Annotated in this window: 38 protein-coding genes, 1 tRNA gene and 1 rRNA gene (1 of these 40 running past the window's edge); 28 read left to right on the plus strand and 12 right to left on the minus strand. The window is 62.1% G+C overall.

The annotated features are described in order from the left end of the window. Window positions 1-4, minus strand: partial view of a S1 RNA-binding domain-containing protein gene (locus FJ039_01360; protein MBM4404823.1) — the start only. The gene continues 1,241 nt to the left of window position 1, outside the view; 4 of the gene's 1,245 nt are visible here — the first part of the coding sequence; its start codon is at window positions 2-4; its stop codon lies beyond the left edge, outside the window. 210 nt (window positions 5-214) lie between these two features. Beyond that, window positions 215-332, minus strand: a 5S ribosomal RNA gene (gene rrf, locus FJ039_01365). Window positions 333-459: 127 nt separating this feature from the next. Here rrf and FJ039_01370 point away from each other — a divergent pair. After that, window positions 460-1,647 (plus strand): thiolase family protein, encoded by a 1,188-nt coding sequence (locus tag FJ039_01370; GenBank protein ID MBM4404824.1) that lies wholly within the window; start codon window positions 460-462, stop codon window positions 1,645-1,647. A 35-nt stretch (window positions 1,648-1,682) separates the two neighbouring features. After that, window positions 1,683-1,757 (plus strand) — tRNA-Ala (locus FJ039_01375). 12 nt (window positions 1,758-1,769) lie between these two features. Here FJ039_01375 and FJ039_01380 read toward each other — a convergent pair. Beyond that, on the minus strand, window positions 1,770-2,408 hold the full coding sequence (locus tag FJ039_01380) for a hypothetical protein (protein ID MBM4404825.1): 639 nt from the start codon (window positions 2,406-2,408) through the stop codon (window positions 1,770-1,772). Between the two features lie 380 nt (window positions 2,409-2,788). Between FJ039_01380 and FJ039_01385 the strand changes: the two genes are divergently transcribed. The 5 genes from FJ039_01385 (at window position 2,789) to FJ039_01405 (ending at window position 8,490) form a co-directional block, all read left to right on the plus strand. Further along, window positions 2,789-5,293 (plus strand): hypothetical protein, encoded by a 2,505-nt coding sequence (locus tag FJ039_01385; protein ID MBM4404826.1) that lies wholly within the window; start codon window positions 2,789-2,791, stop codon window positions 5,291-5,293. A gap of 10 nt (window positions 5,294-5,303) precedes the next feature. Next, the gene (locus tag FJ039_01390) at window positions 5,304-6,221 is read left to right on the plus strand and encodes a hypothetical protein (protein ID MBM4404827.1); all 918 of its coding nucleotides are present in this window, start codon (window positions 5,304-5,306) and stop codon (window positions 6,219-6,221) included. Window positions 6,222-6,346: 125 nt separating this feature from the next. Then, the gene (locus FJ039_01395) at window positions 6,347-6,544 is read left to right on the plus strand and encodes a hypothetical protein (protein ID MBM4404828.1); all 198 of its coding nucleotides are present in this window, start codon (window positions 6,347-6,349) and stop codon (window positions 6,542-6,544) included. After that, complete coding sequence (locus FJ039_01400) at window positions 6,541-6,837, plus strand: hypothetical protein (GenBank protein ID MBM4404829.1); 297 nt, start codon at window positions 6,541-6,543, stop codon at window positions 6,835-6,837. The genes FJ039_01395 and FJ039_01400 overlap by 4 nt, the downstream gene beginning before the upstream one ends. 15 nt (window positions 6,838-6,852) lie before the next feature. Next, on the plus strand, window positions 6,853-8,490 hold the full coding sequence (locus FJ039_01405; GenBank protein ID MBM4404830.1) for a cyclic nucleotide-binding domain-containing protein: 1,638 nt from the start codon (window positions 6,853-6,855) through the stop codon (window positions 8,488-8,490). Window positions 8,491-8,496: 6 nt separating this feature from the next. Here FJ039_01405 and FJ039_01410 read toward each other — a convergent pair whose 3' ends face one another. Beyond that, window positions 8,497-9,288: a hypothetical protein gene (locus FJ039_01410; GenBank protein MBM4404831.1), complete on the minus strand. Its 792-nt coding sequence runs from the start codon at window positions 9,286-9,288 to the stop codon at window positions 8,497-8,499. Between the two features lie 17 nt (window positions 9,289-9,305). Next, window positions 9,306-10,613: an MFS transporter gene (locus FJ039_01415; protein ID MBM4404832.1), complete on the minus strand. Its 1,308-nt coding sequence runs from the start codon at window positions 10,611-10,613 to the stop codon at window positions 9,306-9,308. A 125-nt stretch (window positions 10,614-10,738) separates the two neighbouring features. Between FJ039_01415 and FJ039_01420 the strand changes: the two genes are divergently transcribed. The 5 genes from FJ039_01420 to def all read left to right on the plus strand — a co-directional run bounded on the left by FJ039_01420 (window position 10,739) and on the right by def (window position 15,643). Next, window positions 10,739-11,278, plus strand: coding sequence for a MogA/MoaB family molybdenum cofactor biosynthesis protein (locus tag FJ039_01420; protein MBM4404833.1), 540 nt, complete (start codon window positions 10,739-10,741; stop codon window positions 11,276-11,278). Between the two features lie 6 nt (window positions 11,279-11,284). Then, a complete protein-coding gene (trmD, locus tag FJ039_01425; GenBank protein ID MBM4404834.1) occupies window positions 11,285-12,031 on the plus strand; it encodes a tRNA (guanosine(37)-N1)-methyltransferase TrmD in 747 nt (248 codons plus the stop codon). Window positions 12,032-12,115: 84 nt separating this feature from the next. Then, entirely contained in the window at window positions 12,116-12,529 is a 414-nt protein-coding gene (locus tag FJ039_01430; GenBank protein MBM4404835.1) for a 50S ribosomal protein L19, read from the plus strand. Window positions 12,530-12,570: 41 nt separating this feature from the next. Continuing rightward, window positions 12,571-15,033, plus strand: coding sequence for a primosomal protein N' (gene priA / locus FJ039_01435; protein ID MBM4404836.1), 2,463 nt, complete (start codon window positions 12,571-12,573; stop codon window positions 15,031-15,033). 7 nt (window positions 15,034-15,040) lie between these two features. Further along, complete coding sequence (gene def / locus FJ039_01440; GenBank protein ID MBM4404837.1) at window positions 15,041-15,643, plus strand: peptide deformylase; 603 nt, start codon at window positions 15,041-15,043, stop codon at window positions 15,641-15,643. Between the two features lie 23 nt (window positions 15,644-15,666). On the opposite strand, the gene FJ039_01445 is transcribed toward def, so the two are convergent. Beyond that, window positions 15,667-15,918, minus strand: a complete 252-nt coding sequence (locus FJ039_01445) for a hypothetical protein (protein MBM4404838.1) — start codon at window positions 15,916-15,918, stop codon at window positions 15,667-15,669. Here FJ039_01445 and FJ039_01450 point away from each other — a divergent pair. From FJ039_01450 to FJ039_01460, 3 genes are read left to right on the plus strand one after another with little or no spacing between them, the layout of a single operon-like run. Beyond that, window positions 15,895-17,154 carry an HD domain-containing protein gene (locus FJ039_01450; GenBank protein ID MBM4404839.1) on the plus strand — a complete coding sequence of 420 codons (1,260 nt, stop codon included), beginning with the start codon at window positions 15,895-15,897 and terminating at the stop codon, window positions 17,152-17,154. The two genes, FJ039_01445 and FJ039_01450, sit on opposite strands and share 24 nt — an antisense overlap. Window positions 17,155-17,182: 28 nt before the next feature. After that, window positions 17,183-18,547 (plus strand): protein translocase subunit SecD, encoded by a 1,365-nt coding sequence (secD, locus tag FJ039_01455; protein MBM4404840.1) that lies wholly within the window; start codon window positions 17,183-17,185, stop codon window positions 18,545-18,547. A 13-nt stretch (window positions 18,548-18,560) separates the two neighbouring features. Further along, window positions 18,561-21,254 (plus strand): hypothetical protein, encoded by a 2,694-nt coding sequence (locus tag FJ039_01460; protein MBM4404841.1) that lies wholly within the window; start codon window positions 18,561-18,563, stop codon window positions 21,252-21,254. 62 nt (window positions 21,255-21,316) lie between these two features. On the opposite strand, the gene FJ039_01465 is transcribed toward FJ039_01460, so the two are convergent. Then, window positions 21,317-22,189, minus strand: a complete 873-nt coding sequence (locus FJ039_01465; GenBank protein MBM4404842.1) for a branched-chain amino acid aminotransferase — start codon at window positions 22,187-22,189, stop codon at window positions 21,317-21,319. A 105-nt stretch (window positions 22,190-22,294) separates the two neighbouring features. Between FJ039_01465 and FJ039_01470 the strand changes: the two genes are divergently transcribed. From FJ039_01470 to FJ039_01485, 4 genes are all read left to right on the plus strand, one after another. Beyond that, window positions 22,295-23,524 carry a competence/damage-inducible protein A gene (locus FJ039_01470; GenBank protein MBM4404843.1) on the plus strand — a complete coding sequence of 410 codons (1,230 nt, stop codon included), beginning with the start codon at window positions 22,295-22,297 and terminating at the stop codon, window positions 23,522-23,524. A gap of 69 nt (window positions 23,525-23,593) precedes the next feature. Continuing rightward, complete coding sequence (locus FJ039_01475; GenBank protein MBM4404844.1) at window positions 23,594-24,028, plus strand: hypothetical protein; 435 nt, start codon at window positions 23,594-23,596, stop codon at window positions 24,026-24,028. 94 nt (window positions 24,029-24,122) lie between these two features. Continuing rightward, window positions 24,123-24,737, plus strand: coding sequence for a hypothetical protein (locus FJ039_01480; GenBank protein ID MBM4404845.1), 615 nt, complete (start codon window positions 24,123-24,125; stop codon window positions 24,735-24,737). Window positions 24,738-24,801: 64 nt separating this feature from the next. After that, entirely contained in the window at window positions 24,802-27,375 is a 2,574-nt protein-coding gene (locus FJ039_01485; GenBank protein ID MBM4404846.1) for a c-type cytochrome, read from the plus strand. Between the two features lie 37 nt (window positions 27,376-27,412). Here the strand turns inward: FJ039_01485 and FJ039_01490 are convergent, their stop codons facing one another. The 3 genes from FJ039_01490 to FJ039_01500 form a co-directional block, all read right to left on the minus strand. Next, window positions 27,413-30,649 carry a VWA domain-containing protein gene (locus tag FJ039_01490; protein ID MBM4404847.1) on the minus strand — a complete coding sequence of 1,079 codons (3,237 nt, stop codon included), beginning with the start codon at window positions 30,647-30,649 and terminating at the stop codon, window positions 27,413-27,415. Between the two features lie 96 nt (window positions 30,650-30,745). Beyond that, window positions 30,746-31,642, minus strand: coding sequence for an AAA family ATPase (locus FJ039_01495; protein ID MBM4404848.1), 897 nt, complete (start codon window positions 31,640-31,642; stop codon window positions 30,746-30,748). Continuing rightward, window positions 31,639-32,256 (minus strand): dephospho-CoA kinase, encoded by a 618-nt coding sequence (locus tag FJ039_01500; protein MBM4404849.1) that lies wholly within the window; start codon window positions 32,254-32,256, stop codon window positions 31,639-31,641. Before FJ039_01500 ends, FJ039_01495 begins: the two co-directional genes overlap by 4 nt. A 203-nt stretch (window positions 32,257-32,459) precedes the next feature. On the opposite strand from FJ039_01500, the gene FJ039_01505 reads away from it, so the two are divergent. The 5 genes from FJ039_01505 to FJ039_01525 all read left to right on the plus strand — a co-directional run bounded on the left by FJ039_01505 (window position 32,460) and on the right by FJ039_01525 (window position 39,847). Then, the gene (locus FJ039_01505; protein MBM4404850.1) at window positions 32,460-34,124 is read left to right on the plus strand and encodes a hypothetical protein; all 1,665 of its coding nucleotides are present in this window, start codon (window positions 32,460-32,462) and stop codon (window positions 34,122-34,124) included. A 53-nt stretch (window positions 34,125-34,177) separates the two neighbouring features. Then, window positions 34,178-35,566 carry an L-seryl-tRNA(Sec) selenium transferase gene (locus FJ039_01510; GenBank protein MBM4404851.1) on the plus strand — a complete coding sequence of 463 codons (1,389 nt, stop codon included), beginning with the start codon at window positions 34,178-34,180 and terminating at the stop codon, window positions 35,564-35,566. 5 nt (window positions 35,567-35,571) lie between these two features. Beyond that, the gene (locus FJ039_01515; protein MBM4404852.1) at window positions 35,572-37,977 is read left to right on the plus strand and encodes an endonuclease MutS2; all 2,406 of its coding nucleotides are present in this window, start codon (window positions 35,572-35,574) and stop codon (window positions 37,975-37,977) included. 197 nt (window positions 37,978-38,174) lie between these two features. Next, entirely contained in the window at window positions 38,175-38,363 is a 189-nt protein-coding gene (locus FJ039_01520) for a hypothetical protein (protein MBM4404853.1), read from the plus strand. Between the two features lie 152 nt (window positions 38,364-38,515). Beyond that, complete coding sequence (locus FJ039_01525) at window positions 38,516-39,847, plus strand: replication-associated recombination protein A (protein ID MBM4404854.1); 1,332 nt, start codon at window positions 38,516-38,518, stop codon at window positions 39,845-39,847. 17 nt (window positions 39,848-39,864) lie between these two features. Here FJ039_01525 and otsB read toward each other — a convergent pair whose 3' ends face one another. Then, complete coding sequence (otsB, locus tag FJ039_01530) at window positions 39,865-40,746, minus strand: trehalose-phosphatase (protein MBM4404855.1); 882 nt, start codon at window positions 40,744-40,746, stop codon at window positions 39,865-39,867. A 173-nt stretch (window positions 40,747-40,919) separates the two neighbouring features. Here otsB and ftsZ point away from each other — a divergent pair, with 173 nt between their 5' ends. The 4 genes from ftsZ (at window position 40,920) to FJ039_01550 (ending at window position 43,681) form a co-directional block, all read left to right on the plus strand. After that, a complete protein-coding gene (gene ftsZ / locus FJ039_01535) occupies window positions 40,920-42,089 on the plus strand; it encodes a cell division protein FtsZ (protein ID MBM4404856.1) in 1,170 nt (389 codons plus the stop codon). Window positions 42,090-42,157: 68 nt separating this feature from the next. Beyond that, window positions 42,158-42,646 carry a hypothetical protein gene (locus FJ039_01540; GenBank protein MBM4404857.1) on the plus strand — a complete coding sequence of 163 codons (489 nt, stop codon included), beginning with the start codon at window positions 42,158-42,160 and terminating at the stop codon, window positions 42,644-42,646. 306 nt (window positions 42,647-42,952) lie between these two features. Beyond that, window positions 42,953-43,231, plus strand: coding sequence for an AbrB/MazE/SpoVT family DNA-binding domain-containing protein (locus tag FJ039_01545; GenBank protein ID MBM4404858.1), 279 nt, complete (start codon window positions 42,953-42,955; stop codon window positions 43,229-43,231). Continuing rightward, window positions 43,232-43,681, plus strand: a complete 450-nt coding sequence (locus tag FJ039_01550) for a PIN domain-containing protein (GenBank protein MBM4404859.1) — start codon at window positions 43,232-43,234, stop codon at window positions 43,679-43,681. Window positions 43,682-44,713: 1,032 nt separating this feature from the next. On the opposite strand, the gene FJ039_01555 is transcribed toward FJ039_01550, so the two are convergent. Continuing rightward, a partial coding sequence (locus tag FJ039_01555; protein MBM4404860.1) for an IS3 family transposase occupies window positions 44,714-44,869 on the minus strand: 156 nt, incomplete at its 5' end.

A 44,869-nucleotide genomic window follows, 5' to 3' on the forward strand; every position in this document is an offset into this window, starting at 1 on the left:
CCATCGCAGTCAGCCTTCTTCACCAGATTACAAGCATTATAGTTTAGACCCCACCCGGTGTAAAGGTGGCGAAAAGAGGAAATGCCTGTACTCAACCATACGCTCCGGGCCCGCTCGCGGATGGGCTGCGCTTCCTGTAGACAAGCGAAGGCCGTCTGTTTAGGAAGCTGCTGGAAAATCGAAAGGCTCAGCTTGCGCTGAGCCTTCTAAAGTGCCCTGGCAGTGGCATATTTTCCGCGGAGACTTCCGTCCCTAGTATCGTCTGCGCTGGTGCGTTTCACTTCCGTGTTCGGGATGGGAACGGGTGGGTCCACACCGCTCTGACCACCAAAGCCTATGTAGTATACCCCATCCCGTGCCCTCGCTCAACCAGCTCCACCATATCTGATGATTCCTTGACACCCCAAGATTGGATACCTGAGAATACACAAGCCTACTACTTCCGAAAGAGGCCTCCCCATGGACAAACCAGTCATCATTGACGGTGCGCGCACGGCGATCGGCCGCTTCGGCGGCGGCTTCAAAGACTTCTCCGCAGCCGATCTCGGCGGCGTGGTCATCAAAGAAGCGTTGAAGCGCTCCCACGTAGACCCCGCGCAGGTGGACGAGGTGACGGTCGGCAACGTCCTCCAGATGAACAACGATAGCTATACGGCCCGTCTCGCCTCCCTCAGCGCGGGCGTTCCCAAAGAAGTGCCGGCCATGACCATCAACCGCTGGTGCTCCTCCGGGCTGGAGGCCATCAACTTCGGCGCGCAGCTCATCATGACGGGAGAGGCGGAGACCGTCGTAGGCGCGGGCACGGAGAACATGAGCCAGACGCCGTACCTTGTGCCATATGTGGCTCGGTGGGACGGCCTCCGCCTCGGCGATGCCACTCTCAAGGACGGCCTTGTGGGGGCCCTCAACTGCCCGGTGAACCACTACCACATGGGCGTGACTGCGGAGAACGTCGCCTCTCGCTATGAGGTGAGCCGGGACGAGCAAGACAAGTTGGCCCTTCTCAGCCAGCAGCGCGCCGGTCGTGCCCAAAAAGATGGCAGGTTCAAGAAGCAGATCGTCCCTGTCTCCATCCCCCAGCGCAAGGGCGACCCGAAGATCGTGGAGACGGACGAGCATGTCCGCGCCGATACGACGATGGAGGGCCTGGCCAAGCTCCAGCCCGCCTTCAAGAAGGGCGGCACAGTAACCGCCGGCAACGCTTCCGGCCTGAACGATGGCGCGGCGGCCGTGGTGATGATGTCCGCCGCAAAGGCAAAGAGCCTGGGCCTCAAACCGCGCCTGCGCTGGTACGCTCGCGCCGTAGCAGGGGTCGACCCCAGCGAGATGGGGACAGGTCCGGTGCCTGCGGTCCGCAAACTGCTTAAGAAGACCGGCATGTCTATCAAGGACATTGACGTCATTGAGCTGAATGAGGCTTTTGCCGCCCAGGCCGGTTACTGCATCCGGGAGCTTGGCCTGGACATGGAGAAGACAAACATCAACGGCAGCGGCATCTCCTTGGGGCATCCCGTAGGGGCCACCGGCGCCATCATGACGGTGAAGGCGATGGAGGAGCTGGAGCGCACAGGCGGCGAGTTCGCCCTGGTGACGATGTGCGTGGGCGGCGGCCAAGGCGTTGCCACGCTGTTCCAACGCTTGAACTAGCGCTGGGCATCTCCGACAATAGACTGGTTGCGCATGGGGCTGTAGCTCAGCGGTAGAGCATCCGGTTTGCATCCGGGGGGTCAGGGGTTCAAATCCCCTCAGCTCCACCATGCCTTGCCACGCTACGGATCCAACTCTCCGTGAGGGTTCCGCCCATGCAGCGCGCTCAAATAGTGAGGAAGCACACGGGCCTTGTAGACACCCTCTAACTTGTCCATGAGTGCATAGGGGGCCGATTCATAGCAGACTACGGCCTTAGTCTCTTTCTTCACAATCTCTATGACGGTGCCTAGGCTATCGGCAAGGCCGCCTGTGCCTTCCAACACACCGATGACTTTGCCCTCTTCATAGGCGATAGCAAACTCTCCAAGAGTGCCCGAACGTCCGCCTGCGAAAACCACCACGTCGCAGCTTCTGATGTTCTCGATTTCGCGTCCCATCAGCCCGCTGCCAGTGTAGATAATCGTGTCATAGCCAAAGGTTGGTGAGCGGTATTTGGTCACGTGCTCTTCAAGGTTATGGCCGGGTGAAATGCCGACAACAAAGCCGCCGATCTCTTTAGCCCCGGCAACGGCCTCGTGAGGCAGTCCAGGACAGGCTCCCGTGATGAGCACATGCCCGCGCTGAGCGATGGCTCTGCCTAGGTCGCGCAGCACACGGCGTATTCCGTCCGAAATGCTCCCTCCCGCCGACCCCATAACTCCAACAGTCATCCGTGGCAGGAGCACGGGCTGAGGCACGACTGCCGCGTCACGCTGCATGCGCATATGGGTCATTTGGTCTCCCTCTAGCAGAACACGGCCTCTGCACATCTCTCACGAAAGGGGACACTTTCCTTCTTCAAGCTTCCCTGAAAAGGTCTCGCTTGCCCACGGTGCCGGCACCTAATGTGGAGTGAGGGCGTGCATGGTCTCTCCGCTATCTTCCACTCCGGCCGTGGCCCTAAGAACATTCACACCGCCTTCACATTCCACCATCCTTTCTTCACTTCTATCTCACGTCTCTTCATGAAACTTAAAAGGTCGCTCACGTTCAGCCGTCGGCGGATAGAGGCTTAGCGGCGACAGAAGGGACAGCTCTCATGCAGATACTAAAGCTGCGTGTACTTGCAGTAGTCACGGTGCTCGCTCTAGCCCTAAGCTTGATTACCTCAACCATCGTTCTCAGCGCCCCCAGTGCACAAGCTCAACAGCCTCCGCCTCAGGTCCCCAATCCTCAGATACCGACACCCCCGATCCCGGCGCCTCCAACACCTTCGGTCCCAACTCCGCCGCCCCACGGCGGGCCTCCCGATATCAACATCGAGATCCCTAAGGGTACCGGGATTGATATCCCAGCCTTCGCCAAGGAAGCACTCTCCGACCAAGAGTTTATTGACGTCTTCTGCGCAACGGCGCGCTGGCAGACGCAAATCTTCTTCGATGTGATGGACGTGATGAGCGCCGCCATGCCCAAGGTGCACGCTGCAGCGAAGAGGTCGGGCGTTGACCTCACGATCCCCGATATCGGTAAAGCGAAGAGCGAAGGTGAAGCAAAGCTCAGTGCGCTCTGCGCCGTGAAAACTGTCGCGCAAGCCCAAGACAGCCTCACGGACTTGCTGACGTTCGCGAACGATCAGCGCACCCTATTCATGGGCATGGGCCAGTTGATTGAGCAGCAGATGACGGCCGCAGGGACACGGCTGCAGGCCTCGATCGAAGGGCAGCTCACCCAGTTCGTCAACGCGGAAGCATCACGCCTCCAGGCAGAGATCGAAGGTGCGGTTTCGGGCTTCGTCGCCTCCGCTCTCGCCGCCGCCGGCCCAAGGCCGAACCCGGCCGCGATCACCGCTGCCGTCACGGCACAGGTGAACGCCTTAGTGGCGCAGAAAGAGACAGAACTGACCCAGCGCATCCAAGCGCGTGTGGATAGCATCGTGGCCGCGGAGACGGGGTCTCTGCGCGAGATCGAAGAAGTGCTGACGGAAATGGGCAAGCAGATTGACCCGTTGATCCTCAACGGTTCGGCGAAGGCCCAGGCCTACAAGAAGCAGGCGCTGGATAAACGGAAAGCCCTTGTCAGCAAGATGATTGATGCGAACATCGCGAAGGCCAGGGCCCAGATGGAGCCCTATCGGAAGGACCTTGATGCCGCAAAGGCGAAGGATCCCACTGTTAAAAGCATTGACGATATCACCGCCCAGCTGAACAGTGAACGCCGGACGCTTGAGCGCACTATTGACGAACTCTTCGCGCCAAACATCATCAGCGCCGAAGCTGAGGCACGATTCCGCGCAGCTGTGGAAGAGTTCGCCCAGCGATGGGAGAACCTCTCCAAGGAAGCCGGCAAGACCAAGATAAGCTGGGCGACCCTTATCCAGATTGTGCGGCCTCAGCTTGCAGCGGCTAAGGCCCAATTGCAGCAAGCCCTCCAGGAAATCAACCAGGTCCAAGCCCAGGCGACAGGCAAGACAGACTCCCAAAGCCTGGCCGTCAATGCGCTTGCCTCCGACCTCAATGCCCTCAAGGGCCGAATCAACGCGCTGGTCACTCGCGTTGATTCAGCTATCTCCACGCTGGATGGGCCCGCGCCCGCCGAACTGCCCCAGTCCTTCCTTGACCAGCTCACCGCACTACAGAAGGACGGCGAAGCTCTCTTAGCTGATGTGAAAGGCGTGGACTACAAGGCCACAAAGCGGCTCTCTCTGCTCATCCAAGCAGAAGACCAGTTCGCTGCATCAGTCGCACGGCCGGGCACCTCTTGGGACTCCACCGAGGAAGTGCGTCCATCCTGGAGGAAGGATTGGATAGGGACTGGGGATTGGTACCTCTCGCGCGGAGGGGACAAGCTCTCCTATCGCTTCGATGTCCCGAACGATGGCGTCTTTTACATCTGGGTGAGGGACATGCGCGACGATAAACACCCCTACGGTGCACGCAGCATCAATATCGCCATAGACGGCAAGCTCCTAGGTGAATTCAACGAAGTACAGCAAGCCAATGATCGCTTCCTCTGGCACCGTTTGACTGCCCAGGGCGATGCGACCAGACCCTTTACCGTCGCCATTTCCGCGGGCTCACATGTCATGGAAGTCTCCAAGGCGCGGACGACCTCAGCCGCCGCTGTTCTGGACGCCTATTACTTCACCACAGATGCACAAGAGACACCCCCGACGGTGTTGCCCACCCAGCCGAAGCCTCCGAAAGTAGAGAGTATCCTGCGGCAAGCTGAAGATGAAACGTCCGCCTCCGTAGCCAAGCCGGGCACGTCATGGGACTCACGCGAGGAGATCCGCCCATCTTGGAGGCCGGGCTACACCGGCGAAGGCGTGTGGTACATCTCCCGCCGGGGCGATAAGCTGACCTACCAATTCACGGTCCAATCTGACGCTGAGTTCTACCTCTGGGTCCGCGATCTGGACGATGGCAAACACGCACCGGGCGCCCGGAACGTCATCTTGGACATTGATAACGGAGCGTATCGCTTCAATGCGGGAGACGCGGTCACAAAGGACAACCAGTTCCACTGGAGACGGGTCGGCCAGAGCATCCGCATCCGCCTCAAGCCCGGCACCCATACGCTGGTCATCGAAAAGCCGGCGACTACATCCGCGGCCTTTGTGATTGACGCCTTCCTCCTCACTACTGACCCCCAGGCGGTTCCCTAAGGGGACAGCCATGAACACCCACAGCAACTCACGGATCGCCATACTAAAGTTCGCCGTCCTCGGCCTTCTGTTGGTCGCTCTCCTCGCGCCCACAGTCGCCCATGCCCAAGCGAAAAAGCCGCCGACACTTAAGATTGACAAGCCCGCCAACGGCGCCACGGTGCGCGACACGGTCACTGACCTGAAGTTCAAAGTCTCCAATTTCAAGCTCAGCACAAAGGGCATCGGCGGTGCACCGAAGAGCGGCGAAGGCTACTTGCGCATCGAAGTGAACGGCGCGCTGCTCGCGGCGACAGCCGGCACAAGCATGAAAATCACAGGCTACACTGTTGGAGCAAATACCATCGTGGCCGAGTTGATGGACTATGACCGCACGCCCCTTGAGCCATCCGTTCGCATCGAATCGTCCTTCACCTACCAGGCGACGGGGAGGACCGTGAAGCCCGATAGCAAGACCCTCCACGTTCAGAGCGCCCTTACCGCGATTCCGACGACGGCCCCGACGGCACGGCCGACGCTTCCTGCCGCACCACCCCCGCCTTCCACAACATCCACCCCAACGTCGCCTCCTGCCCTCACCCCATCTCGCCCATCCTCACCAACGGCCGCGACGCCGCCAACGGCGACACCCAGCGCAACCGTTGCGCCCACGCCGACAGGCCCGACATTGACGAGCGCCCTTGGCAACCTCTCCACTTTTAGTTTCGGCAACCTTCAGCCAACCCCGGGATTCGATAGCGTCTCCGGCTTGAATGTTGGTGACGTCTCCTTGCCCACCGGCTACCTCTCACCTACCGGTTCGAACCTGAACTTCAACTATCAAAGCTTCTACGCGCTGCAAACGCCGACCATCCCCCAAATCACCATCCCTCCGGGCATCCCCACTGGCCCGGGAGGCGGCTTCCCAATGCCTCCGCCTGGGTTCTAGGGCTACGTTAAAACCGTGGCTGCACCACAAGCCCGGAATCTCCCGGGCCTGTCGCTCTTCCATGGGTTGCCTTCCTCGATTGACGGCAATAGACTAAGAGGTACCCTCTCCGGATGTGCCATCTCATGAGCCTCACCGCCGCGGAACGAACCGAACTAACCACCCTCTTCAGCAACCTTGTCGCTCGCATCCATGACCTCCCGCTTTCCAACATCCAGTCGCTGTGGGACATTGACGAGCGTATGAAGAGCGACCGCCTAACCGCTGACGACTTGAAGCGCCTCCGCGAGTTGACCGCGCACATTGCCTCAAAGCCCAGATGAAGACGTTAGAGATCGCCTTCCTTGGCGATGCCACCTACCGCCCGAGCGAGATCGTTGCCGATCTGCGCAACGCCACGGAGAGCTTCTTCCATCCCATGCGCATCGTCGGCTATTGGGACGACCCTTCGAACGATCATACCTGCCCGCAATCCCTCTTCGGCCGGAGATGCCCCCATGTCCTGCCGCAGGGAGACGCCGGGCGCGTGGACTACCTAGAGACAGTCCAGCGAGACCTCAACGCCGTCCTGCACATCCACTATCCGCACGCTCGCGTCCATTTCTATCTGGGATAATGTGAGCGACCCCTCATGAACCCCCTCCATTCTCCGGCAACCTCCCAAGCGCCTCGCGTTGTTATCCTCGGCGGAGGCTACGGAGGCATCTACGCCGCCCTTGGGCTACAGAAACAAGCAAAACGCGGACACATCGCCCTCTCCTTGATCAGCCGGGACAATTACTTTCAGTTCCAACCCATGCTGGCTGAGGTTCTCTCCGGAAGCATCGAGCCGCCGCACGTCGTGAACCCCATCAGGCGACTCTGCAAGCATCTGGACTTCCACCAGGCAGAAATTATTGGTGTTGACACCAAGAACCGATGTGTGAGCGTCCGCTATCCCGGGCAAACGTCCGATCACACGATCTCCTACGACCACCTGCTCGTAGCCGTCGGCAGCGGCAGCGACCTTACGATGCTCCCAGGCATGTCTGAACATGCCTTCGCCTTCCGCAGCATCGGCGACGCCTTCCGCCTCCGGAACCACATCATCGGCATCCTGGAAGAGGCCGAGGTGGAAGAGAACCCGCTCCGCAAGCAGGCGCTGATGACCTTCGTTATCGCCGGAGGCGGGTACACAGGCATCGAAGTGGCTGCGGAGATCAACTCCTTCGTGAAGGAAGCGGCCAAGAGCTATCGCAAGGTCCGCCCGTCAGATGTGAAAGTCATCGTGCTTCAAGCCATGGACCGGATCCTCCCAGAGCTTACACCCGACCTGGCCGCATTCAGCCATCGCATCCTCGAACACCGCGGTATCGACATCCGCCTGAAAACGCTCCTTAAGGGAGCGACAGCCGAACGGGCCATACTCGCCGATGGAACCGCGATCCTCACCCGTACCCTTGTGGCCGCCATCGGCTCCTCCACGAATCCCGTTGTACGCACACTGAGCGGCGAGCACGATAAGAAGGGCCGCCTGGTCACCGATGAGCTGCTCCGCGTCCGCGGTCTGGAAAACGTCTGGGCTGTCGGCGATTGCGCCTCCATCCCAGACCTCGTAACCGGCGGCGCCTGCCCGCCGACTGCCCAATACGCTCTTCGTGAATCGCGGCACGTCGCGAAGAACATCAAGGCAGTTGTCAGCGGCAGACAGCCCAAGCCCTTCCGATTTAAGATCCTCGGCGTCTTTGTCCCGCTCGGAAGGTTCACCGGAGCTGCGCAAGTCTTCAACCTGCGCCTCTCCGGCTTTGTCGCGTGGTTCCTCTACCGAACCTATTATCTCTATCAATTGCCGCGCGTGGAACGGAAGCTTCGCGTCCTGATCGATTGGAATCTGGAACTCTTCTTCCGCCGCGATATCGTCAAGCAAGAGGTCCACGCCAGCGACGCCGTCGCCCGCGCCCATTATGAAGAGGGGGAGACGATCTTTTCGGAAGGTGAAATCGCCAACCGCTTCTATATCATCCTGAAGGGCAAAATCCAGATATCACGCCTGCGCAACAGCCACCGGGAGGAAATCGCGACCCTGGGTCCGGGTGAGTTCTTCGGCGAAGTTTCTCTCTTGCGCGGGGGGATGCGCACTGCAACCGTTCGCGCCGTCACGCCGGTGGATCTCCTGACGATGGACGGGACCGACTTCCGCGCCATCGCCAGCACATCGAAGCAGTTCAACGAGATGATCGAAGAGACGATTCGCCGCCGGGCTCAGATGCCCCCGCAGCAGCATAGATAGCTTCGGCTATTTCAGTTTCTTCAGCACATCCGTGTAGCGCTTCACACAAGCCTTATCGCCTTTGCCCATCATCGTCTCAGGGCGGTATTGGATATGCATCGGCAGCCCGTGGTTCACGCCCTGAAAGAGCGAGGTTCTCGCCCCGCACATCATCTGGCACACCACTTCCTTGTGTACCTGTTCCCGGGGCGCTCGCGCAACATACGGGCAGTGCCAGTTGGTCACCTTCACCTGGTGCGGGCTGACCTCCACGGTGGACTGGATGTCCATGGCGCGAAAGCTCACGTTCATCATATCCGCCAGCTCGGTGAGGCTCTTCAATTCGCCGCCGCGGGCGCTCATCATCTCCCACATCCACCGCCTGCCCGATTCGCTCAGCCCCTTCGCCACGATCAGCTCCGCGTCATGGGCCGGCATCGTTGTTTTCAGGTCGCGGTAATAGCCTAGGGTCAGATTGCCCACGAATTGGAGCGTATGGTTCCACTTCACTTCAGACGGCACCGGCATGCGAACCATCATCCCTCGCGCAAGCCTCTTAAAGGGGCGCATGGCGAGATTGAAGACAGGCGTTAGGAGAAGCACAAGCCGCGCAACGAGGAGCAAGAGCCAGACACCGACCTTCCGTAGCCCCATGATCGGAAGCAACAGAATGGTGAGGAGGACTTTGCCGGGATGGCTCTTGGCGTCCTCCACAGCGCTCTCCTCCACCGCTTCCGGAGTCTGGAAGATCGGGGGCGGCAGGTGCTGCGGTCGTGCTCCCGCCGGTCGCTCACGCAGTTTGGTCGCTGATGTGCTCATGTCATGCCCCTACAGTGCTATAGACGGATCGCCAGGATCGAAGCGATGAACGCGGCTATTGCGGCAATCACGAAGGCAGGGAAGTAGCCGAAAAATCCGGCTACCTGGCCGCCGACGATCGCTCCAGCCGCCAGCGCCATAAAGCTGAATGCAGTGAAATGCCCGGAGGCCGTGCCTTTTTGACCTGCCGGTGCGAGGTAGACCAGGCGGTTGCCTCCGGACGTCGCCGTTGCCGCCCACGTCAACCCGGAAAAGGCCATCAGGCCGATCACCGCTAGGTGGGCCGGAGTGCCGGTCAGCACAAGCCCCACGAGCCCGATGCACAGGAACGCGGCGCTGCGCCCCAGGCTTCCCAGGGCGTGAAGGCGCGCCGGCATCATCTTGCCCATGTTGTGCGCCACATGAGGCATCGCAAGCCCCGCCGCCAGGTTGAAGACCGTGGAGCCGATGACAACCTTGTACACCTCTGCATCAAGCTCCTGCATCATGTAGGCGGGATAGATGCCGCCCATAATGCCGATGCCGAAAAAGAGAACCATCGTTGTAAGAAAGAGATTCTTCAGGCCATCGCTATACGCTGTCTTGTGTTTCCAGGTGATCGGGCCGCTCTTCGCCATCGAGGCGGGCTTCGCGAGGGCCGCAGACCGTGGTGGCGCCGTCTCTTGACCTCCGGAAGCCCCGTGCTTCTGATGGTCCGCGGGGCGCAGCCACAGCAATGCAAAGGCGATGGCGATGCAGCACATGATCGCGCCGAGTACGAAAAGGATGCGGATGCTGTTCGCCTCGCCGATCATCCTCCCTCCCACAAAGAGCCAGAGCACGCACAGGCCGAAGGCCGTGGCGGTGCCGAGGGAGTTCATGGCGCTCAATCGCGCCTGCTGGGTCGCCCACTCGGACCGCCGGAAAAGACGGGTTAAGACGATAGGCACTACAGGCCCAGCGGAAACAAAGACGATTCCCCACCCGATACACAGGACAACCAACACCATGGGATTGTTTGTGATGGCAAAAGCAATCATCAGGGTCGCGGCTGCGGCAAAGACCATAGTCAGATACTTCCGCGGCGATTGCACCCGATCAACGACCTTACCCACCCCGAACGGCGCGATGGCTGAAAGCATATCTCCAAGGGCCTCAATCAACGCAACCACCCCGACCCCCGCTCCCAGTGCGGAAGCAAAAACAAGAAGGAGAGAATCGGCGGTGTTGGTGGCCATCGAGTAGAAGTTAAAGGCGAAGGGCCACCGCTTCAGCCTGCTGGCCTGGATGTGCTCAGCGGCTGTCCGCAGTTGCAGCGAACTGAAGGTCCGGGACGTTGTGGCCATGACATCTCCCCTGGTGAGCAGGGAACAAGCTAGTTTTGAACCAGTTCAATACCAAGTCTATCATTAGGCCGCCCCAGGGTCAATCTTCAGAGCCCGCACCCGGTGCTATTATGGTGCCTCAGCCCATGATTACCGTCGGCATCCTTACCATCAGTGACGCCGCGTCCCGAGGTCAGCGTGTGGATACCAGCGGCGAAAATATCGCCAAGCTCGTATCCAGGCTGGATGCCGCCGTCAAGGCACGCAAAGTCATCCCGGATGAGGCTGCCCAGATCGCCGAGACATTCAGGACTTGGGCGGACGTTGAACACCTCGACCTCATCCTTTCGACAGGCGGCACCGGTCTTGCCCCTCGAGATGTCACGCCCGAAGCCACCCGCCAAGTGATAGATCGCGAGGTGCCGGGACTCGCCGAATGGATGCGCGCCGAGAGCGCCAAGCGCAACATTCATGCCGTCCTCAGCCGGGGAGTGGTTGGAGTGCGGGGCCAGACGCTTATCGTGAATCTTCCAGGCAGCCCCAAAGGCGTCAGCGAGATGCTGGAACTGATCATGCCCGTCTTACCCCATGCCATCCAAATCATGAAGGGCGTTCAGGACGACCACACTCCTCCCAAGGCTGACTCGCACAAGCACCACGACCACAGAGAGCACCACCACGACTAGGCCCGCATGAAGATTTCAGTTCTTACGCTCTTCCCCGGCATGTTCACGGGGCCGCTTACCGAAAGCATCCTTAAGCGGGCAGTGGAATCCGGCATCGTCACGATCGCCCTCAGCAACATCCGAGACTTCACCCACGATAAGCACAACGTAGTGGACGACACCCCGTACGGCGGCGGACCCGGGATGCTCATGAAGCCCGCCCCGCTTGCAGAGGCCATAGAAGTCGCCAATCGTACCGCAAAGGATAAAGCGCGGGTGATTCACCTCTCTCCCCAGGGCCGGGTGCTCACGCAGGGCCTGGTAAAGGAACTCGCGAGAGAAAAACATCTCATCCTGGTCTGCGGCCACTATGAGGGGGTAGATGAGCGGGCCGCCGCAACACTCTTTGATGATGAGGTGAGTATCGGCGACTACGTTCTCACCGGCGGGGAGCCTGCCGCCTGGGTGCTCATAGATGCCGTGGTCCGCCTCCTGCCGGGCGCGTTGGGCGACCCCGGCTCGCCCGCACACGATACCTTCTCCGACGGCCTCATCCAGTACCCACAGTACACACGCCCGCCGAACTTCAACGGCATGCCCGTGCCTGATGTTCTCCTCAGTGGCGACCACCGGGCCATCGCTAAATGGCGCAGGAGGCAGTCTATCCTGCGAACACTGACCCGTCGTCCTGACCTACTGGAAGGGGCGGGCATCTCCCCGGAAGAAGTGGCCGATGCCCTCCGTTGGGCCTCTGAACAGAAGAGTGACACCTAAGGCTGTCCCGCAGCCTAGAGGTGTGGTATCCTATCCGAGTGCCCGCCTCTTGGCGGACGTTATTTTTCCTGAAGGCAAACTGCTATGGACGCACGCAAACTTTTCGAGATTAAGGCAACCATCAAGGTCCCGGACCTGAAGCCTGGAGACACGGTCAACGTCAAGTCCCAGGTCAAGGAAGGCGATAGGACACGCTCCCAATCCTTCCAGGGCGTTGTCGTCCGGGAAGGCGGCTCCGGCCCCTCCAGGTCTTTCACCGTCCGCCGCATCGCCCACGGTGTCGGCGTCGAGCGCACCTACCTGGTGCACTCGCCGCTCCTTGAGTCCGTGGAACTCTTGCGCAAAGGCTCCGTCCGCCGGGCAAAGCTTGGCTACCTGCGCGGCCTCTCCGCCCGCGATGCCCGCATCAAGGAAAAGGGCAGGCTCGCTGCTGAAGAGGCGGCCGAAGCTGCGCCTGCCGCAGAAAAGCCAGTCGCTCCGGCCGAAGCCAAGAGCTAACCGCTTCCAGACTCCCTTAATCCGCTGCGTAGGAGCGCGTGATGACCTACGCGGAAATCGCCGTTGACGCCCCTGCCGGTCAGGGTGACACCTTTACTTACAGCGTCCCTGCCGGGCTGCGCCTTCGTCCAGGCCAGCTTGTAGAAGTCCCCTTCGGCCCGCGTCAGGCCCCAGGCTTTGTCTTCACCCTCTCAAAGACCACGGCGTACCCCGGTGAGCTCCGTCAGGTCACCCGGGTCATTGACGAACGGCCCTGGCTCTCGGATGTCCAGATCGCGCTCGCCAAATGGGTCTCCACCTACTATCGCTCGCCCGCCTATGCCGCCGCCGCCCTCGTCGTCCCGCCCGACCTTCGCCAGCGTGTGACCACTATCTATAGCCCGGTGCCCCAGCCCACATTAGAACAGGTCCGCGGCATCAAAGAGCCGGCGGCAAAGCTCCTTGGACACCTCGCCTCCTCCGGTCCATCAGCCCAGGGGGCTCTGGAGAAGCGCTTCGGCAAACGGCTTGCCGCTTCGGCCCTCCGCATCCTTGTCTCTCGCAATCTCGTCCAGCGCTCATGGCTCTTCGCCAAGCCCAAGGTGGGGCCGAAACTTGCCCCGGTCGTCTTCCTTGCCGTCTCCCTGCCAAAGGCTCTCGCCGAAGTATCGCGCCTCGAATCCACCGGCAAGCCCGCCGAAGCAAAGCAGGCGCTGCTCCTTCTTGATATCGCCCTTTCCGGCGAAGAAGGAGCCTTCGAATCTAGCCTCCGCCGGAGCCATACGGCCGTCACAACAACCCTTGCCTCCCTTGAAAGGCGCGGCCTGGTCCAACGCTCCCGCACGCGCGTCATGCGCGACCCGCTGGCAAACATCAGCCCTGCAAAGAGTGCGCCCCTTACATTGACGGCTGAACAGCAAGCCGCGTGGAACGCCGTAGAAGCTGCGATCGCCGCCAAGCCGTCCGCGCGAAAACCCCTGCTCCTCTTCGGCGTTACAGGCAGCGGCAAGACCGAGCTCTACATACGCGCCCTTGAGCGCGTCGTCCGGCAAGGCAAGCGCGGCATCGTGCTTGTCCCGGAGATCGCGCTGACGCCGCAGATCGTGGAGCGCTTTGCAGAGCGTTTCCTTGGGCGGGTCGCCGTCCTCCACAGCGGCCTCACGCCAGGTGAGCGCTTCGATGAGTGGTGGCGCATCCATGAGGGCGAAGCGAGCGTCGTCATCGGCTCGCGCAGCGCCATCTTCGCCCCACAGCCCGATCTCGGACTTATCGTCCTGGATGAAGAGCACGAATGGACCTACAAGCAGGAAGAGAACCAGCCCCTCTATCACGCGCGCGACGTGGCCTTGAAGCTCGCCGAACTGACCGGCGCCACCGTCATCCTTGGAAGCGCCACACCTTCGCTGGAGAGCTACCACTGCGCCCTCACCGGCCGGTATCAGCTCCTAGAGCTGAAGGAGCGCATCGGCGCCTCGCTTGAGACCGGGAAATCAGGCGCCCTTGCCCAGGTCAGCATCGTGGATATGCGGGAAGAGCTGAAAGGCGGCAACTCCAGCATCTTCAGCAACGCCCTCCGCTCCGAGATGCACCGCGCCCTTGCCGCTGGCGAGCAAGTGATCCTCTTCCTCAACCGCCGAGGCGCGGCGACCTTCGTCCAGTGCCGCGATTGCGGCTACGTCGCCAGGTGCCGCCGCTGCGATTCGCCCCTCACCTACCACAGCGATGCCGCCGACCTGGAGTGCCATCGCTGCGGCTATCATGTGCGCGCCCCAAGCCTCTGCCCCGAATGCGGCGGCAGGCGCATCCGCTACATGGGCCTCGGCACCCAGCGGCTGGAGGAAGAGACGGCTCAGGCATTCCCTGCGGCGCGCCTCCTGCGGTGGGATCGCGATGTGACGCAGGCGCGCGGCTCCCATGAGGCCATCGTCCGCCGCTTCATCGCCCACCAGGCGGATGTGCTCATCGGCACGCAGATGCTCGCCAAAGGCCTGCACATCCCCAGCGTCACTCTCGTCGGTGTCGTCAATGCCGATATCGGTCTCCACTCGCCGGATTTTCGCGCCGCCGAGCGCGTCTTCCAAGTCCTCACCCAGGTGGCTGGGCGTTCCGGACGCGGCGAGCGTCCGGGCCGGGTCATCTTCCAGACCTATTCCCCGGACAACTATGCCATCCTGGCCGCCGCGACCCAGGACTACCCCGCCTTCTTTGCAGATGAGGTGCGGCGTCGCATGGAGCTTGGCCTCCCGTTGCTTACGCGCATCGCCCGCCTCCTCTTCCAGCACACGAACCGGCAAGCCGCCCAAGAAGAGGCTGAAAAGACGGCCAACCACCTTTCCGTCACTGCAGATACGCTTGGTCTTCCTGGAACAAAAGTGATTGGGCCTGCCCCTGCGCCCTACGAACGCCTGCGGGGACGCTATCGCTGGCAGGTGCTGGTCCAAGGCCTTGACCCCAACGCCCTGCTCGATGCCGTCAAGCTCTCCAAAGAATGGCTGGTGGACATAGACCCGCAGCATATGATGTAGCGAACCCATAAGCCCTCCTTTGCGAAGGGGAAATGCCTCCCCTATAATCAGGTTGAACGTAGCGTCCGTCACGCGTCCCTTGAAAGGTATCCAAGTGGCCGTCCATCCAGTCCGCCAAGCGCCGGACCCGGTGCTGAGCACAAAGACAAAGCGCGTCACAAAGATCGACGCCAAGATCAAGCGATTGATCGAGGATCTATTCGATACGATGGTCGCTGAGCATGGTGTCGGTCTTGCCGCGAATCAGATCGGCGTGCCTCTTCGCGTGGCCGTCATCGTCATCCCTGCCGCGGAGGATGCGCCGGAGGAGCGCTACGTCCTTATCAACCCGGAGTTCGTGAAAAAGGGCGGTCAACGAACGATCAGCGAGGGCTGCCTAAGCGTCGCAGGCTACCGGGGAACGATCACCCGCTCCGAATGGGTCAAGGTCAAAGCGCTGAATGCAGAAGGCAAGGAGTTCCGCCTGAAGGCGGAAGGACTTCTTGCCCAGGCCTTGGAGCATGAGATAGACCACTTAGACGGCGTCCTCTATGTGGATCGCCTCCGCGAGCAGGGCGGGCTCGAGACGTTGCAAAAGGTCGAAGAGACGCCCGAGCCGGTAGAGGCCTAGGTCCCCCCATCGGCGGTCAAGCCTCAAGTAAGAGACTCGGAGGAATCGCCATCCGCATTCCTGCCGATACCGTAGCCCTCCTCACCCATGTTCGCGCTATCCTTGCCGCCCACAACGCGGAAGGCTTTCTCGTCGGCGGCGCCGTCCGCGATCTGGTCATCCCGCGCCCAACCGCTGATCTTGACGTGGCCGTCTCCGGCAATGCGCGCCATCTGGCAGAGAGCCTCGCAAAAGCCCTCGATGGCCACTTCGTGCCTCTGGATGAAGAGCGCCACGTCTACCGCATCGTCCTTCCTTCCAATAGCCACTATATTGACCTCAGCGCCCTCCAGGGGAGTCTGACGCAGGACCTCAGGCGGCGCGACTTCACCATTAACGCCCTCGCCCTTCCGCTTGAACACGTAGAAGCGCCTGACATCAAAAGGCATGTCGTTGATTTGGCCAACGGATCAGACGACATCACAGCTCGCCGCATCCGGCTCGTCTCCGATGAGGCGCTCCGCGACGACCCATTACGCCTCCTCCGCGCCGTCCGCCTCGCCACGCAGCTTGGCTTTACGATAGACGGCTCTACCGAAGCCGCCATCAAACGGGAGGCCCACCGCATCGCCACGGTAGCTCCCGAACGCGCCCGTGATGAGTTCTCCAAAATCGTCGGCTTTCCAGGGGCGGCCGCACGCCTCCAGCAGTTGGACGATTACCGGCTTCTTACCACCCTGATCCCGGAACTGGAAGAGGCCCGTGGCTGCGGCCAGCCGAAGGAGCACTACTGGGACGTTCTCCAGCACTCCATGCAGATCGTCGGTTATGTGGAGCGTGTTGCCCGCCAATCACTCCCGGAGGACTCGCCTATCGGCGATGTTCCGTGGGACCAAGCGTACATTAACTACTTTGGCGAAAAGATCAGCGGCGGCAGAGACCGGCTCTTCCTGCTCAAGCTTTCCGCCTTACTCCACGATGTCTCAAAGCCCGCTACCAAAACCGTGGAAGCCGGCGGACGCATCCGCTTTTTTGGCCACCCCAAAATAGGGGCTGATGTCACGAAAAACATTATGGAAAGACTGCGCTATAGCAACCGGGAGACGCGCATCGTCGTATCTACAGTATTGGAACACCTTCGCCCCGGCCTTATCACCCGGGAGGCAACGGGCCCCACCAGGCGCGCCGTCTACAGATTCTTCCGAGATGCCGGAGAGGCCGCTGTAGACACCCTCTTTCTCAGCTATGCCGACTACCTGGCGGCTAGAGGCCCCCTCCTGGACATGAAAGACTGGAAGCAGTATTCCAAACGGATTTCTGGTATCCTGGAGGCTTGGCGGCAGGCTTCACCAGAAGTCAGGCCGCCGAAACTTATTGATGGACATGACCTTATTCGAGAGCTTGGCATGGACCCCGGCCCAAAGGTAGGCACTCTTCTGGAGGCTGTCTACGAAGCCGAGGCGGCGGGCGAAGTGGCAACCCACGCCCAGGCCATCGCCCTCGCGAAGCGGTTGAAAGACCAAGCCCGATAACGCGAAATACTCTCACAAAGAGGCGAAGATGCCTGTGCGCCTGACCAAGAAAAGACTCCAGCTCCTCTTCGTTGCCGTCTTGATCGGCCTCTCCCTCACCGTCCTGGTGATGAAGACGATTTCCATCGGTGATTTCGAGCGCGGCTCCAACGACACCCCTCTGGGTCTGCGGCTCGGCCTCGATCTCCAGGGCGGCACTCACCTCGTCTACCGCGCGCAGACCGGCGGCGTCACCAAAGACCAGATGCGCGGCGTCGCTGACGCTATCGAGCGGCGGGTCAACGGCTACGGTGTTGCTGAAGCCGTTGTCCAGCTGAAGGGGGCCAATGAAGTTGTCGTCCAGCTTCCCGGCATCAAGGACATTGACGAAGCGAAGCGACTCATCGGCAGCACGGCCCAGCTCGATTTCCGGCGCTGCGCGGTCCCCAATAGCTCGGCGGCTGCCTGTCCCAACTGGGTTCCCGCCACCGGCAGAGGGAACGGCGGCATAGAAAAGCACCTCACGGGCAAGTTCATGCGGCCCACCTCCCAGCTAGTGAACGATCCCCAGACAGGCCTCCCGGAAGTGGCCTTTGAATTCAACAACGAGGGTGCGGGCATCTTCGAACAGATCACCAGCTCCCTCATCGGCCAACCCCTCGGCATCTTCCTGGATAACCAGCTCATCTCCGCCCCCACGGTCCAATCAACCATCTCCGATAGAGGCCGCATCACCGGCTTGACCTCTCAGGAAGGCCGCCGCCTCGCCATCCAACTCAACGCTGGTTCGCTCCCCGTTGACGTCCGCGTTGTTCGAGAGGAGGCCGTCTCCGCCACCCTCGGGAAAGACTCGCTGGACAAGAGCTACGTCGCGGCCGCCATCGGCCTCGGGCTCGTTATGCTCTTCATGGTTCTCTACTACCGCCTGCCTGGGCTGGACGCCGCGATCACTATCGGCATCTATACAGTGATCGTCCTTGCCATCTTCAAGATGCTGAACGTGACCCTTACCCTGCCCGGCATCGCGGGCTTCGTCATCTCCGTCGGTATGGCCGTTGACGCAAACGTCATCATCTACGAGCGCCTGCGCGAAGAGCTGCGCGGCGGACGCGGCCTCGGCGGCGCCATCGCCACCGGCTTCGACCGCGCCTGGAACGCCATCCGCGATAGCAATATCACCACCATCATCACCATGGCCATCCTTTGGTGGTTCGGCGATCGGCTGGGAGAGCCGAAGGTGACCGGCTTTGCCATCACCCTCATCATCTCCCTCCTCGTCGGCATGTTCTGCGCCCTCTTTATCAGCCGCCTCTTCTTGCGGCTCTTCGTGGGCACCAAGTACGCGGACCGAACGAATCTCTTTGCCCCAGTGAAAACATCCGAAACATCCGCCCGCACAGCCTTGGGCGCGTGAAGCAGGAGCCGCCGTGATCGACTTTGTACGCTATCGGAAATGGTACTTCCGCCTCTCGCTGGTGATCGCGGTCGTCTGCATCATCGCTCTGGCCGTCCCCAAGCACCTCCCCTTCGGCCTGGAGTTCTCCAGCGGCAGCTCCATCACCGTTGACTTCAAGGAGCCCGTTGAGATAGACCAGGTGCGCGCCAAGCTTGCCGCCGTCGGCATCGAAGACGCCACCATCCAGAAGACGGGCGACACTTCCTTCTTCATCCGCACGGAAATCATCGAAGAAGGCCTCGCCGCTATCCTGGAAAGGGACTTCGGCAAGGTCACCATCACGAGCCTTGAGGACGATGCGGCGAACCTCGCTTTGAACATCGTCTTCACGGATGCCGTGCCGCTCCGGGAACTCCGGGAAGGCTTCGGTTCGACGAAGCCCACGGGCCTCATCGCTGAACGCGCGGGAGCCAACACCTACTTCGTCAGCTCCCTACAACTGAGCAAGGAGACCTTGGATAAGGCCGCCGCCCTCTGGGAGCAGAAGTACGGCAAGACCGAGCGCATCACCTTCGAAGCCGCAGACGACTTGGCTATCACCATGAAGTTCAAGGCTGCCGTCACAGCGGCCGACGCCTCCAAGGAACTGACCGACCGCGGGATCCAGGGCGTCGTGACCGCCAATACAGCCGCCGATACCCTGATTGTCGCCGCGCGCACCGTCACCGCGGAAACCCGCGAGACGCTTATCAAGACCCTCACGGACAAGTTCGGCGAGGCCGAGCAGGCCCCCTTCCCCTTCGATAAGGGCCAAGCTGTCATCTTCCGCTTCACAGACCCCGTTTCCCTGGAGAGCGTCGTGACCGCCCTTGGCGGCGCCCGGTTGAGTGAGCTGGCGGGCGAAAACGTGACCCTCTTCCGCCTCAACGATGGCTCTTACATCACAACGGCTTCGGCCATGACGGAGGAAGAGGCGGCCGCCCTCGTGAAGCGGTTCGAAGATGCCCTGGGAACGGTAACCCGCGTCAATCTGACCGCTCAAGACCTGGCCGTCACGGTGAACTTCGGAGCGGCCTTCAGTCTAGATACGCTTCGTCAGCATGTGAATCGCTTCGGCGCGGGCAAGGGCTTCTCCGACCCCTTCGGCACAAAGGGCCAGGCCGCCTCCCTCGTTGTTGAAGAGATAAGCGCTACGGACCGCGAAGGCCTTCTGACGGCGATCAAGGAGAGCTTCGGCGAGGCCAATCGCACCGTCTTTGACGGCCCGGAGGGCTTCGCCTCCATCTTCCGCTTCACGGCGCCTCCGGCAACCGTGACGGCGGCCGACGTAGAGGCTGAGCTGAAGTCCGGCGGCGTAGAGGGCGCTTCTGTGGTTGCCGCAGGCGAAAACCGCTTCTTCATCGGCATCGCGGCGATTGATACAGGCGCCAAGGCCCTCACTACACAGCGGCTCCAGGGCCGCTTCGGCCCGGCTGAGATAACGCCCCTAGACCTGACGAAGTCGCTCGCTCTCACCCTCGATTTCGGAGAGCCTTCGATAGCCCGCAACAACCTTGTCGCCTCGATCGAAGATGTCTTCGCTGAAAAGCAGGTCTCCGTGCTCCACAGCGCCGCCAACACCTTCACCCTCGTCGCGCGCGGCGTCTCAGCGGCCGACCAGGAGAAAATCCTCAAGCAACTCGAAGGCGAATTCGGCGTTGCGGTGAAGACCCAACTCGTCACCGATGCCGGAAAGGCCTTCACGGTCGCCTTTACTGATAGCGCGAAGGTCTCAGCCGCGGCGCATGAGTCCTTCATCATCCACAAGACCGGCCCTAACGCCTTCTTCCTTGGCGGCACCAAGGTGTCTGCCACACAACAGGCGGCTGCGCTGCTCGGCCTTGCCCAGACTCACGGCCCTATCGGCCAAAGCAGCTTCAACTACGTCACAAGTCTCGCGCAGCAGCTCACCTTAACTCGCGCCGTCACACCGGACGAGTTGAAAGCCGCCATCGAGCCCTTCGGCTACAAGGACACGACGATTGAGGCCCGCGATGGCGGCCTCTTCATCCGAGGTCCGCGCCCGCTCGATGACCAGCGGAGCACCATCCTCCGCACCCTTGAGGGGATCGCCCCCATCAACCGCGACACGGTTGAGTTCTCCTCCGTTGACTCGGAGATCGCCAAACGCTCCATCCTCAACACCACCTGGGCCGTCCTCGCAGGTATCATCGGCATCCTTATCTACCTCTGGTGGGCCTTCCGGAAAGTGCCCAAGTCCTACCGCTACGGCGTCGTCGCGACCATTGCCATGTTTCAGGACGTCCTCATCGTCCTCGGGGCCTTCGGCATCCTCGCCAAATTCACCGAGGTCGAAATCAACTCCCTCATGGTCGTCGGCATCCTCTCTGTCATCGGCTATAGCGTCAATAACACCATCATCGTCCTCGACCGCATCCGCGAGAATCTCGCCGATAGGACCGCTCGGGATTTTGAAACCTACGTAAACATCGCACTGAACCAGACCCTCACGCGCAACTTTAACACCAGCATCACCACCCTCATCACCATCCTCGCTGTCCTCTTCTTCGGCGGCCCCACCGTGCATGACTTCATGTACGTCTTTCTTATCGGTGTGCTCGCGGGCGTTTATAGCTCCCTCTTCATCGCGCCGACGCTCCTTGTCTCCTGGGAGAGGGGCGAGCTGAGAATGCCGTTCTCCTCCAAAAAGAAGGCGGCGGCCTAGGCCCGAGTCGAACGCAAGGGAGAACCTGTGTTTGGTGCTCCCGGAGGTGCAGGAGAAGGCCGTTAGCGCCTGCCCGTCTCTTCGCGCACCTGCCGCGTATACGCCTTCTGCAGCTCTCGCGTCACCGGGCCGGGATTGCCGCCGCCGATCGGCCTGCCGTCCACCTCAACCAGCGGCATCACTTCAATGACGGCGTTGGTGAGAAAGGCCTCTTCCGCCAGCAAAAGCGCCCACCGGAGGAGCTTCCCCTCATGCACGCGCCGTTCCGTCGAACGGGCCAGTTCAAGGACCGTCTTCCGCGTGACGCCGGGCAGGATGCCGCAACCCAAAGACGGGGTGTACAGCGTGCCCCGTCGCACGAAAAAGATATTGCTCGTCGCCCCTTCGGCTACATCGCCCTGCTCATTCAGCAGCAGCGCCTCATCAGCTCCGCTCTCCCTGGCCTCAGCGCGGGCCATGAGATGCTCTACGTAGCTCGTCGCCTTGACCCTTGCCGCGCGCGACGTGCTGCTCCTTCGGACGGAGGCGAAGATCGCCGTGTACCCGGATCGAGCGACCTTTTCAAGGCCGGGAGGAAGCTCAGCGCACGTCACAAAGACGTTCGGCGACCCCTTGGCCGGAAATACCGGCCCGTCGCCCCCGGACCCCGCCGTCACCGTCACGCGGATCCGCGCCTCTCGAAGCCTGTTGCGGCTCAGAACCCCGGCGATGGCCCCGGCGATAGCTTCACGCTGCCCCCGGATAGCTATGCCGAAGCTATCGGTGTTCGCGATGAGCCTGTCCAGGTGATCGCCCAACCGGAAAACGACGCCGTCATAGGCCCGCATCGTATCGAAGACCCCGTGGCCGTAGAGGACGCCTTGATCAGTGATCGGAAGGCTGGCCCTTTCGATACTCATGTACCGGCCGTTGAGATAGACGATTGGGGATGGCATTGGGGCTCCTTGCAGTCTTTATTCTACGGCACACCCTATGTTTCGCCTTGTTCCCCCCTCTGGCGCTATGCTACGATTCCCCGGCACTGCATCCAAGGACACCTCATGAAAGCCGAAATCATTTCCATTGGGACCGAACTCCTGCTCGGCGAAATCACGGATACCAACGCCGCCTACCTCTCCTCCGAACTGCCCGCCTTGGGCATAGACCTCTTTTACGTCTCCCAGGTCGGCGACAATATGGACCGCCTCTACGAAGTCTTTCACCGCGGCTGGTCCCGTTCCGATATCCTCCTCTGCACCGGCGGTCTCGGCCCCACTGAAGACGACCTGACGCGGGAGACCATCGCGAAGCTCACCGGGGAAAAGATGACGATTGTACCGGAGTTGGAGAAGGACCTGCGCGCCTTCTTCAGTCGCCGAAACTTCCCCATGCCGAACAACAACCTCAAGCAAGCGATGCTCATCCCATCGGCAAAGGCCCTCCCCAATCCCGTCGGCACAGCACCCGGCTGGTTCGTGGAGAAGGGCGGCAAGCTTCTCATCGCAATGCCCGGCCCTCCCAGAGAGCTGCGCCACATGTGGGAGAACCAGGTGCACCCCCGCCTCCGGGAGCGAGCCGCAGGCGGCATCCTGGTGAAGCGCACCCTCAAGGTCACCGGCATCTCCGAAGGCGCCGTGGACGAGCTGTGCGGCGAACTCCTCCGTTCTCCCAATCCCTCCATCGGCGTCTACGCCAAGCCCGATGGCATCCACGTCCGCCTCGGGGCAAAAGCCGCCGATGAAGCCGCCGCCCACGCCCTCATCTATCCGGTGGAAGTGAAGCTCCGCGAGCGCTTCGGCCAGTACCTCTGGGGCGCCGACGAAGAGACCATGCCGTCGGTCGTCGGCAAGCTCCTCCAGGAGCGCCGCTTGACCCTTGCCACCATGGAATCATGCACCGGCGGACTCCTCGCCAACACCATCACAGACATCCCAGGCAGCTCTGCCTATTACAAGGGCGGCCTGGTCACCTACGCCACGGAGGGAAAGATCGCCCACGGCGTTGACCAATCGGTCATCCAGGCCCACGGTGTTATCAGCGCTGAGACAGCCACTGCCATGGCGAAGGCCGCCCGCCTCTCCCTAAATGCCGATGTCGGCATCGGCATCACGGGCGTGGCCGGCCCTGCGGAGCAGGAGGGAAAGGCAGTCGGCACCGTCTACATCGGCATAGACCATGCGAAAAAGAGCTTAACTTTCGCCGGGAAATACCCCGGGACCAGGCTAGATATCAAGAACCGCGCCGCAACCAACGCCATCTTTCAACTGCGCAAGCTCCTCCTGGAATTGTGAGGGGGTACACTCCGGGAAACCTCCACCCGTCGTATATACTGGACATGAAGCGTTGTGACGGGTGAGGATATGCACGCCCAAGCAGTGCGCCGCCAGGCTCTCCCCTTCCAAGCCCCCATCGGCTGGGCAGCGCTGGCTGCTATCGCCCTCTTGCTTATCGGCCCCTTTATTGACCCCTACTTCGCCCAGCGCTCTCCCGACCATTCCCACCTCGGCCCGAACTACGCCGTTCCTCACATCCACGTCTATGAAATGGATGTGTCCAAGCTAGGGCTGCCCCTTCAGGCACAGCGCCAAGTCAATGCCGCCGCAACGGGCGGACCTATCATGCTCTCTGCCGAAGAGGCCGCTCCCGGCATCGCATTTCTCTCTCCCTCAGCGCCCAGCGCCACTGCTGACTTAGTCTATGCGCCGGATAAGCCTACTCTCTGGCAATCCCTCGAGCGCCCTCCTGCTCCCATCGGCCAAAGTTCAATCGCCCCTCTCAAACAGCCGCCGCGCTAACTTCTCCTAGTCCTCTTCCTTCCTCCACGGCGCATCGTGTGCCTCCGCCTGCGCCTTCGCAGGCGATAGAATCACATTCACGACTAGGAGCATCATGAGAAAACGCATCATTGCCATCCCTGCCCTTCTCGCGGCCCTGTTGCTTGCCCTCCCAGTTGCGACTGCCTCAGCCCATGAAAATCGCGATGTCGGCGCCTATCGCCTCACCGTCGGCTTCATCGTGGAGCCTGCCTTTGAGGGCATCAAGAACGGCGTTGACCTGCGCATAGCGAAGGGCGGTAATCCTGTAGCGGGTGTAGAAACCACGCTGAAGGTGGACGTGACTCACGTCTCCTCCAACACCACCAAGACCATGGACCTGCGCACCATCTTCCGCGACCCAGGCCACTACACGAACGACTTCATCCCCACGGCTCCCGGCCAGTACCGCTTCCGCTTCTTCGGCACCATCGAAGGCGTGCCCGTAAACGAGACTTTCACCTCAGGCAGCGGCTTCAACAATATGGAGCCCTCAGCCGACCTCCAGTTCCCCGTCCGCCTCATTGAAACCCGCGAGCTCCAGGGCGCGACCGAAACCGCCCTCGACACTGCAAGCGATGCCGACGACAAAGCCTCCTCCGCCAGGTTGATCGGCATCATCGGCATCATCGTCGGCGCAGCAGGCGTTGTCGTTGGCTGCAGCGCCCTACTTGCCTCCCGAAAGAAGTAGCCTGACAGTGTGACGGGTGCAGGCGGCCCGATTCATCGGGCCGCCTGCACGAAGGACTGAGCCGATGCTTGCCCTACAACGCGCGCGTCCCCTTGCGGCCCTCCTCCTGCTTGCCGTGCTTGCGCTGCAGTTCTTCGCCCACGGCCCGCAAAAAGCCTCCGCCCACGCCAACCTTGAGGCTGCCGATCCTCCGCAGAACGCAGTCCTCCAGGCCTCGCCATCGCGCATCTCTCTCCGATTCTCGGAGCCTATCGCCCAATCCTTTAGCTCCATCCAAGTCCTCGATACCGCTGGTGCCCGCACGGAAAAGGGCGAGGCCGTCGTTGACCCAGGCGATTCCAAAGTTCTGTGGGTCGGCCTGGATGCCCTTCCCAACGGCACGTATACCGTCGCGTGGCGCAACCTCTCCACCGTGGACGGCCACTCCGTGCGCGGCTCCTACGTCTTCTCCATCGGCGAACCGATATCGGCCCCCGCCGCCCCTCAACAGGAGCCACCGCTCCTCCGATCCAAGGCCGAGCCCTTCGTTCGCTGGGGCGCCCTCCTCAGCGTCCTCGCCATCTTCGGCGGCCTCGCCTTCCAGGTCCTCATCTTCGGGCCGGCCATCGCGCGCCTTCCGCGTTCTGAAGCCCTAGCCGGGGCCGCAACTCTCGTTCGCACGCGGAGCGCTCGATTCATAGGCGCGGCAGGGGCGCTCTTCATCGCCTCGTCCCTCGGCCTCTTCCTCGTCCAGGCAGGCACCGCCCGCGACCTCCCCTGGTATCGCACCTTCGGCGAGCCTCTCAACAGCGTCCTCCTGGACACCGATTACGGTCGCTGGTGGCTCTGGCGCGCCGCCCTCTTCATCGCCGTCTTCCTCTTCCTCGCCTTTCACGGCGCGATGGCCCGCAGGGGCCGCCCCCGCGACTTCCAGTTCGTCTTCCCCCTCGCCGTGGCGGCGGCAGGGGCGATGCTCCTCACCTATAGTTATACCAGCCACAGTGCCGCCGCTCCTGTTGTGCGCCCCTTCGCTATCACCTCTGATTTCTTCCACCTCATCGCCGCGGGTCTCTGGGCCGGCGGCCTCCTCTCGCTCTTCATCACCCTCCGGCTCTTCTCCCGCTCTCTCGGGGATGAGGAGCGCGTGAAACTCCTGCGGATCCTGATTCCGCGCTTCTCCGTCCTCGCCTTCACCAGCGTCGTCGTCCTGGTCGTCACTGGCGCCTACAGCGGCTGGGTTCACGTCTCCTCCCCCAGCGCCGCCGATACCCCGTATGGCGGAGCCTTGATCGCCAAGGTTGCCGTCCTTGCCATCCTCATCGTATTCGGTGCGCTCAACCTCCTCTGGGTCGGCAAGCGCCTCGCTGCCGATAGCCGCGCGCCGGCTCTCCTGAAAACCTTCGTCGCAAGCGAAGCCTCCCTCATCCTCCTCGTCGTCCTCGCTACGGGCTGGCTCACAAGCCTCGAACCCGCTCGCCAGGTCGAGGCCCGCCAAGCGCGGCTCGACGCGATAGCGCTCATCCAAAAAGTGAACGATGCCGCAGTGAGCGTCCGCGTCACCCCTGGGGTCGTCGGCAGCAACACGATTGTGGTGGAGGCCAGGGACCGCCGCGGCGCCATCGCCAATGCAAGAGAAGTGCGCGTCACCACCACCTTCCTCGGCGGCGATCTCGGCGCGCAGTCGGCTATCGCCGCGAATCAAGGCGATGGGCGATACATTGTCGAAAGCCTCTCCCTCAGCGTCACGGGACTCTGGCAGCTGGAAGTCCTGGTCGTGCGCCCTGACGGCTTCGACCTACGGACGGCTCACCGCTTCGAGCTTACGCCCACCGGCAGGCTCTCTGACGTCGGCCGTCCGGACGAGTCTCTGGGCCGCCGCCTCTTCGGCCTCGAGCTCCTCTTGATCGGACTGGCCTGCGCCGTCCCGGTCTTCGTCACAGGCAGCGTGCGAAGGAAGATCGGGAAGCAGCTCCTCGCCCCCGCCATCGGCCTTTCAGTGATCGGCCTCCTCTTCGTAGTCGTCCCCTCTCAGAAGGAGAGCGCCCGCGACGGCTTCCAAGTTAATCCCTTCCCTCCCACCGGCCCCTCGATCCTGGCGGGAAGGGTCGCCTATTCCCAGCAATGCGCGGCCTGCCACGGCGATACAGGTAAGGGCGATGGCCCGCGCGCCGCCGCACTCTCCATGCGCCCGCTCGATCTCACGGTGCATGCGCCCTTGCACCCGGAAGGCCAGCTCTTCAACTACATCAAGAACGGAACCAAGGTTCCCGGAAGCCCTATGCCCCCCTTCACCGGCACCCTCGCCGATGACCAGATCTGGCACATCATCAACTACATCAACTCCCTTGCGAGCCAAAGCCAAACCTCCACATCGCAAGCGCCGACGATCAGCTCCGCTGCCCAAGGGAAAAACATCTACATCGCCTCGTGCGCGCCATGCCACGGCGAATCAGGGAAAGGCGATGGCCCGCACGCCCCGGCCCACAACCCGCCGCCCTCCAACCTCACCCTCGGCGTGGCCCGCCTTACAGAAAAACAGCTCTTTGACTTCACAAGGAACGGTGTGCAGGGAACGGCCATGCCTGGCTTCGCAGGCTTCCTCAACGATCAGCAGATCGCCGACGTCGTCGCCCACCTCAAGACCCTCGCGCCTCCGTAAGGGCGACCGGCTGGTCGCCCTCGGCTCCGCTACCCGCCTACACCGTCAACCGGCGGTACAGCTGCGGCAGCCGGTGCGGCAGCGATGTGATGTCCGGCACGATCTCATACCCCATGTCGGAGCACATCGTCTTCAGATAATCGTGCCCGGCTCGGTCAACCGTCAGGCAGAACGGGACGATATTCTTTCGCCGCGCCTCGTTCAGCGCCATCCGCGTATCGTGAACGGCGTACTCCTTCTCAACACCCTCGCGGCTGTACCCCCGGTCCTGCGGGCGCCCGTCGCTCACCAGGAACAGCACCTTCGTCCGCGATTCCTGGCTCTCCAGTTTCGTCACGGCGTGCCGTATCGCCGGGCCCATGCGCGTCGCGTGCATCGGTGTGATCTTGTCTATCCGCCGCTTCACCGGCTCCCCGAATCGCTCGTCTATATCTTTGATGACGTAGAACTCCACATTCTCCCGCCCGTAGCCTGAGAAGCCGTAGATGCCGTACGTGTCGCCGATCGCCTCCAGCGCCCGGATGAGCAGCACCGTGCTCTCCTTCTCGATGTCAATGATGCGCTTATACGTGCGTCGGCTCATCTCCTCACGGCGCGTCCTCAGCCAGGTCATATAGTCCCTTGGGTCGTCCGGAAAATCCACCGTGTCAATCTGGCGGCGCGCTTCGTCCACCGCCTCCGCCGTGGATGCGCTCATATCCAGCAGGAACGCCACGGAGACCTCGCGCTCGATCTTGTTCCGCCGCCAGTAGACCTTGTCCGTCGGCGTCCCGCCAGCCATCCCTTCGATGACCGACTCCACGACCGTGTCGAAATCGTACTCGTCCCCGTCCGGCAGGTGCTTCACCTTCCGGTACATCTCCGGCGCCAGCATCTCGAACTGCTTCTTGATCCTCGAAACGAGTTGCGCGTAGCTCTTCAGCGTCTTCTCGTAGAAATCGCTCGTCCCCTCGTCCATCACCTTCTCGCGCACGGCGCACCAGCGCGGCTTGTAGTCCGCCGCGCGGAAGTCCCATTCATCGTAGAGGAACGTCTTCGGTTCGTTGCTGGAAAGCGGTCGGTCGTCCTCCGGCACGTGCGGGAACTGGTTCCCCGGACGCGCCTTCGCCTGCTGGTCCGCCGCCTCGCTCATCAGGTTGTCCACAAAGTTGCTTGCCTGGTCGTCAACCTCGCCCTCTTGAGCCTCCGTCATCTCCAGCTCGGCGCTCTGCTCCAGCATCTGCTTCAGCGCCTCCTGTGAGATCCCCTCCATCTGCATCTGGCCTTCGGGCTTCGATTTCTGCTTCCTTAGCTCCTTCAGCGCCTGCACCAGTTCCGGCTTGAAATCGCCGCGGAACTCCACCTGCTGCGGACTCTTGTACTCCCGCTGCTTCCCCTGAGGCGGCTGGCCGCTGCCGGAGCCTCCGGCCTGTAGTTCCTGCATCAGCTTCTCCAGCGCCTCGTCGCTCTGCTCATCCCCCATTTCGTCCATCTTCCGCTCGTCCGATCGCTCCTCTTCCGATTCCACGTTCGGCACCTGGCTGACGATCTCGTAGATGCGCAGGGCCGTCTCCGCCGTATCCTCCACCGTCGCCGTGTCCGCCTGCACCCCCCGCATCAGCATCGCGATGGCGTCTATGTGCTCATGCAGTTCGCTCGGCACGGAGAGGCTGCCGCCCGATTGCAGGCTCAGGCGTACCAGTACCTCCATCAACGCCTCGCGCAAGGGCAGGGTGTCCGGCGAAGGCCGCTGCGCCACCGATTCGCCCTGCACCCGGTCATACGCCGTTCGTATGCCGCGATAGTTCCCCTTCACCAGATGGTCAATACGCCCGTCTTCCACCAACATGAAGATATCGGAGGCGAGTTTCCGGTCCGGGAAGAGGTCAAAGAATCGCTGCAGGTCTGAGACCGCCGCCTTCGGCTTCTGTGTCTCTTTACTCAAGACCTCGCGCTGGTCTTTTCCGAGAAAAACCGTGGATGGCTTGTCGAAGAGGAACGCGAAGCTGCCGAACTCCAAATGGCCCACCTGATGCGTGACGATGACCTTGAACCAATTGAAGTTCTCGTCCTTCGTCGGGTACCGCTCTACGAACGACGGCACGAAGATATTCTTCCCCTCCGTCGTCGCACGCTCGGCTGAGTTCCAGCCGATGTTCTTTTCCTTCAGGTCCTGCGTCGGCATCAGGTCCACCGACTCCCCCGCCAGCGCGCGGCAGTACATCATCAGCAGCTCCTTCACCCGGTCCAGCGCCACGCCTGATGAAAGCGCCTCCACCACCCGCTCGCCGCGCGCCGATTCCATCCGGAAGAAGGCCAGCCCTCCATCCTCGTTCTCCTCCAGGATGCGCATCCCCTCGTCGAACCATCGCGCCAGCTGCTGGTCCTTGATCCGCGCCTGCACCTTCGGCGCATTGCGCAGAAAGTCGCTCACCGCCTGGGGGCAGGCGTTCACCAGCCGCTCCGCCATCCCTAACAGCGCCGGGTGCGTATCCTGGTCCATCTCGGAAAGCGCCGACGACGTCTCCAGAAGGAAGGGAATCACATTTGCGCCAGTCTCGCGCGGCAATCGCTCCGCCAGGGCCAGGAACCGGCTCCGCTGGCTCTTCTCCACTCCCGCCAGCGCCCGCGCGCCGTTCTCAAAGAAGGGCTTCACATCGCGCCAGTTCGCCTTCGCCAGGGAGACGGCCAGCGAAAGGAAGCCCTTCCTATCGCTCTTCTCCACCTTCGCGAAGACCTGCTCCGCGATCTGCAGGCACTCCGTCGCCGCGTCATACGAGCGCTGCGCCAGCCCCTCGATGAACTGGGCCGTCTCGTCCAGCTCATCCATGGAGATCGTGCGCAACAGGCGCGGCGTCACATCGAAGTAGGTGGAGGCCAGGGTGCTCGATTTCCACGTCCCCTTGTAGAGGCCGCGGCCCAGCCCGGCCCAATGGCCCAACTGCTCAATGGGCAGATAGTGGATGACTTCAGGCGTCGCCTTGAAAAATGCCGCCGCGATCACCGGCGAATCCGCCGCCAGCGTCCGCCCCCAGCGCGCCCAGCCGATCAGATGGCCGTAGGCCATCACGCCCACTACGGACGGCGTCGCGCGGAAATACTCCGTCGCCGCCTCCCAGGAGCGGAACGAGTGCTGGGCGATGGCGATGCCTTCCCGCGCCCACCCCTCAAAGTCCTGCGGTTCCAGGTTCCGCGCCGCCGCCTCCGCCGCCTTGCGGTACTCGGCGACGACCGAGACCGGAAACTTCTGCAGCTCCGCCTCTATGGACGAGCTATCGGGCATCTGCTCGCTCATGCCCTCTGCTTGCCAGGTGAGTTGACGTAGGGCGAGGCAAGGCTTGCCCGGAGTCGCCCGCAGGGTCCGCGCGACTCGCCCTTCCGTCGTTCCCCTCTACGAAAATATCGCCGAGACGACCTCTTCAAGGCTGCGCTGCACTTCCGCATCATCCGTCAGCGCCCAGATCACCGCCGATTGGCAAGCCCGCCGCGCCGGGATCCCACTCGCGATGAGCTTCCCCGCGTAGATCAGCAGGCGCGTGCTCACGCCCTCTTGCAGGCCGTGCTCTTTCAGGTGCCGCACCTTCTCGCCCAGCTTCGCCAGACTCGCCGCCGTCTCCGGCGCGACTCCCGCCTCGTGCTCGATGACTTTGCTCTCGATATCCCGCGTCGCGTAATCGAACTCAAGCGCCACGAAGCGCTGTCGCGTGCTCTGCTTCAGGTCCTTCAGCGCGTTCTGATATCCGGGGTTGTAAGACATCACCAGCAGGAAGTTATTGTGCGCCTCCAGGATCTGTCCGCGCTTCTCCACGGGCAGCAGCCGCCGGTGGTCCGTCAGCGGGTGGATCAGCACCGTCGTATCCTTCCGCGCCTCCACGATCTCGTCCAGATAGCAGATCGCTCCCGCCTTCACCGCGCGGCTCAGCGGCCCGTCTATCCACTTCGTCTCATGGCCCTCCAAGAGATATCGCCCCACCAGGTCGCTCGCCGTCAGGTCCTCGTGGCATGCGATGGTGACCAGCGGCATCCCCGTCCCGTTCTGTCCCGCTGAATCCTTCCCGCGCTTCTTCACCGTTGTCAGCGGCTTCCCCAGCCTCCACGACATATATTCGATAAACCGCGTCTTGCCGCAGCCCGTCGGCCCCTTGAGCAGCACCGGCACCTTTTGGCGGTACGCCGCCTCAAAGATCTCCACCTCGTCCTTCACCGGCAGGTAGAACGGCTCCTCGGAGTGGACGTACTCCTCGATGATGTACTGGCGGTAGAGCGTCTGCGTCTTTCCCGTGGTCATCTGGGGTGGTCCTTCGCTTTTCCGGTTAGCCGTTCGTCCCATAAGTGCTTCACCTTCGCCCGCACCTCTTCCAGCGTGCAGTTCGTATCGAGCATCACGTTCGCGTGCTTCGCCCGCTCGTCGTTCGTCATCTGCGAACGTATCCGCGCTCGGATCTGCTCCTCGCCCCAGTTGTTCCGCGCCATGATGCGCTTGATCACTACATCCTCCGGCGCGTGGGCCACCCATACTTCGTCCACCACGTTCTGCCAGCTCGCTTCGATGAGGATTGCCGCCTCGATCACCAAGACCTTCGTCCCCAGCGCTCGGTTCTCCTCGATCTTCTTCAGCAGCAGCTCCCGCAGCCGCGGGTGCACGATGCCGTTCAGCGTCTGCAGGTTCTTCGGGTCGCTGAAGACGATGGCCCCCAGCTTCTTCCGGTCTATCTCTCTATTCGGCAGCAGCAGGTCGGTGCCCCAGGTGGCGATCAGGTCCTTCCACGCAGGCGTCTCAGGCAGGTACGTCTCGTGCCCCACCTTGTCCGCGTCAACGATCACAGCCCCCAACTCTTTGAGGTGCTGCGTCACGGTGCTCTTGCCGCTGCCGATTCCGCCCGTCAGGCCGATGACAATCATGAACTTCTCTTCACTGTCGAAAATCTAGCAAATTGCCAGTCTAGCAGTCCAGGTGTACTGGGGCAAGGACAACAGAAGCGGCGCGCCTGGGGTCGCGCGTCTGTTCACGCGGCAGTATTGACAACATTGGTTATAGCATATACCATACTACTTCGGATCACAACATATACTAACTCCAATTTAACTATAGAGCGAGGGCTGATATGAAGGACCTGATGACGAAAGAGATTGACATTCTCCCTGATAGAAGCCTGATGCCCAAGATCGGCCAGACAGGCTACTCGGTAAGCCAAGCTATTGCTGAACTAGTCGATAACTCAATTGATGCTCGCCATGAAAGCAAACCTCTCGTGGTTGAAATCGAGTTTGACGATAGCAGAGGTGAACTCCTGATCACAGACAATGGTGTGGGAATGGATGAGTCAACAGCCGCCCAGAGTCTGAAACTGGCTCACTCCACCAAGAAAAACAAGTTGGGGGAATTTGGTCTCGGTCTGAAAACTGCGGCGACAAGTCTCGGGAAGAAATTCCAGATTGTCACTAAAAGATCTGGCAGTGACGAGCAGTACATCCTGGAATACGACGAGGACAAATGGCTCAAGAGCGGTGACTGGACCAAACACGAAATGAAGATCAGGACGGGAGTCGACAAACAATTATCAGGCACAACTATTACGATTAGCCACCTCCGCTTCAATATTTACCCAAACCTGCCTGGGAATGTTAGAAAAGACCTGGCCGCGAGGTTTGCTCCTTTTGTCGAGAACAGCGAGGTGAGTATCAGGGTAAATACGAAATGGTGCGAGCCTCAGCCCCTTGAATTGAAGACGGAATATCACGACCCCGATGGCAAGGAACCATTTAGCGTGAAATTGGAGAGCGGCAATATTGTGACAGGCTGGCGGGGTCTCCTTAAGCGCGGCTCCGACAAGGGAGACTATGGTTTCCGAGTATACCGACGTGGTCGACTGATACTCCAGCACGCGAAAATCGGCTTCAATCCTCACCCTGAGGCCCGCCAGATTATCGGCGAAATCCACTTGGATCACATACCAGTCACCCACAACAAGCGTGAATTCATACAAGAATCCCCTCTGTGGCAAGAGTTAATAAGCGAAGAGGGGATCTTCTGGAATTTCATGCGTGACCTCGTAAGAGAAGCCAGGTCCTCTGTACGAAGAACCCAAATTGATCAGGGTATTCTCGACAAAATGGAAGTGCAGAAGGACATGATAATGAAAGCGATAAAGAAAATTCCAGAACTCAAAGAATACGCCTTCCCAGATATCAAAGAAAAGATTAGGAGTGATAAGAACCAGAGCGACGAAATCGATACGGTGCAGGTAGAGCAGCGAACTCCAACTGATGCCATGCCTGATGTCGTCTCTATTGAGGAAGAGTCTGTCCCTTACAACGCAGGTGGCCGCAAACCAAAGAAAACGCACGCAAAGAGCACCTACTACATCATCGTTGATGGAAAAAAGTTTAAGGTTGAGCACAGTTTCGTTGATCTAAGGACCGAAGACGTCTTGAAAGATAAAATTGTCGACGAGACATCAGGTATTCAGGTTTTCACTAACATTTCATTCCCGGGATTTGCTAACACCAAGGATCACGTCTTTTACGGTGCGTGGAACATAGCCGAAGCTATTGCTGAGGTTATGGTTGAAAAGAACAAGAGGTCATTTTCAGAGGTAATAAAGATCCGGGACCTCATCTTAAAGAAAAGCGCCGAAATCACTCGCGAATTGGATGAGGTCGAACGGGAGAAAAAGGCTGTTGAGCGCCTGAAGAAAGAATACGAGGAAAAGATGGCGAAGATCAAAGAGATCGAGCGCAAACACGTGGAGATACGCGCTAAAAACTAATACCGCACATGCTGATTCGATAGTCCTCTCATCACCATATTGCATGGTGGATTATGTTCCCTAACTTGTCCTCCCCGTCCTTCCGCAGCCTCCCAAGCGTGGATAGGCTTCTCGCCCATCCGCGTATGGAGGCCCTTGCCCGGCGCTATGGCCGCGAGACGGTGGCCGATGTCGCCCGTGCCCAGCTCGCCATTGCTCGCGAGCGCATCGCAAGCGGCAGTCCCGCTCCATCCGCGGACGATCTCTCCCTCGCCGTTGAGTCTGCTGCCGCCGCCCTCTACGCGCCCTCCCTTCGCCCTGTCATCAACGCCACCGGTGTCGTCATCCACACCAACCTCGGCCGCGCCCCCTTGAGCGCCGAGGCGACGGAGGCTATGCGCGCCGCAGCCCTTGGCTACACCAACCTCGAGCTCGATCTCTCCACCGGCGAGCGCGGCTCCCGGCACACCCATCTCGAAAACCTGCTCACCCGTCTCACCGGCGCCGATGGCGGCATCGCCGTCAACAACGGCGCAGCCGCCGTCATGCTCGGCCTCAACGCCTTCGCCTTCGGCAAGGACGTCCTCGTCTCCCGGGGCGAAGCCGTGGAGATCGGCGGCGGCTTCCGCATCCCGGACATCCTGAAGAATAGCGGCGCGCGGCTCGTCGAAGTCGGCACCACCAACCGCACCTACGTCCGCGATTACGAAGCCGCCTTCAGCCGGAACACCGGCGCTATCCTCACCGTCCATCGCAGCAACTTCCGCGTCGTCGGCTTCACCGATTCACCTACGCTGGAAGAGCTCGTCCAGTTCGCCGCCAAGAAAAAAGTCCCGCTCCTTCACGATCTCGGCAGCGGCTGCCTCTTAGAGACGCGCGACTTCGCTCTAGCCCATGAGCCGATGGTGCAGGAGAGCGTCAAAGCCAAGGCCGATCTCATCTTCTTCTCCGGCGATAAACTCCTCGGCGGCCCCCAAGCCGGGCTTATCGTCGGCAAAGCCAAATATATGAAGGTGCTAAAGGCGCACCCCCTCGTCCGCGCGCTGCGCATAGACAAGATGACCACCGCCGCCCTGCAAGCCACCCTCCTCCACTACATCCGTGGCGAAGCCAGCGCGAAGGTCCCCGTCTGGCGCATGATCGCAACCCCCATCGCTGAGCTCGAACAGCGCGCTGGCCGCTGGGCTGGCGCCATCGGCGAAGGCGCGCGCGTCGTGGACGCCCAGTCCACCATCGGCGGCGGCAGCCTGCCTGGAGAGACCCTGCCTACCCGCGCACTCGCCATCGCCGGCAGCGGCACGGCCCTCAAGGACCATGCCGCTCGCCTCCGCGCCGCGCCGACTCCTATCATGGCCCGGATTGAGAAAGGGATGCTCCTCCTCGACCCCCGAACCGTTCACCCGGACGATGATCCCATGCTTCTCGGTTCCCTCAAAGTCGCCCTCGGAGCCAGGCAAGTCTAACCGCGATGGGCACACCAAAGCTCTCCCCTGGCCAGCGCGCCCTCCTCGACCGCTCCCTTCGGACCCTCGAGTTCGATAAGGTCCTCGATCGACTGGCCGCCCACGCCTCTTTCTCCCTTAGCAAAGAGGCCGCCCTTGCCCTCAGGCCGTCCTTCTCCCACGAAGAGATCCTCCGTGCCCAGCGCGAGACCTTGGACGCCATCCGCCTCCTCCAGCTTCGTCCCGATTTCGCCCTCCAGGCCATCCACGATATCTCGCGCCTGGTGCATACCGCCTCCATAGGCGGCCAGCTTGAGGGCCCAGACCTCGTCACCATCGCCGAGACTCTCGCCGCCATCCACTCCGCCCGCGCCACCCTCCTTCGCATGGAGCACGACCTTCGCACCCTCGGCGCCATGGGCAAGATGCTCGGCGATTTCAAAGAGACCGAGGCAATCATCAGGCGCACCGTCAACCGCCAGGGCGAGGTCCTAGACGGCGCAAGCCCCCTCTTGGCGCGACTCCGCAGCGAGGAGCGCATCACTCACAGCCGCCTCCAGGCGCGACTCCGCGAGATGGTCAACAACCCGGAGACGCGGCGTCTCCTCCAAGAGCCGTTCCTCACCACCCGCGACGACCGCTACGTCCTGGCTGTGAAGTCGGACTTCCGCGGCCAGCTCCAGGGTATCATCCACGATATCTCCGCCAGCGGCGCCACCGTCTTCATGGAGCCCATCACCATCGTCGAGATGGGCAACGCCTGGCGCGAGCTCAAGCTCGCCGAGCGGCGCGAAGTCCAGCGCGTCCTCCGCGAAGTCAGCGCCATCGTCGGCGAGCGCGGCGAGGAGATTCAAGCCGGCCTCGAGATACTCGCCCAGATAGACCTCGCCATCGCCAAAGCCCGCTACGGCAACGCCATCAAGGGGATATGCCAGGAGATCGCCCAGCCGCCCCAGGGCGGACGCGCCAACACCATCCGCCTCCACAACGCGCGCCACCCCCTCCTCACGGGCGATGTCGTCCCCATCTCCGTCGAGATTGGCAGGGACTATCATGCCCTTGTCATCTCCGGCCCCAACACCGGCGGCAAGACCGTCGCCCTCAAGACCATCGGCCTCCTCGCCCTCATGGCCCAGGCCGGCATCCCCATCCCGGCGGGCCAAAGCTCCTCCCTCCAGATCTTCGACGGCATCTATGCCGATATCGGCGATGAGCAGAGCATCGCCCAGTCCCTCTCCACCTTCAGCGGCCACCTCAAAAACATTATCGAGATCCTGCGGCTCGCCACCAACCGCTCCCTCGTCATGCTCGATGAGCTGGGCGCCGGCACAGACCCCCAGGAAGGCTCCGCCGTCGCCCGTGCCATCCTCGTCAGCCTGGTGCGCAGGCAGGCCACCGCCATCGTCACCACCCACCACGGCGAGCTGAAAACAATGGCTAACTCCACCCCCGGCGTCCGCAACGCCAGCGTCGAGTTCGACCCCGTCACCCTTGCCCCCACCTATCGCCTCATCATCGGCATCCCCGGCCGCAGCAACGCCCTCGCCATCGCTGAGCGCCTCGGCCTCCCGAAAGACGTCCTTGCGGAGGCGCGCGCCTCATTAGGCCCGGCCGCCGCCCAGATGGACACTCTCCTCCAGGAGATCCAGGCCGAGCGAAAGAAGATCGAAGAGAACCAGAAGACCATCGAACGCGCGCGGCAGGATCTGGAAACGACCCGCGCCGATGCCGAGCGCCGCCTCGCCGAGCTGGAGAAAGAACGCCTGCGCGGCACCCTCCATCACAAGGTGGAAGTCCAGGTCCAGGCTGAAGAGCTTCGCAGCCGACTGCGCCATGCCGCCCGGCGACTCAACTCCCTCGTCGGCGATAAGGGGCGCAAGGAGCTTGCCGAAATCACCGCCGAGGTCGAAGAGATCAAGAAGGCCGTCGGCAAAGAGGAGTGGAAGACGGAAGCCGTCGAACGCCCCGCCGTCGCCGAAAGCATCTGCCCCGGCGACCTCGTCCGCATCCAGGGGCTCGATACGCCCGCCGAACTCCTCTCCGGCCCCGATGACCGGGGCCGCTACGAAGTCCAGGCCGGCCCCCTCCGTATCCACGTCACCCGTTCGCGCATCCTATCTAAAGAGAAGCGCTCGCCGCCGGAGCCCAAGCGCCCCATCAACGTCTTGAAAGGCGTCGAGAAGCGGGCCATCGTCGGCGATGAGCTGTGGGTCCACGGCATGCGCGCGCAGCAGGCGGTGGAGGCGGTCAATGACTACATTGAAAAGGCGGCTCTTGCAGGCCACACCAGCGTTCGGATCATCCACGGCAAGGGCCAGGGGATACTCCGCAAGGCCATCCAACGCGCCCTGGGCGACCACCCCCTCGTCGGCCTCTTCCGCGATGGCGGCCACGGCGAAGGCGGCGAAGGCGTCACCATCGTCGAACTGTAGGGGCGGAGAACCTGCCCTGAGTCCATCGAAGGGTCCCGCATCGTCCAACTCCGTCACCCTGAGCGTTTCTTATCCGCAAGGAAGCGAAGGGCGTACATCCGCCTCCTCTTTCCCATCTTCACCGGTACGGGCGGCCCTTCCTCGGGCTGGCTACGCCAGGGCTCAGCCCCGCCCGCTCTGAACTGTGAGGCACACCCATGCTCACTGAAGAATACATCTGCGAAAGCTGCGGCCATGTCTTCCCCAGCCGTTTGCCCATGGCCCAGGAGACCTGCCCCCGCTGCGGCGCCTCCAAGCTCAAGCGCAACCCCTGGCTCATGGGCACCGACCAAGCCGTCTCCCTCACCGACGAGGACTACCGGCACAAGGTTGAAGTGACCACCTGATGCTAACCCCGTCCGCCGTGCGCGGACACAGCAAAACGTAGGGGCGGCCCGATACCATCGGGCGAACGCGGCGCGCGCCCTCTCCCTTCCCCCGCCGTATAATGCCCTCCACCGCCATGCCTCCCTCTCGCAAAGCACACGACCCGCGCCAGATGCCCGGCCTCTTCCCGCCGGAAGAGACGCCAGCTGACGCCTTCGACCACAAAGCCCCCCTTGCTGCGCGCATGCGCCCGCGTACCCTCGATGAATTCGCCGGCCAGGAGCACCTCGTCGGCCCTGGGCGCATCCTCCGCAAGTCCATCCAATCCGACCAGGTTCCCTCACTCGTCCTTTGGGGTCCGCCTGGCAGCGGCAAGACCACCCTCGCGCGCATCATCGCCAACGCTACCAAGGCCCACTTCTCTCCCGTCAGCGCCGTCACCTCCGGCGTCGCCGACTTGCGTCGCGTCGTCCAGGAGGCCCAGGAGCGCAAGCGCGCCACCGGCCAACGGACCATCCTCTTCATTGATGAGATCCACCGCTTCAACAAGGGCCAGCAAGACGCCATCCTGCCCTATGTGGAAGACGGCACCGTCACCTTCATCGGCGCGACTACGGAGAACCCGTCCTTCGAAGTCGTCTCGCCGCTCCTCTCCAGGGCGCGCGTCTTCCACCTCAAGGCCCTGGAGCCGCAGCACCTCAAGCGCCTCATCGCCACGGCCCTTCGCGATGCCGAGCGCGGCCTGGGGGCGTTGAACCTCCGCCTGGAGCCCGAGGCCGAAGCCTTCCTCCTCACCGTCGCCAACGGCGATGCGCGAACGGCCCTCAACGCCCTGGAGCTTGCCGCCTCAGCCGCCGAAGTCGGCCCCGCCGGGGAGCGGCTTATCACCCTCGCCATTGCGGAAGACGCCATGCAGCGCCGCCACCTCAGGTACGACCGCGCCGGCGATGAGCACTATGACACCATCTCCGCCTTCATCAAGTCCATCCGCGGCTCCGACCCCGATGCCGCCGTCTACTGGCTCGCGCGCATGCTGGAGGCCGGCGAAGATCCCCTCTTCATCGTGCGCCGCCTGGTCATCCTGGCCTCGGAGGACATCGGCCTCGCCGACCCGAACGCCCTCGTTATCGCCGTCGCGGCGCAGCAAGCCGTCCACTTCCTCGGCATGCCGGAGGCCCACTTCGCCCTCACGGAGGCAGCGATCTACCTGGCCGCCGCGCCCAAGAGCAACAGCGCCCTCACCTCCTACGCCGCCGCCAAGGCCGATGTAGAGGCGACCCTCAACCAGCCCGTGCCGCTCCACCTGCGCAACGCCCCCACCGGCCTCATGCGCGCACTGGGCTACGGCAAGGAGTACCGCTACGCTCACGATTACGCAGGCCACCAGGTGGAGCAGCAGCACCTGCCCGATTCGCTGAGGGGCAAGCGCTACTACGAGCCGGGGTCGGAAGGCTTTGAGGCAGAGATCGCCAAACGCCTCCGAACCTGGCGAAAACGCCCGTAGGCTCGGTCGATCGCTCGCTAGCGCGTCCCCGCCACCAACTCCAGGAACTGACGCACCTCTGCGATGGAGGCCAGCCGGTACTCCGCCGCCGTCGGGACCGTCGTCCCGCCCACCCGCGCCGTGATGCCGATGCGCCGTATCGCCTTGAAGCCGTCCTCGTCCGTCTCGTCGTCCCCGATGTAGAGCGCCAGCACATCCTTCGCATCGCCGGTGAAGGCCCCTGATGTGTCCACGATCTTTCGCGCGTCCGCCCCCGGCCCGCCCAGCAGCATCGCCAGGCCGTGGCCCTTGCCCCATGGCTCGCCGGGGCGCACTTCCAAGAGGCGTTTGCCCAGGGTCACGCGCACCTCGCCGGCCTCTCGCCAGGGAGAGACCACCCGCTCGAAGGCCCGCTTCGCCATGGCCACCGTCTTCGCGTCCGGCGCCTGGCGATAGTGGACGGCCAGCGTGTAGCCCTTCGGCTCCAGGTTCACGCCGTTAAACGGCGCAAGCTCCCGGGCCAGCTCCTTCGCCACCTGGGCAGTGACCCGCTTGAACTCCGCCGCCCTGGGGTGATGCCACAGCCTGCCGCGCCGCTCGATATCGAAACCGTGGGTGGCGATGTAGGTGATGTCCCGCAGGCCGACGCGGCTCTTGAGATCGTCCAGGGCGCGCCCGCTCACGATGGCCACTTCCACCCCGGGCAGCTTGCCCAGCCGCGCGATGAGGCCCTTCGTCTCCCCGGGGAGACGCGCATCGGCGAAGTGCTGGACGATGGGGCTGAGCGTCCCATCGAAGTCCAGGCCGATGAAGAGCTTGGGCGCACCCGCGATCCGCTCGCGCACCTCAGGCCAGGCCGCCAGCAGGTTCGCGGCGCGATCCGATTTGGCTGACGTTCTTTTCGGGCTCATGGGCATCAAGTATAGGCTATCGCACCTACTATTATCGAATTCATTCAAAACTCGTCTAAAAACTTATTGACAGCCTATCCCTGGTCGCGGCATAATTATCTTGAACTTAGTTTAGAACCACGTCACGGACGTGGGGCTGGACAGCTATCTCGCCCCATTGGGGCTTGGGCGAAGGAGCCGCTATGCCGTACGACGCGACATCTCCAAACCCGATGCCTGAGCAGGTCATCGGCAAGGCCGTCATCAAGATCGTGGGCGTCGGCGGCGGCGGTGTGAATTCGGTGCGCCGCGTCAACGTGAACGAAGTCCCCGGCATCGAGCTTATCGCCATCAACACGGACACCGTCTCCCTGGACACCGTGAAGAACATGAAGACGATCCACATCGGCCCGCAGACCACGCGCGGCCTGGGCGCGGGCGGCAAGCCCGAGATCGGGCGGCGCGCGGCGGAGGAGACCAAGGAGACGATCCGCAAAGAGCTCACCGGCGCGGACCTTGTCTTCGTCGTGGCCGGCATGGGCGGCGGCACCGGCACCGGCGCGGCGCCCCTGGTGGCGCAGCTGGCCCGCGAGTGCGGCGCGCTCTCCGTCTCCATCGTCACCACGCCCTTCGGCTTCGAAGGCTCCCGCCGCAAAACGATCGCGCAGATGGGCTTGGACCCCCTGAAGATGGCCTCCGACACCATGATCGTCGTCAACAACGACCGCATCATGTCCTCCGTGAAGAAGAACACCACCATCATGAACTCCTTCGCGGTGGCGGACGATGTGGTGAAGGACGCCATCATGGCCGTCTCCCGGGTCATCAACGTGGCCGGGGACATCAACGTGGACTTCGCCGATATCAAGACGGTGGTGAGCGGCGGCGGCGCAGGCGTCATGGCGGTGGAGCGCGCCGAGGGTAGCCAGCGGGTGATGAAGGCGGCCAAGCTCGCCATCGAAAATCCCCTGATGGACGCCACGGTCCACGGCGCCAAGGGCATCATCTTCTGCGTCAACGGCCCGCCCGACCTGAGCATGGCGGAGATCAGCGAAGCAGGCACCTTCCTCTCCAGCATCGCCGATAAAGAGGCGAATATCTTCTTCGGCATGCACATTGACGAAGGCCGCCCGAAGGACGACGACCATGTGGAAGTGGTCATCATCGCGACGCACCTGCCGCCGCCGGCGGACGAGGGCAAGGCTGAGCGCATGTCCGTCACCGACCGGGTGAAGCTGGCCACAGCCCGCTACTACTCGGACGAAGACCTGCCCTCTTTCCTCAGGCTTCCCGGCCAGCAGGCCCCCGCGCCGACGAACCAGAACGGCCCTGCCAGGCCCAAGTACCAGAAGATGGACGATATCTTCCGCTAGACCGAGACCAGCGCTACGACATTCCCTACCCGGGCTCACCACACCCCTAGACACCTCCGGAGCCTCCCATGCCTGCACAAGTCGTCGAAGACGAAGAGATCGAATACGAGTCCCCTCGCGCGGAGATGACGCCGAAGGTCTACCTCCCGCCGAAGGAGACGGAGACCGAGGCCTCCAAGGCCAAAGAGCCGTCCCGCGCCGCGATGCCGCCCATCGGCGCGGCCGCGCCGCCTTCGCCCGAGCTTTACCGCAAGAGCGCCGTCCCGCCGAGCGACAACTTCATCGAGCGCTACGGCCGCGCCTGGACGTGGGACTCCTGGGCGCGACGCATCGAGCATGAGGCGCTCATCATCGCCCAGACGATGGAGTCGGTCATGTACGGCATCGTCGGGGGGCTGATCGTCTTCGGCCTGGCCGCCATCCCCGCCATCTATGTGGACGACTACCGCCACCTGCTCTGGCAGCCCCTGGGCGCGGCCTGCGGCATGCTGGCGGGCGTCATGCGCTCCCACCGCCGCTGGAAGGCCATCTTCAAGTCCCACGGCAACCTTACTTAACCCCGTCATCCGCTGGTGAGCGGGGAGGCCGGCCCATGTGGCCGGCCTCTCTGTTTGTGGGGAAGAGGCAAGTGCGCTTATCCACCGATTGCACAGATTTTGCTTTTGGGACCTGGTGGTTTTTCTCTTTTACCTGTCTTTCCTGCTTGTTTGAGGAGTCTGGTATGGGCCGGCCCTCCCTTTCCGAAGGGCGCCGGGGCTACACTGGAGAGACCAGGGAGACATCTCTCAAGCCTCCTTGACACACTCCCTGGCCATCCCGCACTATGGTGGAAATTCCGATTTTCTGAAAGTAGGCTGTTCCCCATGGTCCTCATCAAGCCTCGCAACAAAGTCGTCCGCGCCCTGCCCAAGGGCCAGCTCACCATCCCCCGCGACTTCCGCGACGCCCTGGGCATCGAGGCCGACTCCCTCCTCACCATCTCCCTGGTGAACGACCACCTGGAGATCGCACCCCTGCGCCCGGCTGCCGATGACCTCCGGCGCTATTCGGAAAAGGACATCGCCCGCTTCCTCAAGGAAGACAGGCTCGATGCAACGACCGCCAAGAAGGTCCAGGCCCTCCTCCGCAAAGCCCCACGCTAGATGGCCACCCCCTCGCGCCCGAGACTCTTCCTGGACGCCAGCCTCCTCGTCGCCGCCGCGCGCTCGCCCCAGGGAGGATCCGCCACGGTCCTCCAGCTCTGCGCCCACGGCCTCTGCCGCGCCATCGTCACAGAGAAGGTCCTCCTGGAGGCGCGCGTCAACATCGCAGAGAAGTTCGGGGCCGCGGAGCTAGCCCGGTTTTACGAACAGCTCGCCTCGGCCAAACCGGAGATCGCTCCGCCTCCTTCCGAAGATGCCGTCCGGCGCTGCCAGCCGCTCACCACGGCCAAAGACGTCCATGTCCTCGCCGCCGCCATAGACTCGAAGGCCAGCCATCTCCTCACCCTGGACCGCCGGCATCTCCTGACCCCCGCCATCCAGCGCGCGGGTCTTTCCTTTGCCGTTCTGACGCCAGGGGATTTTTTGAAGGCCTTTGTGGCCAACCTGTAGGGGTTGTTGTGTCTCTTCGGCTTTCCCTGTTGCCTCCTACTTCACTTTTGGTTTGAGGAGTTCCGCAGACGGCCCGGAAGCTGACTTTCGAATCGCTGAACGGTCTAGGGACGGGAGAGCGATCGCTCGAAACGAGAATCGAGCGTGGCGCAGCTGTTGGGGCATAAGCCCCTAGGCGGACGCCACTGCGCCGTATCCCGCCAGCGAAGAGGCCGGCGGGAAGAACCCACGTGAACCCCGGGGGACCGGGGCCCGGCGCACGGCGACTGACGTCTGCCTGCCATTCTCGACTGTGAGTCGTTGGTTTTTCCGAACCGGCGCGTATACCTCCGTAAGCCGACCGCCGTGATCGCGGATCTTCCAGACACGGGCCCCCGATGGCTCGGGATGCTCGGCGGCCTTGGCGACTCCTTCGCGAATGGAGGCGCGCGAACGCCGAGCATGTCTGCGGGTGCGCGCCTTGCGGCGCGCTATGGGCGTCCGGGCTCCTGTCCCGGACGCTGGGGCAAACAAAAGGGGAAGCGGTCCGACAGAGGGGCGCGGGCTACGCGCCGATCCACCGGTCCGCCTCCCCGGCTGTTTGTCCTGGCGAAGGCTTACACAATCATGCTAACCGCATAGTGCGGGAGTGTCAAGTGCTCCTTGGCGACCCACAAATCAAGATTTCGAGCAATTGCAAGTAAGGGGATAAAAGAGTGTCGTATTGACAGGAAAGTCATCCATAGATAAATGTATCACCCTTAATTAGGAAAGCCTCTTCAATAGGCGCATGGCGGAAGCTCTCCAGAAGAGCACTCCTACCTACTATTTTTGGTTCTCACTCTTACAGTTCTCGGGATCTATCTGGTGTTAAATGGTAACCAACCAGCTTGGGTAGTCGTCTCAGTAAGCGCAGATATCGTGGTTGTAATAACTCTCTGGGAAAATTGGCGTCCTCTAAGGGAAATAGTAGGAGAGAACGTCTCGCGGGGCACGCACAGAGGACGCTCGACTATACACAATGAACCGCCCCGGGTTTGATGGAGGGCTCGTTTATTGAGTCCCGGCTCTTGCCGGGGCCAGTATAGCACCGTTGGTGGCCTCATACTCCGCTGGTGGCAGGTAGCCGATGGCGCTGAAGAGACGCCGGTTATTGAACCAATCCACCCACTCCAAGGTTGCCAACTCCAGGTCTTCCCTGCCGCGCCA

It is taken from the genome of Chloroflexota bacterium (assembly GCA_016875535.1).
Taxonomy (GTDB): Bacteria; Chloroflexota; Dehalococcoidia; order SHYB01; family SHYB01; genus VGPF01.

What these genes read in the sequence shown, in the direction of transcription:
- FJ039_01410 (MBM4404831.1), bottom strand. Translation starts at nt 9,288, where the DNA reads ATGAGCACATCAGCGACCAAACTGCGTGAGCGACCGGCGGGAGCACGA.
- FJ039_01390 (MBM4404827.1), top strand. Translation starts at nt 5,304, where the DNA reads ATGAACACCCACAGCAACTCACGGATCGCCATACTAAAGTTCGCCGTC.
- FJ039_01415 (MBM4404832.1), bottom strand. Translation starts at nt 10,613, where the DNA reads ATGGCCACAACGTCCCGGACCTTCAGTTCGCTGCAACTGCGGACAGCC.
- FJ039_01550 (MBM4404859.1), top strand. Translation starts at nt 43,232, where the DNA reads ATGGCCACCCCCTCGCGCCCGAGACTCTTCCTGGACGCCAGCCTCCTC.
- FJ039_01430 (MBM4404835.1), top strand. Translation starts at nt 12,116, where the DNA reads ATGGACGCACGCAAACTTTTCGAGATTAAGGCAACCATCAAGGTCCCG.
- FJ039_01480 (MBM4404845.1), top strand. Translation starts at nt 24,123, where the DNA reads ATGAGAAAACGCATCATTGCCATCCCTGCCCTTCTCGCGGCCCTGTTG.
- FJ039_01370 (MBM4404824.1), top strand. Translation starts at nt 460, where the DNA reads ATGGACAAACCAGTCATCATTGACGGTGCGCGCACGGCGATCGGCCGC.
- ftsZ (MBM4404856.1), top strand. Translation starts at nt 40,920, where the DNA reads ATGCCGTACGACGCGACATCTCCAAACCCGATGCCTGAGCAGGTCATC.
- FJ039_01490 (MBM4404847.1), bottom strand. Translation starts at nt 30,649, where the DNA reads ATGAGCGAGCAGATGCCCGATAGCTCGTCCATAGAGGCGGAGCTGCAG.
- FJ039_01520 (MBM4404853.1), top strand. Translation starts at nt 38,175, where the DNA reads ATGCTCACTGAAGAATACATCTGCGAAAGCTGCGGCCATGTCTTCCCC.
- FJ039_01540 (MBM4404857.1), top strand. Translation starts at nt 42,158, where the DNA reads ATGCCTGCACAAGTCGTCGAAGACGAAGAGATCGAATACGAGTCCCCT.
- FJ039_01380 (MBM4404825.1), bottom strand. Translation starts at nt 2,408, where the DNA reads ATGCAGCGTGACGCGGCAGTCGTGCCTCAGCCCGTGCTCCTGCCACGG.
- trmD (MBM4404834.1), top strand. Translation starts at nt 11,285, where the DNA reads ATGAAGATTTCAGTTCTTACGCTCTTCCCCGGCATGTTCACGGGGCCG.
- FJ039_01465 (MBM4404842.1), bottom strand. Translation starts at nt 22,189, where the DNA reads ATGCCATCCCCAATCGTCTATCTCAACGGCCGGTACATGAGTATCGAA.
- FJ039_01495 (MBM4404848.1), bottom strand. Translation starts at nt 31,642, where the DNA reads ATGACCACGGGAAAGACGCAGACGCTCTACCGCCAGTACATCATCGAG.
- FJ039_01510 (MBM4404851.1), top strand. Translation starts at nt 34,178, where the DNA reads ATGTTCCCTAACTTGTCCTCCCCGTCCTTCCGCAGCCTCCCAAGCGTG.
- FJ039_01400 (MBM4404829.1), top strand. Translation starts at nt 6,541, where the DNA reads ATGAAGACGTTAGAGATCGCCTTCCTTGGCGATGCCACCTACCGCCCG.
- priA (MBM4404836.1), top strand. Translation starts at nt 12,571, where the DNA reads ATGACCTACGCGGAAATCGCCGTTGACGCCCCTGCCGGTCAGGGTGAC.
- FJ039_01505 (MBM4404850.1), top strand. Translation starts at nt 32,460, where the DNA reads ATGAAGGACCTGATGACGAAAGAGATTGACATTCTCCCTGATAGAAGC.
- FJ039_01545 (MBM4404858.1), top strand. Translation starts at nt 42,953, where the DNA reads ATGGTCCTCATCAAGCCTCGCAACAAAGTCGTCCGCGCCCTGCCCAAG.
- FJ039_01485 (MBM4404846.1), top strand. Translation starts at nt 24,802, where the DNA reads ATGCTTGCCCTACAACGCGCGCGTCCCCTTGCGGCCCTCCTCCTGCTT.
- FJ039_01500 (MBM4404849.1), bottom strand. Translation starts at nt 32,256, where the DNA reads ATGATTGTCATCGGCCTGACGGGCGGAATCGGCAGCGGCAAGAGCACC.
- FJ039_01405 (MBM4404830.1), top strand. Translation starts at nt 6,853, where the DNA reads ATGAACCCCCTCCATTCTCCGGCAACCTCCCAAGCGCCTCGCGTTGTT.
- FJ039_01395 (MBM4404828.1), top strand. Translation starts at nt 6,347, where the DNA reads ATGAGCCTCACCGCCGCGGAACGAACCGAACTAACCACCCTCTTCAGC.
- FJ039_01515 (MBM4404852.1), top strand. Translation starts at nt 35,572, where the DNA reads ATGGGCACACCAAAGCTCTCCCCTGGCCAGCGCGCCCTCCTCGACCGC.
- FJ039_01525 (MBM4404854.1), top strand. Translation starts at nt 38,516, where the DNA reads ATGCCCGGCCTCTTCCCGCCGGAAGAGACGCCAGCTGACGCCTTCGAC.
- FJ039_01470 (MBM4404843.1), top strand. Translation starts at nt 22,295, where the DNA reads ATGAAAGCCGAAATCATTTCCATTGGGACCGAACTCCTGCTCGGCGAA.
- FJ039_01420 (MBM4404833.1), top strand. Translation starts at nt 10,739, where the DNA reads ATGATTACCGTCGGCATCCTTACCATCAGTGACGCCGCGTCCCGAGGT.
- FJ039_01475 (MBM4404844.1), top strand. Translation starts at nt 23,594, where the DNA reads ATGCACGCCCAAGCAGTGCGCCGCCAGGCTCTCCCCTTCCAAGCCCCC.
- secD (MBM4404840.1), top strand. Translation starts at nt 17,183, where the DNA reads ATGCCTGTGCGCCTGACCAAGAAAAGACTCCAGCTCCTCTTCGTTGCC.